Here is a 55,045-nt window from a genome sequence, read left to right on the forward strand (position 1 = left end):
CGGTTCCCCCTCCACTACGAGTGAGATTAGGCAACCGCCGACGGCCGGACATCAGGGACGAACCCTGATTTCTCCCGGACGACCCTGATTTGTCCTGAGGGTCGCCCCGCCGGCCCGTCCGGTCACACCGGCAGCAGGCGGGCGACCAGCCCGCTGAGCTGGCGGGCGTTGCGACACTCGTGCATCTCGACCAGCTCGGCATAGGCGGGGGCGGCGGAGTCGCCAGTGCCCCACTGGGGGAGCGCCTCCGGGTTCAACCAGTAGACGCGGCGGGCCCGTTCGGTGATCTGCCGGACGGCAGCCAGGTTCGGGTCGCTCATGTTCGTACGGGCGTCACCGAGCACGAACACGGTGGTGCGCGGACCGACCGCGTCGGCGTACCGCTCCGCGAACTCGCCCAATGCGACGCCGTAGTCGCTGCTGCCGTGCCAGCCCGTGAGCGCGGCCTCGGCGTGGATGCGGGCGCCGAGGCCCTCGGGATCGGCGGTGCCGGGCACGAGCAGCCCGGTCACCTCGTCGATCCGGTTGACGAAGGCGAACACCCGCACCTTGCTGAACTGGTCGTGCAGCGCCTGCACCAGCAGCATCGTGAAGTCCGAGAACCCGGACACCGAGCCCGACACATCGCACAGCAGCACCAGTTCGGGGCGGACGGGGCGGCGTCGGCGCAGCACGGGCCTCATCGGCACCCCGCCCGTGGACAGCGAGCCGCGCAGCGTCCGCCGCAGATCGATCGTGCCCCGCGCGGCACTGCGGCGACGAGCCGCCAGCCGGGTCGCGAGCTTGCGAGCCAGCGGCTGAACCGCCCTGCGCAGCTCCGCCAGTTGGGCCTTCCCGGCGAACAGGAAGTCGACCCGGTCGGCGGTCGGGGGCACCGCGCGCCGGGCGATCTCGTCCCGGCCTCGCCGCTCGGCGACCCGGCGCCGCGCCTCCACCGCCACCAGTCTCCGAAACTCCTCGATGCGCCGCCGGATCTCGTCCTCCAGCAGCCGGTCGGTGAACCCCGGATTCCCGCCCTGCGCACGGATGCTGTCACGGACACGGGCGAGCAGCGTCTGCGGGCGCAGCCGGTCGAGGGTCTGGTGCGAGGACCAGCCGTCCGACTCCGGCGACGATCCGTATCCGCCGAAGCCGTCGACCGCCTCGACGGCCAACTGGCCCATCACTGCCTGGTCGTCGTCGGCGAGCGCGGCCGCGAGCCGGTCCCGCAGGTCGTCCCGCCCGGCGGGCTCCTGCCCGGGCGCGCCGACGCCGCGCGGGAAGTACAGGTCGAAGACCGGGTCGAACACCGGCCGTTGGCCCGTGCCGTGCAGCAGTGTCGCCGCCAACCCCTCACGCAGCCGCTCCCGGTCCGCCAGCCCCAGGGCCTGCACCGCCAGCGCCGCGTCCACGGTCTCGCCGGTGCCGATCCGGACACCGTGCGCGCGCAGGGCGGCCACCAGCGACGTCAGCCGCTCGGCGACACCGGCGGGCGTGGTCACAGGGCGTCCAGGTCGAGCTTGGCGGCCGCCTTCAGGACGTCGTCCTGGTGCTTGAGGAGGACGCCCAGGGTGTCGCGTACGACGGTCTCGTCGAGTGTGCCGGCGCCCAGTGCGAGCAGGGTGCGCGCCCAGTCGATGGTCTCGGCGACCGACGGCACCTTCCGCAGGTCCATGGCCCGCAGCGCACCCACGACCCGTACGACCGACTCGGCCAGCGCCGCGTCGAGGTCCGGCACCTTCAGCCGTACGATCCGGCGCTCCAACTCCTCGTCCGGGAAGCCGATGTGCAGGAACAGACAGCGGCGGCGCAGTGCCTCGGACAGCTCGCGGCTCGCGTTCGAGGTGAGGACGACGAAGGGGCGGCGCGTCGCCGTGATCGTGCCCAGCTCGGGGACCGTGACCTGGAAGTCGCTGAGCACCTCCAGCAGCAGGCCCTCCACCTCGACGTCCGCCTTGTCGGTCTCGTCGATCAGCAGCACCTTCGGGTCGTCGCCGCGGATCGCCGTCAGCAACGGGCGCGTGAGCAGGAACTCCTCGCTGAAGATGTCCGTGCGCGTCTCGTCCCATGTCTCGTCGCGGCCCGCGCTGATGCGCAGGAGCTGCTTGGCGTGGTTCCACTCGTACAGCGCCCGGGACTCGTCTACCCCCTCATAGCACTGCAGCCGGACCAGCCGCGCCTCCGCGACCTCGGCGACGGCCTTGGCGAGCTCCGTCTTGCCGACACCGGCCGGTCCCTCCACCAGGAGCGGCTTGCCGAGCCGGTCGGCGAGGAAGACGGTCGTGGCGACCGCGGGCGAGGCGAGATAGCCGGTCTCGGCGAGACGGGCGGAGACGTCGTCGACGGATGTGAACAGCAACTGGGCCTCCAGGTCGGCGGCAGTACCGGGGCACTATCTAAGCGCTTGTTCACCACCGCTGTCACCTGATGTCGCCCCCTTGGCCAGCGGCCGCGCACGCGAAAGGGCGGCCACCGAAGCAGCCGCTCCATGCCGCACCGAACCGGTCGCCCTCATGACGCCACGGCCACCGCCCCCACCGCCGGAGTGCGCAGCATCCGCCGCGCCGTCGCCAGGCTCGTGCCCAGCGTCACCGCCGCCGCGACCGCGACCACCGCGGCCCCGCAACGAACATCACGCACAACGGTTACGCACTCGATGAAGGAACTTATGTTCCCTGCCGTACAGGGTCCGGGACCCGCACCACCGCCGGCACGGTCGCCGTGTTGTCGAGGATTGTGCGGTGCGGGAAGAGTCCGACCTGCTGAATGATGTATCCGTCACGGCGGCGCAGCCGCACCGGGTCGACCGTCGCGATGTCCTCGCCGTTTCATCAGGATCCGCCCCGACGTCGGCTCGATGAGCCGGTTCACCATCATCATGGTCGTCGTCTGGCCGCGCCCAGACGGCCCGACCAGCGTGACCAGCTCACTCTCGGACACCTGGAAGGAGGTCGTGCACGGCCGTCGTACGTGAAGCGGACGGCCAAGCCACCCGACCGCTACGAGCTGACGTCCGCACTCTCCTGACCGTCCACCAGCACCACCTCCAGGGTGCGCGGACCGTGTACCCCCTCGACCCGGTCCAGCTCGATGTCGCTGGTGGCCGACGGCCCCGAGATCCAGGTCAACGGGCGGGCCGGGTCGAGGCGTTCGAGGGCCTGCGGGACCGACGACACGACCTGCTCCGGGACCCGTACGACACAGATGTGGTGGTCGGGGACGAGGGTGATGCGGCGGCGGCCCTGGTCGGGGGAGCCGTCCAGGACGATGGTGCCGGTCTCGGCGACGGCCACCGCGCACGCCGTGACCACGCTGTCGACCCGGTCCAGCTCGTCCGGCGTGCTCCCGGCCAGGTCCGGCACCCGCTCGGCCTCCGCCGCCGAGAGCCACTTCGCATCCAGGCCCGGCGGCACGAGCACCGTCTTCGCACCGCGCGCGGCGAGCATCCCGGCGATCGTCACCGACAGATCGCCGGCCGTGCAGCGGTGCACGATCGCCCGGTAGTCCGCCAGGTTCTCCGCCAGCAGATCCACTGTCTCCGCGACACTCCGGTCCCCGTGCACGCGCACATAGTCACGCGGAACCGCCTGCTTGTACGGCGTGTCGTCCTGTCGTTCGGCCGCCGGCACGTCCGCGAGAGCACGCCGCACCCGGCCCAGGATCCGTTCTCTGCTGCTCACTTCGCGCCGCCGTCCTTTCCGCCGTTCGTACGCTGCCACCAGTCCCGAAACGGCTCCGAGGGCACCGCCGGCAGATCCCGGGTCCCGCTCCACGCCTTGCCCGGACCCGGCAGCGACCGCGGGTGGAAGCGGCGGGTGCGCGAGGCCAGCCGCTGGCCGGTGCGCAGGGCGCCCGGGCGGGAGAACGCCCAGCGTGCCGCCCGCATGGCCGCCCGCTCGGCCGCATGGCCCTTCGCGGGCTTGAGCACCACCTTGTTGCCCTCGCGCGTCACCTCACCGCCCTCCACGACCCGTTCCCGCAGATGCACCAGTACCTCGGGGATGTCGATGGCGACCGGGCACACCTCGTAGCAGGCCCCGCACAGCGACGACGCGTACGGCAGCGAGGCGTCGATCTCGCTCTGCGTGCCCCGCAGTTGGGGGCTGAGGATGGCGCCGATCGGGCCCGGGTAGACCGAGCCGTAGGCGTGGCCGCCGGCCCGCTCGTACACCGGGCAGACGTTGAGACACGCCGAGCAGCGGATGCAGCGCAGGGCCTGGCGTCCGACCTCGTCGGCGAGCGTGTCGGTGCGGCCGTTGTCGAGCAGGACGAGATGGAAGTTCTGCGGCCCGTCCTCGTCGGTCGTGCCGGTCCAGGTGGACGTGTACGGGTTCATGCGCTCGGCGGTGGAGGAGCGGGGGAGTGTCTGCAGGAAGACCTCGAGGTCCTGCCAGGTCGGCAGGATCTTCTCGATGCCGACGACCGAGATCAGCGTCTCGGGCAGGGTCAGGCACATCCGTCCGTTGCCCTCGGACTCGACGACCACCAGGGTGCCGGTCTCGGCGATCATGAAGTTGGCGCCGGAGACGCCGACCTTGGCGCGCAGGAACTTCTCGCGGAGGTGGAGGCGCGCTGCCTCGGCGAGTTCGGCGGGTGTATCGGTCAGCCCCTCGGGCGCCGGGCGGCCCCACTCGCTCATCTCCTTGCGGAAGATGTCGCGGATCTCGCCGCGGTTGCGGTGGATGGCGGGGACGAGGATGTGCGAGGGCCGGTCCTTGCCCAACTGCACGATCAGCTCGGCGAGATCGGTCTCGTAGGCGCGGATGCCCTCGGCTTCCAGGGCTTCGTTGAGCCCGATCTCCTGAGTGGCCATGGACTTGACCTTGACGACCTCCGACTCGCCGGTCGCCTTGACCAGGTCGGCGACGATCCGGTTGGCCTCGTCGGCGTCCGCGGCCCAGTGGACGGTGCCGCCCGCGGCCGTCACGGACTCCTCCAACTGCACGAGATACCGGTCGAGATGACGGAGCGTATGGTCCTTGATCTGCTTGCCCGCCTCCCGCAGCTCCGCCCAGTCCGACACCTCCGCGACGGCGTTCGCCCGCTTGGCGCGGATGGTGTGTGTGGCGTGCCGCAGGTTGCCGCGCAGCGTCTGGTCGTGCACGGCCTCGTGCGCGGCCTTGGGAAAGGCCGGCATACCGACAAAGGTTCCGCTCATACCGCCGGCTCCTCCTCCGTGCTCGCCAGGATCTCCGCGATGTGCACCGGCCGCATGCCGGTCCGGAGCCGGGTCATGGTGCCGCCGATGTGCATCAGACAGGAGTTGTCGGCCGCGCACAGCACCTCGGCGCCGGTCGACTCGGCGTTGCGCACCTTGTCCGTGCCCATCGCCGCCGAGACATCGGGGTTCTTCAGCGCGAAGGTGCCGCCGAACCCGCAGCACTCCTCGGCCCCCGGCAGCTCCGCCAGCTCCAGCCCCTTGACGGCCTGGAGCAGTCGCCGCGGCCGGTCGGCGAGCCCCAGTCCGCGCAGGCCGTGACAGGTCGGGTGGTAGGTCACCTTGTGCGGGTAGTACGCCCCGACGTCCGTCACCCCCAGCACGTCCACCAGGAACTCCGTCAGCTCGTACGTCTTCGGCACCACGGGCGCCAGAGTGGCCGCGAGCGTGTCCCCGCGCCCCTCGGCCCGGGCCCGCTCACCCATCCGCGGATACAGCTCCCGCACCATCGCCCCGCACGACCCGGACGGCGTGACGATCGCCTCGTACTCCCCGAAGACATCGGAGAAATGCCGGGCCAGCGGCTCTGCCTCATGGCGGTAGCCGGTGTTGTAGTGCGCCTGCCCGCAGCAGGTCTGGGCCATCGGGAAGTCGACCTCGACGCCCAGCCTGGTCAGCAGTTTCAGTACGGCGCGTCCGGTGTCCGGATAGAGCGTGTCGTTGACACAGGTCAGGAACAGGGCGACACGCATCGCGGCTCCTTGCGATCGATCATCGGATGAGTGATGAGGGCACCACCCACACGCGTTCAGCGTAGTGGGGGAGTAGTCCGGGCATGCGGTCCGGGGGAGTCCCCGCTCACCCTCGGGTGAGCCGGGCCTCCGCGTCGAGCCACCGCGCCGGGTCGCCCTGAGGTTCGTAGCGCGTCAGCGCCTGCGTACGGGTGAGCAGTCGCCGCCCGTCCGCGAGGTCGCCGACGAGACCGTCGGCCCGCGCCTGGACGAGGACGTTCCCGAGGGCGGCCGCCTCGGTCGGGCCGGCCACCACCGGCAGCCCGCAGGCATCGGCGGTCAGCTGGCACAGCAGGGCGTTGCGGGTCCCGCCGCCCACGATGTGAACGACGTCGACCGGATGGCCGGCCAGCCGCTGGGCGTCGGCGACCGCCCGGCGATGGGCGAGGGCCAGCGAGTCGAGGATGCAGCGCGTGATCTCGCCGGGCGACCCGGGCACCGGCTGCCCCGAGGCACGGCACGCCTCGGCGATCCGCTCCGGCATCCGCCCCGGCGCGAGGAACGCCGCGTCCCCCGCGTCCACGACCGACCGCAGCGCCGGCACCTTGGCGGCCTCCAGCAGCAGCCCGCCCAGCTCCGGCTCGCCCCAGGCCCGTACGCACTCCTGGAGCAGCCACAGACCCATGATGTTCCGCAGATACCGGACCGTGCCGTCCAGCCCCAGCTCATTGGTGAAGTTGGCGGCCCGGCTCTCCTCGCTCAGCACGGGAGCGCCCAGCTCCAGCCCCACCAGCGACCAGGTCCCGGTGCAGATGTACGCGAACCGTTCACCCGCGGCGGGTACGGCGGCCACGGCGGAGGCGGTGTCGTGCGACCCGACCGTCGTCACCGGTACGGGCCCGGCCAGCCCGGTCGCCTCCAGCACCTCGGCCCGCAGCACCCCCGCCGGATCGCCGGGCTGCCGCAGCGGCGCGAACAGATCCAGGTCGATGCCCAGCCGCGCGGCGATGTCGTACGACCAGTCGCGTGTCCGGGGATCGATCAGCTGGGTGGTGGAGGCGTTGGTGAGCTCGGTGCCCTGCTCGCCGGTCAGCCAGTACGCCAGCAGATCGGGGATGAGCAACAGCCGCCGGGCGTGCGCCAGCTGGGCCGAAGCCCGGGCCGCGGTCAGCTGGTACAGCGTGTTGAAGGGGGCGTACTGCAGCCCGGTGGCCGCGTACAGCTCCTCGGCCGGGACGGTCGCCCAGACCTTCTCCGCGACGCCCTCGGTCCGGGCGTCCCGGTAGTGCACGGGGTTGCCGAGCAGCGCCCCGTCGGCGTCCAGCAGCCCGTAGTCGACGGCCCAGCTGTCGATGCCGACGGAGGCGACCTGCCCGGTGGCCTTGAGCCCGTCCAGGACACCCGCGTACAGCCCGAGGACGTCCCAGCGCAGCCCCTCGGGCACCCGGACGGGCCGATTGGGGAATCGGTGCGCCTCGGTCAGCTCCAGGCTGTCGGGGCCGACGCGGCCGACCATGACGCGCCCGCTGGACGCGCCGAGGTCGACCGCGGCGTACGACTTCACGGCCGTCACCGGAGGAAGGCGGCCGCGACGCCGGCGTCGACCGGGATGTGCAGCCCGGTGGTGTGCGTCAGGTCCCCGCCGGTGAGCGCGAAGACGGCGCCTGCGACATGGTCCGGGAGCACCTCGCGCTTGAGGATGGTCCGCTGGGCGTAGAACTCGCCGAGCTTCTCCTCCTCCACGCCGTACACGGCGGCACGCTTGGCGCCCCAGCCGCCCGCGAAGATCCCGGACCCACGCACCACACCGTCCGGGTTGACGCCGTTGACGCGGATGCCGTGCTCGCCCAGCTCGGCGGCGAGCAGCCGCACCTGGTGGGCCTGGTCGGCCTTGGTGGCGGAGTAGGCGATGTTGTTGGGCCCGGCGAAGACGGCGTTCTTGGAGGCGATGTAGACGATGTCGCCGCCCAGCTTCTGCGCGATCATCACCCGGGCCGCCTCACGCGACACGAGGAAGGAACCGCGCGCCATGATGTCGTGCTGGAGGTCCCAGTCCTTGGCCGAGGTCTGCAGCAGCGGCTTGGAGATGGAGATACCGGCGTTGTTGACCACCAGGTCGACGCCACCGAAGGCGAGCGCGGCGGTCTTGAACGCCTCGGCGATCTGCTCCTCGGAGGTGACGTCGACGGTCACGGCGACGGCCTTGTCGGGACCGCCGAGCTCCTCGGCGACGGCCTGCGCGTTGTCACCGTTGAGGTCGGCGATCACGACACACGCGCCTTCGGTGACGAGCCGATGCGCGATGGCCTTCCCGATCCCGCTGCCCGCACCCGTCACCAGAGCGACACGTGTCGCCAGCGGCTTGGGCTTCGGCATCCGCTGCAGCTTGGCCTCTTCGAGCGCCCAGTACTCGATACGGAACTTCTCGGACTCCTCGATGGGCGCGTACGTCGAGACGGCCTCGGCCCCGCGCATCACATTGATGGCGTTGACATAGAACTCACCGGCGACCCGGGCGGTCTGCTTGTCCTTGCCGAAGGAGAACATGCCGACCCCGGGGACCAGCACGATCGCAGGGTCGGCACCGCGCATGGCGGGGGAGTCGGGCAGGGCGTGCCGTTCGTAGTAGGCGGCGTACTCCTCGCGGTACTCGGCGTGCAGCTCGTCGAGCCGCGCGATCGCCTCGTCCAGCGGGGCGGTCGGCGGCAGGTCGAGGACGAGCGGCCGCACCTTGGTCCGCAGGAAGTGATCGGGGCAGGAGGTCCCGAGCGCGGCGAGCCGCGGGTGCTCGGCAGCGGCGAGGAAGTCGAGGACGACGTCCGCGTCGGTGAAGTGCCCGACCTGCGGCTTGTCCTGGGAGGCGACGGCCCGGACGTACGGCGCGAGAGCCGCGGCCCGCTCCCGGCGCTCGGCCTCGGGCAGCGCACCGTAGCCCTCGATGACGGGACCGAAGGGCTCCGTCTTGCCACGTTCGGCGAGGAACGCCTCGGCGGTCCGGATGATGTGCAGCGAGTTCCGCTCGCACTCCTCGGAGGTGTCACCCCAGGCGGTGATCCCGTGCCCGCCGAGCACGCACCCGATGGCCTGCGGGTTGGCCTCCTTGACCGCGGCGATGTCCAGCCCCAGCTGGAACCCGGGCCGCCGCCACGGCACCCACACCACGGTGTCGCCGAAACACTCGGCGGTCAGCTTCTCCCCGTCGGCGGCACAGGCCAGCGCGATACCGGAGTCCGGGTGGAGGTGATCGACGTGCGCGGCCTCGACCAGCCCGTGCATGGCGGTGTCGATGGAGGGCGCGGCACCCCCCTTGCCGTGCAGGCAGTAGTCGAAGGCGGCGACCATCTCGTCCTCACGCTCGACGCCCGGATACACGTCGACGAGCGCCCGCATCCGGTCCAGCCGCAACACGGCCAGCCCGCCCTCGGTGAGCGTCCCGAGATCACCCCCGGACCCCTTGACCCACATCAGCTCGACATCACCGCCGGTGACGGGATCGGTGTCGGTGCCCTTGGCCGAGGCATTGCCGCCGGCGTAGTTGGTGTTCCGAGGATCGGCGCCAAGCCGATGCGACCGCTCGAGAAGGTGGGCGGCTTCGGGATGGGTTGCCATGAGATTCAGTCCTTGTCCGAAAGAGGGTGGGGATACGTCTTCAGGGGCGCGGGGCTGTGTTGATGTGCGGCTCCGCCGCGTGGGCGCGACCAGCCACACACGGCCCGCAGCCTGCAACAGTGATCATCAGGCAGACGCGATGCAGCGCCTACGCCCCCCACCCCGCCTGCTGCCCGCCAACCCGCTCCTCAGCGATCTTCGCGGCCCACCCGGACCGCCGGTACGCCCCCATCGGATCGGGGGCAAGCCCCATCTCCTCCCGCACCTCACGCAGCAACGGCCGCACATCGGTGTTGTACGCGTCCATCAGCACGGCGTTCGCCTCGAGCACATCCCCGGCCCGCTGGGCCTCGCCCAGCGCCGCCCGGTCGACCAGCAGCGCCTTCGCCGTGGCCTCCTGCACATTCATCACCGACCGGATGATCGCCGGAATCTTCGCCTCGATGTTGTGACACTGGTCGAGCATGAACGCGACCTCGGGCGAGAACCCGCCCCCACGCACGACCTCGTACATGATCCGGAACAGCTGGAACGGATCAGCGGCGCCCACCATCAGGTCGTCGTCCGCATAGAACCGCGAGTTGAAGTCGAACCCTCCGAGCTTCCCCTCCCGCAGCAGCGTGGCGACGATGAACTCGATGTTGGTGCCGGGCGCGTGGTGCCCGGTGTCGACGACGACCTGAGCCTTCTCGCCGAGCTTCAGACAGTGGGCGTAGGCGGTCCCCCAGTCCGGCACGTCGGTCGAGTAGAAGGCCGGCTCGAAGAACTTGTACTCCAGCAGCATCCGCTGCCCGTCCCCCAGCCGCTCGTACACCTCGGCGAGGCCCTCGGCCAGTCGGTCCTGCCGTGCGCGGAGGTCGTCCTGCCCGGGATAGTTCGTCCCGTCGGCGAACCACAGCTTCAGGTCCGTCGACCCGGTCGCGTCCATGATGTCGACGCACTCCAGCAGGTGATCGAGCGCCTTGCGCCGCACCACCGCGTCCGGATGGCAGATGCTGCCCAGCTTGTAGTCGTCGTCCTGGAAGGTGTTGGAGTTGATCGCCCCCAGCTTCACGCCACGGTCCTCGGCGTGCTTGGCCAGCGCGGCGTAGTCCTCGACCTTGTCCCAGGGGATGTGCAGGGCGACGGTCGGGGCCACGCCGGTGAACGCGTGCACCTGAGCAGCGTCGTCCAGCTTCTCCTGCGGTGTGCGGGGAACGCCCGGCTGGGCGAACACCTTGAACCGCGTCCCAGAGTTCCCGTACGCCCACGACGGCGTCTCGACGGCCTGGGTCTTGAGCGCGGCCTTCACCGCTGCGAGCTCGGTCACTTGAGGGCTCCTGTGACGTCGGGTCGGAAGGTCTTCTGAAAGGCTTCGCTGTGAAACGATTCAAGAGGGGAAGCTATGAGTCCCCCGGAGGGGTGTCAAGCCCTGTGGCCAAGGCTGTTGCCCGTGACTCGGCCGTTACCTTCGTTCATCGAAACTTTTTCGACCCGTACCCATTGACGTGACATGCGCTGCATGCCTAACGTCCCGGCAACCAAGTTGAAACCTTTCACGACGCCGAGAGGGCCGTCCCGCCGGCGTCGTCGAGGAGCCCCCATGACCCACCCGTCCACCACGGGTCCGGCCCCGGTTCTTGCGCTCAAGGACATCTCGAAGTCCTTCGGCGCTGTCCGCGCCCTGCGGGACGTCTCCCTGGAGCTGTTTCCCGGGGAGGTGCACGCCCTCGCCGGAGAGAACGGCGCGGGCAAGTCGACCCTCATCAAGACACTCGCCGGAGTGCACCGGCCGGACGCCGGCCAGGTGCTGCTCGACGGTGCGCCCGTCGTCTTCCACGGCCCAGGCGACGCCCGAGACGCCGGCATCGCCGTGATCTACCAGGAGCCGACCCTCTTCCCGGATCTGTCGATCACCGAGAACATCTTCATGGGCCGCCAGCCCCGGCGCGCCCTCGGCCGTATCGACCACAAGGCCACCCACCAGGCGACCCTGGCCCTGATGCAGCGTCTCGGCGTCGAACTCGACCCCGACCGCCCCGCCCGCGGCCTGTCCATCGCCGACCAGCAGATCGTCGAGATCGCCAAGGCGCTCTCCTTCGACGCCCGCGTCCTGATCATGGACGAGCCGACCGCCGCCCTCACCGGCAGCGAGGTCGCCCGTCTCTTCGGCGTCGTCCGCACCCTGCGCGAACAGGGCGCCGCCGTCCTGTTCATCTCGCACCGGCTGGAGGAGATCTTCCAGATCTGCCAGCGGGTGACCACCCTGCGCGACGGCGCCTGGATCGCCAGCGAACCGCTCGACGGCATGACCGAGGACGACCTGGTCCGCCGCATGGTCGGCCGCGACCTCGAAGAGCTGTACCCCAAGCAGGACGTGACGCCGGGCGAGGTCGCCCTGAGCGTGCGCCGGCTGACCCGCGAGGGCGTCTTCACCGACGTCTCCTTCGACGTGCGGCGCGGCGAGATCGTCGGTCTCGCCGGCCTCGTCGGCGCGGGCCGTACGGAGGTCGCGCGGGCCGTGTTCGGCATCGACCGCTGGGACGCAGGCGAGGTCTCCGTCGACGGCAAGGCCCTGATCAACGGCGCCCCGTCCACCGCCATGGCCTCCGGGCTCGCCCTCGTCCCCGAGGACCGGCGCGCCCAGGGCCTGGTGATGGACATGTCCATCGAGCGCAACATCGGCCTCACCGGACTTCGTACGACTGTGAAGGCCGGCCTCATGGACCGCGGCGCCGAACGCAGCCGCTCCCTCGACTGGGCCGTCAGGCTCCAGGTCAAGTACGCCCGCATCGCCGACACCGTCAACACCCTGTCCGGCGGCAACCAGCAGAAGGTCGTCCTCGCCAAGTGGCTCGCCACCGGCCCCAAGGTGCTGATCGTCGACGAGCCCACCCGAGGCATCGACGTCGGCACCAAGGCCGAGGTGCACCGGCTGCTCAGCGAGCTGGCCGCCGACGGGGTGGCCGTCCTGATGATCTCCTCCGACCTGCCCGAGATCCTCGGCATGGCCGACCGCGTGCTGGTGATGCACGAGGGCCGCCTGACCGCCGAGATCCAGCGCTCCGACGCCACCGAGGAAACCGTGATGGCCGCAGCCACCGGGAGGGCCGCGTGAGCGACGCACGCGTGGCCGCCGGGCCGCAGATGAACACGATGCCCGCACCTCTGCGCCGCGTGGGCGGAGAAGCGAACAAGAGGAGGGCGGCATGACGGTGCTCACCCCGAACGAAGCCCCCGTGGCGGAGGTGCCCAAGTCCAGCGGCACCCGCCTGGCCGACCGCGTCTTCAAGATGCGGGAGCTGGCCATCCTGCTCGTCTTCCTGGTGATGATCGGCGTCACCCAGGCGGGCAACAGCGAGTTCCTGACCGAGCAGGGCATCAAGGACCTGCTGCTCAACGCGACCATCCTGGTGCTGGTCGCCACCGGTCAGTCGCTGGTGGTCATCACCCGCAACGTCGACCTGTCAGTCGGCTCGACGCTCGGCATCAGCGCCTTCGCGGCCGGTACGTTCCTCCAGGGCGGCGGCAACCCCGTCGTGGCCGTGCTGCTGGCGGTCCTGATGGGTATCGCCTTCGGTCTGCTGAACGGCCTGCTCGTCAGCCTCGGCCAGGTGCCCGCGCTCGTGGTCACCCTCGGCACGCTCTACATCATCCGCGGCATCGACTCCATCTGGGTCGGCTCCCGCCAGATCACCGCGGCCGACCTCTCCGACGGCTTCGTGGACTTCGGCTCCGGCGGTATCTCCGCGGTGCCGTGGCTGGCGATGATCGCCCTCGCGGTACTGGTGGCGACGGCGTACTACCTCAAGCACTTCGGCAGCGGGCGCGAGTTGTACGCGCTCGGCTCCAACCCCGAGGCCGCCCGCCTCGCCGGCATCCCGGTCCGCAAGCGGATCCTGGCCGCGTACACCTTCTGCGGCGCCCTCGCGGGTCTCGCCGGCGCCCTGTACCTGGCCCGGTTCGGCAACGTCGACTCCGGCACCGGCAACGGCTACGAACTCACCGTCGTCAGCGCGGTCGTGGTCGGCGGCGTCGTCTTCACCGGCGGCTCCGGCAGCGTCTACGGCGCAGCCCTCGGCGCGCTGCTGCTGACCTCCATCAACAGCGTGCTGCCCGCCCTCGGCGTCAGCTCGGTCTGGGTGCTCGCCATCAACGGCATCCTGCTCATCCTCGCCATCGCGGTCGACCGGATCGTCGCGCTGCGCGTGGCCACCGCCCTGAAGAAGAGGAACGCCCGCCATGGCTGACTTCTCGCTTAGCCGAGCCATCCGCTGGTCCGCCTTGAAAAGGTGGGATGCAGTCGTCGGCGCCCTCCTCATCGTCGTCCTGCTGCTGTCCTTCGGCACCGTCGACGGCTTCGGCAACGCCCTCAACCTGTCGTTCCTGATCGGCAACACCCTGCCGATCGCGCTGATCGCCCTGCCCATGACGCTGCTCGTGGTCTCCGGCGAGATCGACCTCTCGGTCGCCTCCACCGCCGGTCTGTCGGGTGCCGTGATGGGCGCCCTGTGGAACCAGGGCATGACGATCGAGACGATCATCCCGATCTGCCTGCTGCTCGGTGTGGTCTGCGGCCTGATCAACGGTCTGCTGGTGACCCGGCTCGGACTGCCGTCCCTCGCCGTCACCATCGGCACCCTCGCCGCCTACCGGGGCATCGCGCAGATCGTGCTCGGCTCCGACGCGGTGACCGACTTCCCCACGCAGTACCTGGACTTCGCGGCCGGACGCATCGGCGACACCTTCATCCCGTACGCCCTGCTGCCCTTCCTGGCGCTGCTCGCGATCGCCGTGGTCGCCCTGCACGCCACCCCGTTCGGCCGGTCGCTGTTCGCGACCGGCGCCAGCGAGGAGGCCGCGCGCTTCGCCGGCATCCGGGTCAAGCGGCAGAAGCTGATCCTGTTCACGGTGACCGGCCTGATGGCCTCCCTCACCGGCATCTTCTGGGCCCTGCACTACGCCAGCGCCCGCTTCGACAACGCCACCGGCCTCGAACTCTCCGTCGTCGCCGCGGTACTGCTCGGCGGAATCGACTTCGACGGCGGCAAGGGCACGCTCGGCGGTGCGATCGCGGGAGTCTTCCTGCTCGGTGCGCTGCAGAACGTGATGAGCCTCCAGGACGTCTCCGCCCAGTCGCAGATCGTCGTCACCGGCGTCCTGCTCGTCCTCTCCGTGCTCGGCCCCCGGGTCGCACGCCAGATCTCCGTCGCGAGGGCCGGGCGCAGAGCCGCCTCAGCGCCGGTGTCCAAGGCGCCCAGTCCGACCCCCTAGGTCAACTGACGCCACGGACGACCTCGTAAGTCACACCCCGCTCACCCTCGTAAGGAAACCAGTCATGCGCAAGTCATCCATCCGCCGTACCTGCGCGGCCCTCGCCGCCGTCACCTCGCTCGCCCTGGCCGCCACCGCCTGCGGCGGCACCACCAAGGAGGACGTCAGCGACGACAGCGCCTCCGCCGCCACCGCCGGCAAGGCCGACCCGAACGCCGAACTGAAGAAGGGCCTGACCGTCGGCTTCCTGCCCAAGCAGGTCAACAACCCCTACTTCACCTCCGCCGACAAGGGCGGCGAGGCGGCCCTGAAGGAGCTGGGCTCCAGCTACAAGGAGGTCGGCCCGTCCAGCGCCACCGACACCTCCGGACAGGTCTCCTACGTCAACACGCTCACCCAGCAGCAGGTCGACGCGATGGCCGTGTCCGCGCAGGACCCGGGCGCCCTGTGCACCGCGCTCAAGCAGGCCATGAAGAACGACATCAAGGTCGTCACCTACGACTCGGACACCAAGGCCGACTGCCGCAACGCCTTCGTCTCGCAGGCCAGCGCCGAGGACCTCGGCCGCACCGAGGTGCAGCTGCTCGCCGAGCAGATCGGCTACAAGGGCGAGATCGCGATCCTGTCCGCCGCGCAGACGGCGACGAACCAGAACATCTGGATCGACTTCATGAAGGAGGAGCTCAAGGACCCGAAGTACAAGGACATGAAGCTCGTCAAGGTCGCGTACGGCAACGACGACGCCCAGCAGTCCTTCCAGCAGACCCAGGGCCTGCTCCAGGAGTACCCGAACCTGAAGGGGATCATCTCCCCGACCACCGTCGGCATCAAGGCCGCCGCCCAGTACCTGTCCGGCTCCAAGTACAAGGGCAAGGTCAAGCTGACCGGCCTCGGCACCCCGAACGACATGCGCAAGTACGTCAAGAACGGCACCGTCGAGGGCTTCGAGCTGTGGGACCCGTCGAAGCTCGGCGAGCTCGCCGCCCGCACCGCCGTCGCCCTGGTCTCCGGCCAGATCACCGGCAAGGAGGGCGAGACCTTCACGGCCGGCGACATGGGTGAGTTCACCATCGGCAAGGACGGCGTGATCAGCCTCGGCAAGCCGACCGTGTTCGACGCCAAGAACATCGACCAGTTCAACTTCTGATATCCGGAGGGTTGTTGATGCAGCGCGTGTGCTTCCTGCTCAAGGTCAGGGCGGACCGCCTCGACGAGTACCGCGAGCGGCATGCCGCCGTGTGGCCCGAGATGCTCGAGGCGCTCTCGGCCACCGGCTGGCACAACTACTCGCTCTTCCTGCGCGAGGACGGCCTGCTCGTCGGCTACTTGGAGACCGAGGACTTCGAGGCCGCCCAGGCCGGCATGGAAGCCACCGATGTCAACGCCCGCTGGCAGGCGGAGATGGCGCCGTTCTTCGAGTCGCTGGACGGCGCCCGGCCCGACGAGGCCATGAAACCGCTCACTGAGGTGTTCCACCTGGCCTGACCCCCCGCTCGACCCCTGCTCTTCCCGCTCCCCGCACCTCGCCGACAATGGAGTCCCCCGAGATGAAGAGACGTACGCTGCTGGCCGCCGCCGCACTGGGCGCCGTAGCCACCCCCGCCCTCGGCGCCGGAACCGCACGGGCCGCCGACCCCGGCCCCTCGGTCACCCTGACCGGCAGCACCACGCTGGACACCCAGGCCCTTTTCTTCGTGTCGTACAACGGCCTGGTCAACAACAACTCGTTCCAGAAGAACGCGATGCTGACCTACAAGGGTTACCAGTACGCCGTCTGGTACACCGCCGACCGCAACGCCGTCGTCGGCCGCCGCAAGTTCCCGTCGACCACGTGGTCCACCGTCAAGGTCGGTCACACCCTCCGGTACAACGACTCCCACAATGTCATCTCCATGGGCATCTCCAAGGTCGACGGCCGGCTGCACCTCAACATGGACTCCCACAGCGACGGCTTCACCTACGTCAAGTCGGTGGCGGGACTCATGGACAACCCGGCCGGGATGAGCTGGACCACCAGCCGGTTCGGCGCCCCCCAGTCCACCCTCGACGGCCTCGCCCTCACCTCGCAGTTCACCTACCCGCAGTTCATCTCGACACCCGAGGGCAAGCTCCAGCTGAGCTATCGCGTAGCCATCTCCGGCAATGGCCGCAACGCCCTCGCCGAGTACGACGGCACGTCCTGGACCAACCTCGGCGAGTGGACCAGCTCCACCGGGACGTACACCAGCGAGCACGGCTCCTCGACGGCCCGCAACATGTACCTGCACGGCATCGACTACGACAAGAACGGCCGGCTGCACTCCTTCTTCACCTGGCGAGAGCAGAACAACGCCGTGATGTGCAACAGCGGCGGCATCACCAACCACGACACCGGCTACGTCTACTCCGACGACCGCGGCCGCACCTGGCGCAACAACGCGGGCACCGTCGTCGGCACCACCGGCGGCTCCGACAAGGTCGCGGTCACGGACAGCGGTCTGGTGATCGACTCGCTGAACCCGGACCACTCCCTGATGAACCAGGAGAGCCAGTGGACCGACTCGGCGGGACGCCCCCACGCGATCATCAGCTACGTCCCCGGCCGTTTTGGGCAGTGCACGACGAACTACGTCACTGACCGCACCAACAACGGCCGTGCCTTCCACGTCCGCAAGAACGCCTCCGGCACCTGGCAGAAGACCGAGATACCGGTGCCGCTGAACTCCAGCCAGCGCACCAAGCTGTTCCTCGACAAGTACGACAACGCCTACGCGATCTTCCCGTTCTGCCGGATCGCCGGCGCTTCCGCGGCCTCCGGGTACACCGACTGGACGACGCTGTACGACGGCGTCACCGCCGGGCTGAACGCCTTCGGTGAGGTCGTGTTCGACGAGACGCGGATCGGTCAGGATCATTTCCTGTCGGTCATGTACCAGGAGAAGTCCAGCGGTACGACGCCGTCGGCGCTCCGCAGCCTCAACTTCAGCCTGCCCGCCTGACCGAAGGCGCACGGGCGGCGTGAGGGTAATGTGAAGCCGCCTTCCCGCCGCCCCTCGTTCCCCCTGGAGGTCCCTGCCCCATGGCCCAGTCGGTGGGTATCAAGGACGTCGCACGCGCCGCCGGAGTCTCCGTCGGCACGGTCTCGAACGTCATCAACCGTCCGGACTCGGTCGCGACCGAGACCCGGGCGCGGGTGCAGTCCGCGATAGACCGGCTGGGCTACGTCCGCAGCGAGTCCGCGCGTCAGCTGCGCGCGGGCCGCAGCCGGATCATGGGACTGCTCGTCCTCGACATGGGCAACCCGTTCTTCGTCGACGTGGCGCGCGGCGCCGAGCGCGCCGCGCGCGAGGCCGGCCTCGGCGTGATGGTCTGCAACAGCGCGCAGAACGCGGGCGAGGAGGCCGACTACCTGTCGCTCTTCGCCGAGCAGCGGGTCCGCGGCGTCCTGCTGACGCCGGCCGACGCGAGCGGCCGCAACATCGAGGCGTTCCGGCGCCACAACATCCCCTTCGTCCTCGTCGACCGGGTCGCCGAGGGCACCACCGAGTGCTCGGTCTCCGTCGACGACGTCGCGGGCGGCGCCCTGGCCGTACGCCACCTCGTGGACGCCGGGCACCGCTCCATCGCCTACGTCAGCGGTCCGCCCGGCCTCAACCAGGTCCGCGACCGCCGCACCGGCGCCCTGAACGCGCTCGCCGAGGCCGGCCTCGGCCCCGACGTCCTGCGCGAACTGCCCACCGAACGGCTCGACGTCGCCGCCGGCCGGGACGCCGGCGCACGCCTGCTCGGCCTCGCCGACCGGCCGACCGCCGTCTTCTGCGCCAACGACCTGCTCGCCCTCGGCGTGCTGCAGGCCATGTACGCGGCCGGCATAAAGGTCCCGGACGACCTCGCGATCGTCGGCTACGACGACATCGAGTTCGCGGCCGCCGCAGCCGTACCCCTCACCTCGGTACGGCAGCCCGCCGTCACCATGGGCGCCCTGGCCGCCGAACTCCTGCTGGAGGAGACGGAGACGGAGACCGGCCCTCGCGCGCACGAGCACCGGCGGGTCGTCCTCCAGCCCGAGCTGGTGGTACGGCGGTCCAGCCTCTCCGCCCGCTGACCGGCAGGTCAGTAAGATTTCATGATCCCGGGGGTGTTCGCCGGACGGACATGTGCTGAACTGGGTCGCGGCCCGCACACCCTCCGCCCCTGGAGCACCGTTGACCGTCAGCTACCGCCAACCCGGCCTCGTCCTCACCGACCGCCACTTCACCGTGCCCCTCGACCACGACGACCCGGCGGGGGAGAGCATCGAGCTCTACGCCCGTGAGGTCGTCGCGAGCGAGCGGGCGGGACAGAACCTGCCGTGGCTGGTCTACCTCCAGGGCGGCCCCGGCTTCGGAGCGCAGCGTTTCGTCGGCAAGCAGGCCTGGCTCGGCCGCGCCCTGAAGGAGTACCGCGTCCTCCTCCTCGACCAGCGCGGCACCGGCCACTCCGCCCCCGCCAACCGCCAGACGCTCCCGCTGCGCGGCGGCCCCGCCGAACAGGCCGACTACCTCACCCACTTCCGCGCCGACTCGATCGTCCGCGACTGCGAGACGATCCGCACGGAGATCACCGGCGGCACCCCCTGGACCGTCCTCGGGCAGAGCTTCGGCGGCTTCTGCACGGTGAACTACCTGTCCACCGCCCCTGAGGGCCTGAGCACCGCGCTCATCACCGGCGGCCTGCCCTCGCTCGACGCCCACGCCGACGACGTCTACCGCGCCGCCTACCCGCGCGTCGAACGCAAGGTCGCCGCGCACTACGCCCGCTACCCGCAGGACGTCGAACGCGCCCGGCAGATCGCCGACCACCTCCTCACCCACGAGGTCGTGCTGCCGAACGGCTACCGGCTGACCGCCGAGGCCTTCCAGTCCCTCGGCATCCTCCTCGGCGGCACCGACGGCAGCCACCGCCTGCACTACCTCCTGGAACACGCCTTCGTCCGCACCCCGCTGGGCACGACCCTGTCCGACGCGTTCCAGGAGGCGCTCCAGGGCCACCTGTCGTACGCCGGCCACCCGCTGTACGCCCTCGTCCACGAGGCGATCTACGGCCAGGACGCGCGCCCCACCGGCTGGTCCGCCGAGCGGGTCCGCGCCGAGTTCCCGCAGTTCGACGCGGCCAAGGCGCTCGCGGGCGACGGACCGCTGCTGTTCACCGGCGAGACGATCCACCCCTGGATGTTCGACTGCGACCCGGCGCTGCGCCCGCTGCGCGAGACGGCCGAACTCCTCGCCGCCCGCACCGACTGGCAGCCCCTCTACGACCCCGCCCGCCTCGCCGCCAACGAGGTGCCGGTCGCCGCGGCCGTCTACCACGACGACATGTACGTCGACACGGCCCACGCCCTGCGAACCGCCCGCACGATCCGCGGCCTGCGCACCTGGGTCACCGACGAGTTCGAGCACGACGGCGTACGGGCGAGCGGCGACCGGGTCCTGGACCGGCTGCTGGCGCTCACCCGCGACGAGGTGTGACCGGTGCCGACGATGATCGAAAACCCGTCCGGTGCGTCGGGCCTCCGCCCGTAGGCTGGCCCCATGACCGAGCCGAAGACCACTGACCTCCGGCCCATGCCCGAGGACTGGCAGCGCTGCCTCGCGGTCGTGGCACACCCCGACGACCTCGAGTACGGCTGCTCGGCGGCGATCGCCGCCTGGACCGACGCCGGCCGTGAGGTCGCCTACCTCCTGGCGACCCGCGGCGAGGCCGGCATCGACACGCTGCCGCCCGCCGAGTGCGGCCCGCTGCGGGAGCGGGAGCAACGGGCGAGCGCGGCGGTGGTCGGCGTGACTGCGGTGGAGTTCCTCGACCACCAGGACGGCGTGATCGAGTACGGCACCGCCCTGCGCCGCGACATCGCCGCCGCCATCCGCCGGCACCGGCCCGAGCTGGTGATCACCCTCAACCACCGGGACACCTGGGGCGGCGTCGCCTGGAACACCCCGGACCACGTGGCGGTCGGCCGCGCCACCCTGGACGCGGCGGGCGACGCCGGCAACCGCTGGATCTTCCCGGAGCTCACCGAACAGGGTCTTGAGCCCTGGAACGGCGTCCGCTGGGTCGCCGTCGCCGGGTCCAGCACGCCCACCCATGCCGTGGACGCGACGCCGGGACTGGAGCGGGCGGTGCGCTCACTGCTCGAACACCGCACCTACATCGAGGTGTTGACGGACGAGGACCCGGAGACGTACGTACGCGAGTTCCTGACCGGGTACGCGGAGACGACGGGGGAGCGGTTCGGCGGGACGCCGGCCGTGGCCTTCGAACTGTTCAGCAGATGACGATGACGACGGCGGGGGAGCCGACGATGGACGAACGAGAGCTGCTCGCGGACCGCTTCGAGGAGCACCGCGGGCATCTGAAGGCCGTGGCCTACCGCATGCTCGGCTCACTGGCCGAGGCGGAGGACGCCGTCCAGGAGGCCTGGCTGAAGCTCGGCCGGAGCGACGCGGGCGCCATCGGCAACCTCGGCGGCTGGCTGACCACCGTGGTCGGCCGGGTCTGCCTCGACATGCTGCGCTCGCGCACCCGCCGCCACGAGCAGCCGCTGGACGACACGTTCGTCCCGGACCCGGTGATCCGGCCCCTGTCGGAGATCGACCCGGAACAGGAGGTGCTCCAGGCCGACTCGGTGGGACTCGCCCTCCTGGTGGTCCTGGAGACGCTGGAGCCCGCCGAGCGACTGGCGTTCGTGCTGCACGACATGTTCGCCGTGCCCTTCGACGACATCGCGCCGATCGTGGAGCGCAGCCCGGCCGCCACCCGCCAACTGGCCAGTCGGGCCCGGCGCCGGGTCCGCGGTGCCACGCCGTCCGCCGAGCCCGACCTCGCCAGGCAGCGGCAGGTCCTGGACGCCTTCATGGCCGCCGCCCGCGCCGGGGACTTCGAGGCGCTGCTCGCGGTCCTCGACCCCGATGTCGTCCTGCGGGCCGACGCCGGGGCGCTGGTCGGCGGAGCGGCCGCGTCCAAGCTGGTACGCGGTGCCAAACCGGTCGCCGAACAGGCCCTCATGTTCGCCCAGTTCGCGCACCACGCCCAGCTCGTGCTGGTCAACGGCACGGTCGGCGTCATCAACGCCCCCGACGGACAGGCCCTTTCGGTCATGGGCGTCACCATCGCCGACGGCAGGATCACCGAGATGCACATCCTGGCCGACCCCGAGCGGCTCGCCCGGCTCGACCTGCCGGACGGCCTCGCGGGGTAGTCAGACGGCCACGGCCAGCGTGCCGAGCGTACGGTGCGGGTCCACGACCCGCCCGTCCGGCAGGAGTTCACCGGTGTCGTCGAAGACGATGGTGCCGTTGCACAGCAGGCTCCAGCCCTGTTCGGGGTGGGCCGAGACGATCACGGCGGTGTGGTGGTCGGGGCTGTCGGCGCTGGGGCACGCCGGTCGGTGGCTGCACATGACGTCTCTCCTCGATGCGTTGGTGCTCCTGCTTCCGTCGGCTCGCATCTCAGTGGTAGCCGAGCTTGTTTTCCGTTGGATGAGGAGACCCCCACAGCACCGGAAACTCATCGGTGAGATCAGGCGGTCCGCAGGTCGTAGGGTTGTCGTCATGCAAGAACACACGATCGACCTGGTCGACCTGGTCGACCTGCGCGGCGACTGCGCGCGGTGCTTCGGGCTGTGCTGTGTCGCCCTGCCCTTCACCGCCTCCGCCGACTTCGCGGTCGACAAGGCGGCCGGGCAGCCCTGCCGGAACCTCCAGGACGACCACCGGTGCGGCATCCACGCCCGGCTGCGGCAGACGGGGTTCACCGGCTGCACCGTCTACGACTGCTTCGGCGCCGGCCAGAAGGTCTCGCAGGTCACCTTCGGCGGAGCGGACTGGCGTGCCGGCGCGCGCGAGGACGCCCGGCGCATGTTCGACGTGTTCCCGGTCGTCCGGCAGCTGCACGAGCTGCTCTGGTACCTCACCGAGGCCCTCACCCTGCCCGCCGCCCGCCCGATCCGCACCGAGCTGCGCCGGGCCCTGGAGAAGACCGAAGAGCTGACCCGCCAGACCCCGGAGGAACTCGGCGCGCTGGACGTCGCCGCGCACCGCCAGGACGTCAACGTGCTCCTGCTGAGGACCAGCGAACTGGCGCGGGCCGGCATCCGCGGCCGCAAGAAGGAGCGCCGGGGCGCGGACCTGATGGGCGCCCGCCTCAAGGGCGCCGACCTGCGCGGCGCGAACCTCCGCGGCGCCTACCTCATCGCCGCCGACCTGACCGGCGCGGACCTGCGGGGCGCGGACCTCATCGGCGCCGACCTACGAGACACCGACCTCACGGACGCCGACCTGACCGGCGCCTTCTTCCTCACCCAGCCACAGCTCAACGCGGCCCGGGGCAGCGCGGGCACGCGGTTGCCGGGGGCAGTCGCCCGTCCCGGGCACTGGGCCGCGCACGCCTGAGGGCGACTCGGCAGGGGAGTCCGCCGCCGTTCCAGGTGCGGCCGCGGCCTTTTGGGCAGTGCCGTCAGCTGTTCCGCGCCGATCTGACGGGCGCCTTCTTCGTCACCCAGCCGCGGCTCAACGCGGCCGGGGCGGCGCGGGCACCCGCAGCGCGCCTCTGAGGAGACCTCGGCGTGGGAGGTCGGCCGCCGCCCAAGGTGCAGCCGCGGCGCTTCCGGCGGCACCGTCAGCGGCTGCGCGCCGATCTGACCGGGGCCCTCTTCCACGGCGCGGGCACCGGCCGCCCCAGTCAGTCGCCCGCCCCGTGCGCTGGACAGCGCGCCTCCGAGGGCACCTCGGTGTGGGAGGTCGGCCGCCGCCCAAGGTGCAGCCGCGGCGCTTCCGGCGGCACCGTCAGCGGCTGCGCGCCGATCTGACCGGGGCCCTCTTCCACGGCGCGGGCACCGGCCGCCCCAGTCAGTCGCCCGCCCCGTGCGCTGGACAGCGCGCCTCCGAGGGCACCTCGGCGTGGGAGGTGCGCCGCCGTTCCAGGTGTAGTCGCAGCCCCTCCGGCAGCACCGTCAGCCGCTCCGTCACCCGTAGGCGGTAGGCGGGGTCGGCGTGCAGCTCGTAGCGGCGCAGCAGCAGGCCCAGTACCAGCGTGGCCTCGTGCAGGGCGAACTGGCGGCCGATGCACGCCCGCGCGCCCGTACCGAACGGCTTGAAGGTGTGTGCGGGACGGGTGCGTACGGCGCCCGGCTCGAAGCGGTCCGGGTCGAAGCGCTCGGCGTCCGTACCCCACGCCTCGGGGTCGCGGTGCAGCATCGGCGTGAGGACCAGCGCCCACGCACCGCGCCGCATCGGGTGGACGCCGCCCAGCACCGTGTCCTCACGGGCCTCCCGGGCGAAGGCCGGTGCCGTCGGCCACAGCCGCAGTGACTCGTCCAGCACTCGGCGGACGTACCGCAGCCTGGCCACCTGGTCGTAGCCGGGCACCGCAGCGTCGCCCCACACCCGGTCCACCTCGGCGCGGGCGCGGGCCGCGGCCTCCGGGTGCCGGGAGAGGTAGTGCAGGGCGAAGGAGAGCGCGCCCGAGGTCGTCTCGTGCCCGGCGACCAGGAAGGTGATCACCTGTCGGCGGACGTTCTCCGCCGACAGCCGCTCCCCGGTCTCCGGATGGGCCGTCTCCAGCATCCGGTCCAGCAGGTCCCCAGCCCGGTCCCCGCTCGCCGTACGCCGGGCCCGGACCAGGTCGTCCACCGTGCGGTTGAGGTACGCGATGTCGGCGTCGTTGCGGTGCGCGGCCCGCCGGAGCAGGAACGGCGACGGCACGGTGTTCAGCCGCTGCGCGTACGTCAGCGTGCCCACCATCGCCGTCACGAAGGGATGCGGCCGGCCCCGCTCGAAGGAGCCGAAGTCGTGCCCGAAGCCGGTGCGCGCGATCGTCTCCAGCGTCAGCCTCGTCATGTCGCCCGGCACGTCCACCGCCCGGCCCGCCGCCAGTTCCCGGTCCCAGCGGTCCATCAGCCGGTCCGCCACCGCCAGCATCATCGGGTGGTAGCCCGCCATGGCCTCCCGGCTGAACCCCGGCGCCAGAACGTCGTGCGCCAGCTGCCAGTTGGGCTCGTGGTTGTACGCCGTGAACAGACCGTCCCCGACGACCGGCCGCAGATTGGCGATGCCGAGCCCCACATGCTTGGCGAACCGCGACTCGTCCGCCAGGTCGGCCGTGAGCCCGGCGCCCCACACGAACACGAACTCCCTGCCGAAGGCCTTGCGCCGGAAGATCGGCCCCAGCCGGCGGGCGTGCCGCAGGGAGTCCTGGAGCGGCCTGGTCCGGCTCGCGCCGAGCACGTCGCCGAGCAGAGGGAGCCGGTACGGGGGATGCGGGATGCGGTGCAGCTCCGGCCAGCCCTGCTCGGCGCTGCGGAATCCCTTCGGCAACGCGGCCGCCCCGGTCGTCGTCTCCGCCATGACGCGATCTCCCTTGCTCCATCGGCAGGTTGAGCGTGTTGTAAGTGGGTTCAATAACGCGTTTCAGTCTGATCCCGTTGCTGAACCGACGTCAAGTAAAGTGCGGGCATGGCTGCCGACCAGGGTGCGCGCGTGCGCCGCCGGCTCAGTACCGGGGAGCGCCGGGAACAGCTTCTCGCCGTCGGGGCGCGGCTGTTCTCGGAGAGCCCGTACGACGAGGTGTGGATCGAGCAGGTCGCCGAGATCGCCGGTGTCTCGCGCGGCCTGCTCTATCACTACTTCCCGACCAAGCGGGACTTCTTCGCGGCCGTCGTCGAGCGCGAGAGCGGCCGGATGCTGCGGATGACGGGGGCCGTGCCCGGAGTCCCGGTGCGCGAACAGCTCACCGCCGGCCTCGACACCTACCTGGAGTACGTCCGGAACCATGCCCACGGCTACCGCGCCTTCCATCGCGCGGACGCGGCGGGGGACCAGGCCGTGCGCAAGGTCTACCAGCGGGCCCTGGCCGCACAGGAGCGGCAGATCCTGGCGGCGCTGGCGGCGGACCCCGAGTTCGGGGCGGTCCTTGACGCGCACCCAGATGTGCGCCTCGCGGTGCGGGGGTGGCTGGCCTTCACCGCCGCCGTCTGTCTGGAGTGGCTGCGGGGCTCGGAGTTGTCCCGGGAGCAGGTGCGCGACCTGTGCGCGCGGGCCCTGTTGGGCGTCCTCGTGCCCTGAGCGCCCCTGAGTGTTCCGACAGCCGGCTGACAGGTTCGGCGGACGTGGTTGGCATAGACCCCGATCTTCGATAGGTTAGGCAAGGCTTACCTAAGGAGGTATGGGATGGGTGACAGCCAGACCTGGACGGCCGCGCCTTCCGCGGCGGAGCGGGCACGTTCGGTGCTCGCCGCCGCGTGGTCCTGTTCGGTGACCGCGGAGGGTGGGCGGGAGGAGTTCGTCGGCGCGCACACGGTGGCCGAGGACGGCCAGGTGCTCCTGGACGTGCCCGAGGACAGCGCCCTGGTCACGGCGGCGATCTGCGCACCCCGCGGAGAGCCGTCCGCCGTCCTGGAGTTCGCGGACGTCGCACCCGTCCCCGTCCGCAAGCGGATCCGCGCCCGGCTCTGGATGGCCGGCTGGTTCACCCGCGAGGAGGAGCGGCTCGCCTTCCGGGCCACCCGCGTGGTGCTGCGGCAGCCGTCCGGTGCCGTGGTCGTCGGCCTCGACGAGTTCGCCGCCGCGGTCCCCGACCCGCTGGCCCTGGCCGAGGCCCAGCTGCTGACCCATCTCGCCGACTGCCATGCCGACGCGGTCGAGCGGCTCACCCGGCTCGTCGAGCCCGACAGCCTGCACGGCGCCGTCCGCGTCCAGCCGCTCGCCGTCGACCGGCACGGACTGACGCTGCGCATCGAGCGGGCCCGCGCCCACGGCGACGTACGGCTGGCGTTCCACCGGCCCGCCGACGACGTCGCGCAGCTCACCGAGCGCATGCACGTCCTGCTCACGCAGGCGAGCGCGGCCTCCTGCCCCCGGTCCCTACTGCGGCAGCGCACAGACGGCGACGGGTGACGTGAACGGCTGGCCCGCGAGCCGCAGTTCACCGCTCGCGCGGTCGACGTGGAAGACGGTGACCGAGCTGGAGCGCTGGTTCGACACGAACAGCAGCTTCCCGTCCGGCGAGAACGCGGTGTGCCGTGGCCAGTCGCCGTGTACCGGCACCGTGTCGAGGAGCCGGAGCCGGGCACCGTCCGCCTCGACGGCGTACCGCGTCAGACTGTTGTGTCCCCGGTTGGCGAAGTAGGCGTACGAGCCGTCCGCGGTCACCAGGATCTGTGACGGATAGCTGGTGCCCTCGCCGGTGCCGGTCGACTGCGGGTCGCCGATGGTGACCCGGCCGGTGGCCGGATCGTAGGCGCACACCGTCACGGTGTTGTCGAGTTCGTTGGCCAGGTAGGCGTACCGCCCGCCCGGGTGGAAGGTGAGGTGTCGTGGTCCGGCGCCCGGGCGGGACCGCGCCCGGGACACCTCGGTGAGCGTGCCCTTGGTCTGGTCGAGGCGGTAGGTGTGGACGGTGTCCGTGCCCAGGTCCACGGCGAGCACGTGGCCACCGTCGGGGGTCGTGACGATCTGGTGGGCGTGCGGACCGTCCTGGCGCTCGGCGTCGGGGCCGGGCGGCGGGCTGGAGTGCGTGATCACGTCGGTGTGCTCGCCGAGCGCGCCCGAGGCCGCGATGGGGTGCACGGTCACGCTGCCGGAGCTGTAGTTGGCGCTCAGCAGCCAGCGCCCGCTCGGATGCACGGAGAGGTGGCACGGACCCGCGCCGCCCGAACTCCGGGTGCCCAGAACCTTCCGGTCGGCGAGCCGCACGGCGGTCACGCCGCCGTCCTCCCGCTCGTTGACGGCGTACAGCGTCCTGCCGTTCGGGTGCGGGGCGAGAAACGAGGGGTCGCCGGTCTTCGCCAGGATTCCGCGGTCGGTGATACGGCCCGTGGTGGCGTCGTACGTGGCGAGGGCGATGCCCTTGCCGCCGCCCTCGGCGGAGGTGTAGGTCCCGAGGTAGAGGGGGCGCGGGCCGGCGGGCGTGCGGGCCTCGCGCGAGGTGTTCGTACTGGCCCTGGAAGGCGTCGTGTCCGCGGGGGCGGGCGCGTCGCCGCACGACGTCGCCGCCGGGAGCGTCGCCACGGCGGCCGTTCCCGCCAGACCCCCTACGAACCGGCGCCTGCTCAAGCCTCCACTGCCCATGTCCACACCTCAGGTCGTCGGTGGTCCCCGTCGCGACGACCACCTTGGCGTGGATCACCCGCCGCACGCAAGAACGACAACGCCCATTGCACATGGCGCAACACGTCGGCTACCAGTCGCCGTCCTCGACCGGCTCGCCCGGCGCGTCCTTCAGCGGCATGATCTGCACCGGCGTGGGCTCCTGCCAGGGCTCGTGGTCGTCGCCCAGCCAGTCGCCGACGGGTTTCACCGCCTCGAGCCGGTCCGTGGGGGCGAGATCCTCGGCGTCCTGGTCGTAGTAGTCGAACCAGGGCAGCCCCGCGCGCGTGTACGCCGCCCGGTCCACCGGGGACGGCGGGGGAGCCTCGCCGGTGATGCGGCGCCACTCCGGCGGCGTCACCAGGTGGACGAAGACGCGGCCCGCGGCCCGGTCGGCCCAGTCGGTGAGCGGGCGGTCGTCCCGGTAGACCTCCTGGCGCATCGAACCGCCGACGCCCAGACCCATGGCGGCGCGCGCCGGGACCGCGGCCGGGGCGGCCGGCGCCGGCATGGGCAGGGCGGCGCCGTAACCCCCGGTCGGCGTGAACGCCCGGGCCCGCTCCGTCCGGTGCCGCGCCTCCTGCTCCCGCCACTTCGCCAGCTCCCCGTCGGTCAACGGGAACGACTGCAGCTGTACGCCGCCCCAGACCTCCTCGCCCGTGACCTGGCCCTCGACGGTCGCCCCCATCCCGAGCGGCACCGCCACGAACTGGCGGACCGTGCCCTTCCCGGAGTTGATGCCGTCCAGCCAGGGCTGGCGGGGCAGCACCACGTAGTTCTGCGGGTTCCGGGACAGCCGGCCGCTCCACGGCTTCCCCGACACCGCGCACACCTTGCCCACCCCGACCTGGAGAGCGGCCGGTTCGGTCGTGCCGCCGAAGCTCAGCCACATCGCCTCGCGCAGATACACCGGCAGCATCACACCCCCGCGCGCCCGCCATGCCCCCGGAACCGTGTCCGGGTAGTCCGCCACCCGCCGGACCGGGAACTCGCCGAGCCCCGGCGGCAGCGGATGTGTGCCCTTCTCGGGCAGCCGCAGCGTGCGGATGAACCGCACCGCCACACCGCCCGGCAGCCGCAGTGTGTTCCCGTCGATCCGCACGCCCATCCGAACCGTCCCCTCAGCGTTCAGCCTTCCGGTGACTCCGTCACCTAGAACGACGGGCGGTGGCGGCGCGGTTCCGCCGCAGCCGCTTCGGCAGGCGCACCCGGTCCTGCAGCCGGGTCAGCCGCGGCATCCGTTCGCGCTGCTCTCGGGAGACCCGGTCCAGCTCCTCCAGCAGCCGGCGCGAGCGGTGCTCGGTGTCCAGCTCGTCGAGGATGCGGTTGACCTCGGTCAGCATGGCGCCGTGCAGCTGCCACTGGCGGGCGTCGCGCTGGACCTCCTCCAGCAGCAGCTGGGCCAGCTTGTCGCGGGTGACCGCGGCCTGGCGCAGTTCGGCGGTGAGCCGGGCCTCCGCCGACTCGGCGCTCAGACTGACGGGTGTCGTGACGAGGACCGCGAAGCTGACCACGGCGTCGCCGATCTCGCACAGCAGCCGCTCCACCGCGGCACCCGTCTCCGGCGCGAACAGAGGGTCGGGATCGCGGTCCTTGGCGAGATCGGTGAAGGTGCGGGCGAGGACGCGCAGGACGACCGTGCAGATCTCCAGCGTGTCCAGTCCCGTGCGCAGCACCACCCGGTGCAGCAGGCCCTCACGCACCCGCGGATTGAGCCGCAGGCTGTCCTCGGCCTGCCGCAGGGCCGCCTCCACCTCGACGATGTCGTGGTCCAGGGCACGCGCCTCGTACAGCCGCTCGGTCGCATGCTCGACGGGCGTGCGGCCCGTGGCCTCCTCGCCCATGCGCAGCATCAACTGCCGTACCCGGCGCGCCAGACCCTCCAGCGACTCGCCCGCCTCGCCCACCCACACCGGCGGCGCCAGCAGCAGATTGCAGCCGAGCCCGACCACCGCGCCGATCATCGTCTCCAGCACCCGCGCCCACGCCGTGTCCCCCACGGTCGTGACCCCGAGCACCAGCATCGCGCTGATCGCCACCTCGGGCACGTACTCGTCGACCCGCACCAGGTGCCCGACCGCCAGCGAGGCCACGATCAGCAGCGCGAGGCTCCACCAGGTCAGGCCGACCAACTGACTGAAGGCGACGGCGAGCAGCACACCGGCCACCACCGAGTTCACCCGGCGGACGCCGTTGGTGAGCGTCGCGTACAGGGTCACCTGGACGACCAGCAGAGCGGTCAGCGGCGCGGTCAGCGGCGCCGCCTCGGGACTCACCCGCAGCGCGATGACATAGGCGAGCGTCGCCGCGACCGCCGACCGCGTTGTCTGTACGACCACAGGATCCCGGCGCCGCTTCTCGAACCACTCGAGGGGCACCGGCCACTCACGTACATCTCGCATCCTTGGGCTGTTCCCCTTCCACAGATGCATCCAACGCGCTGCATGCGGAACGGAGCGGTCCGCCAGGAAGCCCCAGATTGATCGCACCGGCCGGGCGACGGCAAGAGGCCGGCGTGGTGATCGTGAACACCTGAGGTGACCGGCGGCCCGGCCTGCGGAAAACCCCCGCCGTCACCCCGGGGTTCTCCGCACCCGAGGACGGCGGAGAGCCGGATGGCCCCGGCCCCCTCCACGGCGCAAGCCTGGGATCATGAAACGGCATCGAACCGGATCAGTTCTGGCCCTGCTCATCGCCCTCGGCACCCTGACGGCCACCGTCCCGGCCGCCGCGTCGGGCTCCACCACGGTCGTCGAGGCCCTCGACCGCGCAGCCCACCAGGTGCGGACCGTCGAACCCGGCGGCGGCACCGGCGATCTGCGCCCCCTCGACCGGATGATCGGCGACGCCCGGGTCGTCGGACTCGGCGAGGCCACCCACAGCTCCCACGATTTCTTCGCCCTCAAGGACCGCGTCTTCCGCCACCTGGTCGAGGAGAAGGGCTTCCGCACCTTCGCCCTGGAGGCCCCCCTGGAGCACCGGTCTCCGCCTCAACGACTACGTCCGGTACGGCAAGGGCGACCCGCGGCGCATCATGGGCGCGGAGTTCCAGCGCGACTACCGGTGGTGGAACAACACCGACTACCTGCGGCTCGTCGAGTGGATGCGGGCCTACAACCAACGGCACCCCGACGACCCCGTCCAGTTCATGGGCGACGACATCGCCTGGACCGGACCCGAGCTGTACGACGCCGTCGAGGACTACGTGGCGGGCGCGCATCCAGGGCTGAGCGCCCGCCTCGCCGAGCTGTACCGCGGGCTGCGGCCCATTGCGGCGACCGGGACGTACATCGAGGAGTACCTGAACAAGCCGTACGCCGAACGCAAGGAGAAGGCCGCGCGCACGGGCGAGGCACTGGAGCTGCTGCGCAGCCAGGGCGCGGGCGCCGACCGGGAGGCGTACGACCGGGCCGTCCAGCACGCGACGGTGATCGACCAGACGGCCCGGCAGTACGCCTTCGACATCGAGGACCCCGCACAGATCGCGGAGGCCATGCGCTACCGCGACGGGGCGATGGCCGCCAACGTCGACTGGTGGCAGCGGCACACCGGCACGAAGACGCTGCTGTCGGCGCACAACAACCACGTCGGCTACGTCCCGGACGATCCCGTCCACCACCCGAAGGTGCAGGGCGCCTTCCTGCGCGACCGCCTGGGCGCGGGCTATGTGAGCGCGGGCCTGACGTTCCACCAGGGTTCGTTCAACGCCACAGGAGAGGACGACGACGTCATCCGTCGCTGGACACTGGGACCGCTCGGCGCCGGCAGCAACGAGCGGACCCTCGACCGGGTCCACCACCGCGACTACGTCCTCGACCTGGGCTCCGCCGGATCACCGGCCCGCGGGTGGCTGCGCGCGGCCCGGCCCATGCGCAGCATCGGAACCGCCTATCCGGACGGCCCGCACGACATCGCGCTCGCGCACAGCTACGACATCCTGGTCCACCTGCACGAGGTGACGGCGGCGCGGCTGCGCGACCGCCGCTAGTACAGCTTGTCGAGGAACGCGTGCAGATTGCCCGTCGTGCGGGCGATCTGTTCCTCCACGGTGAGGCTCTCCTCGAAGCGGGTGCCGGTCTCCAGGGGCTTCTTGCCCCGGACGTAGAGGGAACAGGCGAGGTCGGTGCACATGTACAGGCCGACCGAGTTGCCCTCGCGGCCGGCCGGCCCCGCCTTTCTGGCCGTCATCAGGGAGACACCGCCGCCCGGATGGGTCGTCAGGCAGACAGAACACATGCTGCGGTGCAGGAAGCCGCGTTTCGAGGACGGGAAGCGCAGGGTGACGCCCGTCGGGCGGCCGTCCCGTTCGGTGACCAGATAGCTGCGGTCCGGTGCTCCCGGATCCCGCCAGCCGAGGAAGTCGAGGTCGTCCCAAGGGCGTTCACCGAGATCGCGGGGCAGGGACAGGCGCTTGGCCTCGCCCTTCGAGCAGTTGACAAATGAGTTGCGGATGTCCTGCTCGGTGAGTGATCTCATGGGAGGCCTCCTGGGAAAATCCTAGGGATATTAGGTTCAGGCCTACAATAGAAGCCTCGGTAAGGGGGAGCCAGTGGATTTCAACGGCGTCGGATCACCCAGGGCGCGGGCGGCGCTGCGCCATGTCGCGACCGCCTCCGCGGGACCGGCCCTCGACCCCGGCCTGCGCATCACGCTGAACTTCCACCCGGACCGGCTGACGCGCGGGTTGTCGATCCTCCGGGCGCTGGCCGAGGACGGCATCTACCACTCGCAGTTCGTCACCGGCACCAGCAACGGCGGCCTCACCGCCCACCCCGGCGGTGACCGCTGGCGCTGGGAGAGCCGGATCTTCGGCGGCGCGTACGACGACGCCGCAGTGCACGACCGGCCGGTGTACGGGGCGCTGAACTTCCGGCACCAAGTGGTCGGCGCCGCCCCGCGGTTCGGCTCCTCGCACCTCCGGCTGACCGGCGCCGCGCTCGCCCGCGCCACCTTCTGCTACCCCGACAGCGCCGCCGAGCCGACCGACTTCGGCGTCGCCGCCGGCACGCACCTCGTCGCGCTCGCCGAGGCCGACGAGCAGGACGCCCTCAACGACTACATCGAGGCCCAGGTGCACGGCGGCGTCGACCTCACCCGCGACGTGGAGGCGATCGTCCTGGACGCGAGCTACCGCGGCACACCCGTCGAGACCGCGGCCCGCCTGCTGCCCTTCCCGGTCGAGTGGCACCCCGGCTACCGGCTCACCGTGCCGGAGCTGCACCGCCACGCGGACTACCGAGGCCAGGAGTACGCCGACCTGGGCGCCCGCATCGCCGAGGACGGCCGCCTCGACCCGCGGATCATCGGCGACGCCGCCCGCACGGGCGGACATGAACTCCAGGACCTGAAGATGGTGTGGCACGCCCTCGCCCGCTTCGGCGCACCCGAGGGCGCAGGCACCGCCTGCTCCGATTCTTCCGGGGCCGCACAGCCGGGGTGCGGGACACGTTCCGTACGCTGTACCGGGAGCACAACGGACTGATCGTGGACGGCTGTTACGCCGAGGACGTGTGCGTGGCCGGCCGGCCGAAGGGGAGGGGTGGGCGCACGGTGGTGGACTCCTGGGAGCGGGCCCGGCACGTCCTGGAGGCGGCGGGTCTGCCGCCCGGCGACCTCGCCGGCGTCCGCCCGCTGACGGGCGGCACCTACAACACCGTGGAGGAACTCGTCCTCATCGCCGGGACTCGCTATGTGCTGAAGGTGCCGCCCGCGCCGACCGTCCCGGGCCTGCGTCATGAGAGACAACTCCTCGTCTCCGAGGCGGAGTTCTACCGAGGCGCCGCCAAGGCGGACGTACCGGCACCCCGGGTCGTGGCCCTCGCGGACCACCTGTTGATGACGGCCTGCCCGGGCGCCCCCTGGGACGGCACGCTCACAGACGACGAAAAGACCGTCCTGCGCACGGAGTTGGGCCGTCAGGTGGCCCGCCTGCACCAGGTGACCGGGCCCGCGTTCGGCTATCCGTCCGGCGCCCTCGGCCCCTTGGCCCCCGACTGGCGGACCGCCTTCACCGCGATGCTCGACGCCGTCCTCGACGACGCCCGCCGCTACCGGGCCCGGCTGCCCCGCCCCGCTGACGAAGTGGCGCGCACACTCCGGGCCGCCTACGCCGCACTCGACGAGGTCACCGTCCCGCGCCTCGTCCACTTCGACCTGTGGCCGGGAAACATCCTCGTGGACCGGGTGGCGGGAGAGCCCCGGATCGGCGGCCTCATCGACGGCGAGCGCATGTTCTGGGGCGACCCGCTGGCCGACTTCGTCTCCCTGGCGCTGCTGGGGGACATCGAGAAGGACGAGGCGTTCCTGACGGGGTATCAAGAGGCGGGCGGCAGCGCCGAGTTCGATGCGTCGGCCCGGCTTCGTCTCGCCCTCTACTGCGCCTACCTCTACCTGATCATGCTCACGGAGACTGTGCCACGGGCGGTGACCGACGGGCAGAACCGGTGGGTCCAGGAGGCGGTGGCACCCGAACTCGTCGCCGCCCTGGACCGGATCGAAGAGCTGACGACCGCCTCGTAGGGGCCGTGTCGCCCGGGGATTGGGGGAGTCCTTGTGGGAGCGCTCCCGGCTGTGCAGGATGCTGCGATGACTTCGCATCCCGTCGTGCGCCCGTACCGCCCCGAGGACCGAGAAGCCGTCGACGACATCTGCGTCCGCACCGCGCACAACGGCGGTGACAGCAGACCCGTCTACGCGGACCCCGCGATCTTCCCGACGATCTTCGCCGCCCCGTACGTCCACCTGGAGCCGGAACTGGCCTTCGTGCTGGACGACGGGCGGGGCCAGGCGGTCGGCTATGTCCTCGGCACCGCCGACACGCCCCGCTTCGTGGCGGACTTCCGCCTGAAGTGGCTGCCCCTGGTCGCGGACCGCCACCCCCTGCCCGACGGTCCGCCGAGGACCCCGGACGAGGAGATGGCCGGGCTCCTGCACGATCCCGAGCGGATGATCGTCCCGGCGGTCGCCGCCTATCCCGCACATCTACACATCGACCTGCTTCCCGAGTGGCAGGGGCGCGGTCATGGGCGCGCGCTGATGCGGACGTTCCTGGCCGCCCTGCGGGACGGGGGAGTGCCTGCCGTCCACCTGGCCATGGTGACCGCCAACACCCCGGCCAGGGCCTTCTACGACCGCCTGGGCTTCCACGAGATCGACGTGCCGGATCCCGGACCGATCACGTATCTGGGGCGGGCGACGACGGATCTCGACCGCCGGTGAGCGAGGGGCTCCGGAGGGGCGGGGCCGCGCTGACGTTTCGCCGGTCACGGGGGCGGTACTCGGCCATGTCGCTCGGACGACGCGAAGGGAGCGCACCATGGCCGACGACCGTCGCGAAGGACCGGGCCAGGACACCGAGTCCGTACCCCGGGACCTGCCGGACCAGCAGGCCGACGAAGGACAGGACGACCCCTGGGAGGTGCCCGTCGAGGAGGCGGCGGACGCCACCGACGAGCGGGACGACGTCCCCGACACCGACGAGGCGGGCACGGGCCGGCAGGGCGCGCCGCACTCGGCCGGAGTCCACCCCGAGCAGCCGGTGCCGGACGAACCCGCCGACTGAGACGGCGCCGTCACCGTGCCGTTTTACAGGCCGTCTTGACAGGAATAGCGTGGAAGTACGGATGACGCTCACCGCCGCAACCTTTCGAGGAGCGGAGGCGCCGTGTCATGGGCGATCTCCGGCAATTACGTCGCCGGATGTTCCTGCGCGGTGCTGTGCAGCTGCGCGTTCGGCGGACAGCCCAGAGATACCGACGGCAAGGTCGGCTGCCTGGGATCGGCGGCAGTGCCGCAGGCAGACGTTCTTGAGCGGGCCGAGCGGGTACAGCCCGGCGAGCAGGAACGCGCCGGCCCCGATCCAGCGGCCGGTGTCCGGACGGTCCTCCACCAGGGCTCCGGTGAAGGTCAGAGCGCCGTACGCGAGCAGTCCGAACGCCGTCCACACCAGCAGATAGCCGCCCACGAACTCGGCGGTCCGGGCCGCCCGGGTCCAGCCGGAGGAGCGGCGGCCGATCGAACGCGCCCAGGTGACCGCCACCGGCGCCATCGACGGCAGCATCATCGCGGCCATCATCGTGACCCACAGCGGCAGGAACACCGGCACCGCGAGGCCCATCGTGCCGGGCTCCACGCCCATGTCCCGGGCCTGCCCGACGGTGAGCACCCAGGCGGGCACCGCGATCAGCACGACCAGGGACCAGGCGAGGACGAGATCCCGCCTCGGCAACAGACCCCCGGCCGGCCGCACCGGCGCCGGGTGTGCGAGGGAGGGAAGCCGGAGATGCTGCATGCGTACTCCTGGGGGACCCTTCCGGTCCTGAGGGACCCTTCCAGGACACCACGCCCCCGGAACCGGCGCCACCGCCCGCCGACCTGACTGTCGTTGACGCCGACGGCCGGGAACCCGACGTGCGGGCATGAGGAAGGGAGCGGCCCGGGAACACTGTCCCATCCGCACCCACGGCTGGTTCAACGGGAAACTACCGGTGGGTGTTCCTGCGTTCGCCGCGATGGGCGGCGATGTGTGTCACCCACCACGGGTCCAGGCGAGCAAATCTTCCACCGGCCAGGTGTTGACCACTCGTTCGGCCGGGACCCCGCACTCCTCGGCGCGCTCGCAGCCGTAGACCTGCCAGTCCAGTTGGCCGGGCGCGTGGGCGTCGGTGTCGATCGAGAACAGGACGCCCGCCTCGACCGCCCGGCGCAGCAGCCGCCGTGGCGGGTCGAGGCGTTCGGGCCGGCTGTTGATCTCCACGGCCGTACCGGACTCGGCGCAGGCGGCGAACACCTTGTCCGCGTCGAACTCCGACTCGGGCCGCCCCCGCCCGGTCACCACTCGTCCGGTGCAGTGCCCGAGGATGTCGGCGTGCGGATCGCGTACGGCGGCGACCATGCGGCGGGTCATCGAGCGGGCGTCCATCCGCAGCTTGGAGTGCACGGACACGACGACCACGTCCAGTCGTGCCAGCAGTGCCGGCTCCTGGTCGAGCGAGCCGTCGTCGAGGATGTCGCACTCGATGCCGGTGAGCAGCCGGAACGGCGCCCAGGTCGCGTTCAGCGCGGCCACCACGTCCAGTTGCTCGCGCAGCCGCCCGGCCGACAGCCCGCGCGCCACGGTGAGCCGCGGCGAGTGGTCGGTGAGCGCCGCCCACTCGTGCCCGAGGCGGGCCGCGGCGCGGCCCATCTCCTCGATCGGGCTGCCGCCGTCCGACCAGTCGGAGTGCAGATGGCAGTCCCCGCGCAGCAGCGCCCGCAGCCACCCGCCGCCCAGGTGCGACGCGGCCGCCGGCCTGGCCTCCAGATCGGTCAGATAGGCGGGCACCTGCCCGGCCAGCGCCTCGCGCACCACCTGGGCCGTCTTCGGGCCGACGCCCTTGAGCGCCTCCAGTGTCCCGGCCCGCGCACGCTCGCGCACCTCCTCCTCGGGCAGCGCCGCCAGCACCCGGGCGGCGGTGCGGAAGGCGCGGACGCGGTACGTCGGGGCCAGGGACCGCTCCAGCAGGAAGGCGATCCGTTCCAGTGCCTGGACGGGATCTCTGGGATCCATGGCGCCTCCTCCTGAAACGGGACGACTCGGACGACTCACGATGGCCGGATGCGCTCTACGCTCTATTGCATGACCGAAATCGCGAGCCCGCGCATCTCACGACCGCGGATCATGGTGCTCGGGGTTCAACCAAGCACACCTCCGTTCCGCATTGTGGAAATCGACGGTTTTGTCGTCGGTGAGGCCCAGACCCTCATCGACGTACTGGAGATCGCCTCCGCCTACGGCATCAAGGTCCACGACCTGGACGATCCGGACGTGGTCCGCTGGGTGGGCGGCGACAAGTTCACCTGGACAACGCACCGCTAGGACACTTCGGCTGGGACACTTCGGCCACGGGCGAAGCATTCGCTTCCTACGCTCTACGCCATGAACGCCGCACATCTCGGGGAGTCGCTGGGCGTCCTCGCGGCGGGCGTGGGCGCCGGTGCCGTCAACGCCGCCGTCGGGTCCGGGACGCTGATCACCTTTCCCGTGCTGCTCGCCACGGGCCTGCCGCCCGTCACCGCCACCGTCTCCAACACCCTCGGCCTGATCCCCGGCTCGGTCAGCGCAGCCATCGGCTACCGCAGGGAACTGCGGGGGCAGCGCCGACGCCTCCTGAAATGGAGCGCCGGCGCCCTGCTCGGCGGTCTCACCGGCGCCGTCCTGCTGCTGGCCCTGCCCGCGTCGGCGTTCGAGCGGATCGTGCCGGTCCTGGTGGGCCTCGCCGTCGTGCTGGTCGTCCTCCAGCCACTGATCCGGAAGAGGGCCCGGCGGCGCGGCACGTCCTCCCGCCCCCGCCCCGACGGCGGCCCCCTGCTGCCTGTCGGACTGACCCTGGCCAGCGTCTACGGCGGCTACTTCTCCGCCGCCCAGGGGATCATCTACGTGTCCCTGATGGGCCTGCTCCTCGACGACGGCGTGCAGTGCCTCAACGCCGCCAAGAACGTCCTGGTCGCCGTCGTCAACTCCGTCGCCGCGCTGTTCTTCCTGGCCGTCGCCGACTTCGACTGGACGGCCGTCGTCCTCATCGCGGTCGGCTCCGCCGCCGGTGGCCAGTTGGGGGCGAAGGCGGGCCGCCGCCTGCGCCCCGGTGTGCTGCGCGCGCTCATCGTCGTGGTCGGAACCTTCTCCATCGTCCAGTTGCTGCTGCGCTGAACGCCGGCCGGGAACCTAGCCGCGCCGCTCCCGTGCGTGCACCGCACGGCTCAGCCGCCGCCCCAGCAGCAGGTAACCGATCAGCGCCCCGGTCGTGTTGAGGATGACGTCGTCGATGTCGAAGGCGCGCCCGGTGACCAGCGCGCCCTGCGCGAACTCGACGAGCAGCATGACGGTCGCCGTCAGCAGCAGCACCCGCACGATGCCGCGGGCCCGCGGGGCGAGGACCGGGACCAGGATGCCGAACGGGATGCCCAGCAGGACGTTGCCGCCGATCTGCCGGAAGGCGTCGCGCAGTTCGGGCTGGTCCAGATAGGCCCGCAGGGAGCGGCCGGGGTGCAGATTGCTGTGCGTGAGGGCCTCCGAGGCGGGGGAGGGCTGCAGGGTCAGCCGGGCCAGTACGACGGCGAAGGCGACCATGAACGCGAACGCGAACAGCATCGCCAGGAGACGGACCAGGAAGGGCAGGGGACGGCGCTCAGGGCGGGCGGGCCGGGGCCCGCTCCCGGACTTGGCGGTACGCGGGCGTAAAGCGGCACGCACACGCGAGGCTCCACGGGCCATGCGGTCCTCCAGTCTTCAACTTCCTTTTGTCGTAAAGGGATTACCCCCACTGGAGGCGGCGATGCCGCCGCGCGCCCGCCCGCGGTTTTCCCGCGTGCCGGCGGGGCACTCCGGGCGGAGACCCGCGCGCGCCGCCACCCCCGGCGACCGGGGCGGTGTTTGGATGACGCGAAACGGACATGCCTGCGGAGGTGGCGCACGAACCGGGCGTACGACGCTCCTCACCGCCGCCGAGATCCTGGCCTGGTGGGCCGTCCTCGCGGCGCTGTGGCTGGTCCTTGTCAGCACGGCGGACGTCCTGGAGCTCGCCGCCTGCCGGGCGGTGACCGGACGGTGAACGGCTGGATCCTCGCCGCGGCCGTCGCCCTCGGCGCAGGTGTGGGGGCCACCCTGTGGGGCGTCGCCACCGGACCGCTGCGGCGCCCGGTCGTCGCCCAGAACCTGTCCACCGCGTTCGCCTGCCCCCGCCCTGCTGCTCCTCGCCCAGGCCTACGACCGTCCCTCCTACGTCGACCTGGCTCTCGTCCTCGCCCTGCTCGGCCCGGTCGGCACGCTCGTCTCCTCGCCGACGAACTGACCGACGACCCGCCCCGCGCCTGGGGCACGACCTGGGCGGCCGCGGCCTTGGGTGCGGCGGTCGTCCTGACGCTGTGCGTGGCCGGCGGACCCGGCCGGGCGATGGTGAAGCTCCTGGTCACCGGGGCGCTGCTGATCGGTGGCAACGTCGTCGCCGCTCGCGCGCCGGCCGGCGGATTCCGGGGGGTGCGCCGTGGCTGACCTGTGATCGGCGTGCTGACGCCCGAGGCCGACGACGGGGGCGCGCTGTACGTCCTCGGCCACGCCGGCGTGAAGGCCGCGCTGTTCGCCTGCACGGGCATCCTCCTCGACCGCTACGGCAGCGTCGACGAACACGCGCTGCACGGGTGGGCCCGGGAGCTGCGCGAGGTCACCGTGCTGTTCGCCGTGGCCGCGCTCGGGCTCGCCGGGCTGCCGCCCTTCGGTACGGCGCTCGGGAAGGCCGTCACGGAGGAGGCGGTGGGCGGCCCGCTCACCGTTCTGTACGTCGCGGCGACCGCGGTCACGGCCGAGGCGGTGCTCCGGGGCGCCGCACGCGTTTTCCTCGGGCTCGGTCCCCGGCCCGAGGGCGGCACGCGGTACGAGACGACAGGCGCCGACGAGCGGCCCGGGACCCGGCACCGGCTGCGCCGGGTCCCGGACACCATGACGGTGGTCCCCGCCCTGCTGCTCACCGGGGCGCTCGCCGTCGGCGTGGCCCCGGCCTCACCGGGGCGGTGGCGCACGCCGTCAACGAGGCCGGATCGGGCGGGGCACTGACCTCCGTCCACTGGACGCCGCCCGGCGTGCTCCTGGGCCTTGCCTCGACCCTGGCGGCCATCGGCCTCGCGGCCGTCGCCGTCACCCGGCCGAACCTCCTCGCCGCCCCGGACTGGGCCGAGCCGTTGCGGCGTCTGCAGTCCGGGCACGTCGGGGACTACGTGGCCTGGCTGCTGGCCGGCGCCACCCTGCTCGGCGCGCTGGTCCTGCCGGGGATCCCGGCCGCCTGATCAGGCCGCCCCGTACGACACCTCCACCTCCTTGAAGCCGAGCGAGTGGAGCAGGCCCTCGAGCATCTCCGTGGTGTTGGTCTCGGCGCGTTCGGTCAGTTCGCTCTCCTTGGCGGCCTCGCCGATGTGCTTGGAAGCGAGCTTCTGTACGGCCTGCTCGCCGTTCGGGTTGTCCGAGAAGAGGTCGCCGATGCGGTCCAGGAGGCCGCGCTGCTTGGACACGGCGTAGGAGCGGTCGGGGTCGAGTGACGGGGTGCCGAGTGCCGCGTGCGGCAGTTTGAGTGTGGCGGACGTACGGTCGTCGTTGACCGTCACGTCGTTCTCGCCGACCTTCCCGAGGTCGACGTAGGCGTCCACGGTGCCCGCGCCGACATACAGCGTGCGGGTGCCGCGGATCGCGTCGGGCAGGAACTTGGCGTCCTTCTCCAGGTCCACGACGACCTGGAAGTTGCCGGAGGCGGCGTCGTAACGGCTGATGTCCTGAATGGACTCGAGCAGTGCGGGACCCGAGCGGTCGTTCGTCTCCGTGCCGAACAGGTCCTTGAGACCCGGGAGCACACTCAGCCGGATGCCGGCGAAGAACACGATGAGCACCAGAACCACGGCGCTCACCACCTTCGCCCAGCCGGGCATGCGCCCAGGGAGGCGCTTGATGGGAGTCGTCATGTCGACGTTCCTCCTTCCTCCTGACCGGATACCCCCAAATCCCCTGCCCGACCTGTCTGTTGGCCGAATGGTGTCCCTGACGGCGGCAAGGACGGCGCATTGGCGTGGAGAGCTGTCCGTATCGGCGCGTCTGCGGCATGATCCGCCGGACAGGCCCTAGCGCGGCCGGAGTTCCCGGTCCCCCGACGGGCGTGACCACCACACCCCCTCGCCGTGCGTGAGACCCGGGAGCCGCAGTTCGACCTCGCGCACCCGTCGCGCCGGGAGCTCGCCGGTGATCAGCCAGGCCGTTGTGCCGCCCCTCGTGTCCGTGAACTCGGCGCCACAGGAGGCCAGTTGGGCCGTTCACGCGGAGAGCGCGTCGAGCGGGATCTCCGCCTCGAAGGCGTGATACGGCTCGTACAGCCGGGTCCGCGCCCGCTCCAGGGCGCGGCGCAGCACGATCGGGGTGAGTCCGCGGAAGTGGGCGGCGGTGCTGACCGGCGCGGAGTAGCCGGACCGGATCAGGGTGACCCGGTAGTCCGTCACGGGCGCGCCGGACAGCCCAGCAGGACGTGGCGGAACAACGCTCGGCTCCTGAAGCAGCCGGACCTACACCGAGCCGGACGTGGCCTCGGACTGCCCCAGGGCCGCGTCCAGCGTCGGCTGCGGCGGCAGCAGCCGGGCCAGGCCGGTGACCCTCAGGACGCGCAGGGTGAGCGGCTGCGTGCAGACCAGGTGCAGTTGTCCGCCGTGGTCGAGCACCCGGGCGCGGGCGCGGTACAGCAGGCGCAGCCCGGAGCAGTCGAAGAACTCCACCGGCCGCAGGTCGATCACGATCCGGGCGGCGGGACGCGCCGTGACCCGGTCCAGGCAGGGGACGATCTCCAGCGCCGCGGCGATGTCGATCTCGCCGCGGAACTCCAGCACCGTGTGGCCCCGGTCCTGGTGGACGCGCAGATGCCGGGTGAGTGGCGCAGGATCCTGCTGCACGACGACATCGCCTCCAACCTGCTCCATCCGTGGCGGGGTTGCGGATCACCGGGTCCCGAGTGAGCGCAAATCCGTTCCCCGCACTGCAAGTTACCCTCGATGGAGTGAATTTGAGCATGTTCGATTGACATATGTCTGTGAATCGCGGGCAACGTGCCCGGTGAGTCTCAGGACAGGGCGTGCCAGGCCGTCGTGAGTGCCTGCCGGAACTGCTCGGTCTGGTGTGCCGTGAGGTCTCGGACCATCCGCTCCTCCAGCTCGCGGACGGCCCCTTCGTGCCGCCCGAGGAGCTCGCGGCCCTCGTCCGTCAGCAGGATCAGCAGCTCCCGCCGGTTGCGCGGGTTGCGCTCCCGGCGCACCAGCCCGCGGCCCTCCAAGGACCGCACGAGATCGGCGATCGACTGTGCGGTGACGAACGAGTCGCGGGCCAGCTGCGCCGCCGACAGTCCGTCGTGCCGCTCCAGGACGGTGAGCGCGGTGTACTGCAGTGCCGTGATCCCGGACGGTCTGACCAGGTCGTCCAGGTGTGACCGGACAACGAGCTCCACCTGCTTCACCATGTAGAGAAGGGATGGAGGTGCCTTGGTTGCCTGGGCGTCGAGCATGAGTTCAGCGTAGAGCATTGACAGGAAACCTGTCTGTAATGAAACTGCGAACAGACAGGAATCCTGTTGGTTGAAAGCTTAGCGATGAGGCTGAGGAGTGGCGATGACCACCATGGAGATCGAACCCGGTCGGTTGTTCATCAACGGACAGTGGCGCGAGGCCGCCGACGGAGCGCGCACCGAGGTGGTCGACCCGTCCCGGGGCGAGGTCGTCACCACCGTCGCGGAGGCGGGCGCCGCCGACGTGGACGCGGCCGTACGCGCGGCCCGGGCGGCCTTCGACGACGGCGGCTGGTCCGGCCTGAGCGGCCGTGAGCGCGGCCGGGTGCTGCAGCGCGTCGCCGACCTGATCCGGGCGAACGCCGACGAGATCGCCCGGCTGGAGAGCCTGGACGTCGGCAAGCCGATCATGCTGTGCCACGCCGTCGACGTGACGAACGCGGCCAATGACTACGAGCATTTCGCCGCCCTCGCGCACTCCCTGCACGGCGCGAACCGCGACACTCCCATGAACGCCCTGGCCTACACCCGGCGCGAGCCGCTCGGTGTGGTCGCCGCGATCACGCCCTTCAACTTCCCGCTGATCCTGGCCGGTTCGAAGATCGGCCCGGCGCTCGCGGCCGGCAACACGATCGTGCACAAGCCGGCGGACGAGACCCCGCTCAGCGCCCTCTACATGGCCCGCCTCTTCCAGGAGGCCGGCGTCCCGGACGGCGTGGTCAACGTGATCACCGGCGCGGGCCCGGTGGCCGGCGAGGCGCTGCTGCGCCACAACGGCGTCGACAAGATCGCCTTCACCGGCTCCACCGCGGTCGGCCGGCACGCGGCGAGCGTCGCCGGTGAGGCCCTCAAGCCGGTCACGATGGAGCTCGGCGGCAACGCGGCCCACATCGTCTTCGAGGACGCCGACCTGGAGAAGGCGGTCGGCGCGATCATCAAGGGCTTCGTCTTCAACACCGGCCAGTTCTGCATGGGCGGCCCCCGGCTGCTGGTGGCACGCTCCGTCTACAGCACCCTGCTCAACATCCTCGCCGAGGCCGTACCCGGTGTGCCGGTCGGAGACCCGCGGCAGCCGGAGACCGTCGTGGGGCCGATGGCGGGGGAGAAGCACCTCAAGAAGGTCGAGGAGTACATCGACCTGGCCCGCAAGGAGGGCGGCCGCATCGTCTGCGGCGGGGAGCGGCTCGACCTCGACGGCGGCTACTACTACAAGCCCACCGTCGTCGCGGATCTGCCGAACGACTCCCGCGTCGTCCAGGAGGAGATCTTCGGCCCGGTCCTGACCGTCCAGCCCTTCGACTCCGAGGACGAGGCCGTCCAACTCGCCAACTCCACGCCGTACGGCCTGGCTTCGGGCATCCAGACCAGCAACCTCGCCCGCGCCCACCGCGTCGCCGAGCGGCTCCAGGCGGGCATCGTCTGGATCAACGACTGGGCGATGCTCGACCCCGCCGTCCCCTTCGGCGGCGTCAAGGACTCCGGCTTCGGCCGCGAGTACGGCCCCGAGGCGCTCACCGCCTACACCAAGGTCAAGTCCGTCGTCGTCTCGCTCGACTGAGCGCCCCCGCAAAGGAGTTCATGATGTCCATCACCACTCGAGCCGCCGTGGTCGAGTCCGGGGGAGCGCCCTTCACCCTCTCCGAGGTCGTCCTCGACGAGCCCGGGCCCCATGAGGCCGTGGTCCGCATGGTGGCAACCGGCCTGTGCCACACGGACCTCGGCGTGGCGAGCGGCGGACTGCCGTTCCCGCTGCCCGGCGTGCTCGGTCACGAAGGCGCCGGAGTCGTGGAGGCCGTCGGTTCGGCCGTCACCGGTGTCGCGCCCGGCGACCACGTCGTGCTGTCCTTCACGTCCTGCGGCGACTGCCGCAACTGCCGGGGCGGCCACCCCGCGTACTGCGCGACCTGGCTGCCGCTGAACCTCATCGGTGGCCGCCGCGCGGATGGCAGCAGCACGATCAGCCGGGACGGAGAGGCCCTCGGCGGCCACTTCTTCGGCCAGTCGTCCTTCGCCGAGCGGGCGCTGGTGGACGAGCGCAGCCTCGTCAAGGTCGACCCCGATGTGCCGCTGGAGTCGATCGCCCCGCTGGGCTGCGGTGTGCAGACCGGGGTCGGCGCCGTCTGGAACGTACTGAAGCCGGTCACGGGCAGCACGGTCGTCGTCCTCGGCGCCGGAGCCGTCGGCCTGTCCGCGGTCATGGCCGCCGCCCTCACCCCGGCCACCACGATCGTCGCCGTCGACCGCGTCGGCGAACGCCTCTCCCTGGCCAAGGAGTTGGGCGCCACCCACACGATCAACGCGAGCGAGGCCGACCTCGGCGAGGCGCTCGGCGTGATCACCGACGGCCAGGGCGCGGACGGCGTCGTCGAGACCACGGGCAACGTCGGCGTCCTGCGCCAGGGCGTCGACGCGCTCGCCGCCCGCGGCACGCTGGTCGTCGTCGGTGCCCCGCCCTTCGGTACCGAAGTCGCCCTGGACGTCAACGGGCTGCTCGGCGGCAAGCAGGTCGTCGGGCTCACCCTCGGTGACGCCGAGACGCAGAACTTCATCCCCGCCCTGGTCCGCCTGGTGAAGGAAGGGCGGCTCCCGCTGCACCGCCTGATCAGCACCTATCCGTTCGCGGACATCGACCAGGCGGTGCGGGACATGGGCGCGGGCAAGGCGATCAAGCCCGTGCTCACGTTCTGAGTCTCTTCTCGAAGGTCAGTCCATCAGCAGGACCAGCTTCCCCGCGGTCCGGCCGGTGTCGCCCGGCGCATGCGCCTCGGCGGCACCGGCCAAGGGGAAGGTGGCGGCGATCGTGGCGCGCAGCCTCCCCGCCTCCTCCGGCGCCGCGATCGCCTTCGTACCGGTGTGGGAGGCGTCGACGAGCATCCTGACCGCGCGGACACCGAGCCGCTCGGCACATACGCGCCCCGCGCTTGTCCTGCCACGAGGTCAGCGTCACCAGCGGCAGCGCTTCCGCCTGCGTGTGGTCGATCCCGGCCGGCTTGGCCACCAGCGCCTCCCTGCGCCGGTATCTGCACGCCGCGATCGGGGTGTCACCGCAGGCCTACCGGCGGATGTTCCAGGCTGCCGTCCGGTGACCGCGAACGTTTCCGCGCGCCGCCGCGTCGAAGGATCAAGAAGTTCAGGCGGTTGATCTTTTTCGGACGAATCGGGGGCGGGAATGCGCAGAGGGCTCGGGGTGGCGACGGCAGTGGTGGCCATGGCCTCGGTGGGATGCGGCGGCGAGGGGGACGAGGAGGACTGGGCCGGCCTCGTGGCCGGGGGCACGCCCCCGGCCACCCCCTACGACGGGCCGCTGTATGTGCCCGGCGAGGAACCCGAGGTGTACACCCTGGAGGCCGTGCGCACCGCGGCGGGCGCCGCCGGCCGGGCCCTGGAGTGCGACGGGGAGATCTACTCGGGTGGCGGAAGCGGCTCCTGGGGCAAGAGCGACGGCGGCCGGACTCCCGAGGAGGGCCTGCGGGCCTTCTTCGACATGGAACAGGCCGACGACCCCCGCCACGGCTACCGCGTCGAGCGCGAAGAGGCGGACCGCGTCCTGTTCTCCTTCGATGTCGACGGCCGCACCAAGGTCGCCGTCGTCGTCGCCAAGGACCAGAAGGGCCGCCCCGGCTGGGGCCCGGAGTCCAACGCCACCTGCGATCCGGCCGAACTTCCGGCCAGTTTCACCGAGTCCAAGCCGTACGAGATCTGGACGGACCGTAACGGTGACCGCGTACCGCTCGCCGAGGTGTCCAGCCACGCCGGGGACGCGCACTGCGGCTGGGAGACGGCCCGCTTCCTGAGCATGGGCCACTACGAGGACGACAGGACCTACGCCCGTGACCCGGACGGCGTCCTCGGAAGCGACCTGCTCACCGCCCCGTACGACGGCGAGGCCGCGCTGCCCGAGGGGGCCCGCGACACCGGATTCCGCTTCGGAGACCGGCAGTTGTGGCTCACCGACGACCCGTCGAAGGTGTACGTCCGCGCGTCCGGGGGCGTGGAGGCCTGGCCCCTGGTGAAGGACGGCATGGGCTGCAGGTGAGCGGCGCCGACCGGGTCGGTTTCTCTAACTGTGCAGGTGAGTAAAGGTATTTGTCGATTTATGTTCGCTTGGCGCAGAGTGACGGAACCCTCACTTCCGTCCGAGCGCGAGGTTGATCCTTTCGCGCTCAAACCCGATAAGCTCCCGTTCGGCGCTGCGGGTTGACTCGGTCACGAACGGTCATTCGCGGTGCGTACTCATGAGTGCGGTCCCCCTTGCACACCCCCCTGTTCGATCGTGTTGCTTCGAAGGATGCAGATGGAACTCGCCACTCCGCCACCGGCGGCGCGGGCCCCTGTTGCCTGGTACAGCTGGTGGTTGATGCCGCTGGCCTTAGGAGGCGGGACGGTTGCCGCCACGTTCATGAGCTCGGAGCGAATAACCGCCGCCGTCGCCGGTGCCGCGGCGACGGCTGCCGGTTCCGTGTGCGTACGCCTGCTGCTCCGCACCAGAGCGCAGCTCAGCCGCGCCGAGGGCGACTTCCGTACCTCGCAGGCCGAACACTCCCAGCAGTGGCAGCAGCATGTGGCGGGCCTGGAACGGAAGTTCACCGCCGAACGCGCCTCCCTGGAGGCCCAGCTCACCGACCAGTCCGCCCGCTACGAGGCTCAAATGGCCGAGCAGTCCCGGGCCTACGAGGATCGGCTGGCCGAGGACTCCCGGTCCTACGAGCAGCGGATCGCCGACCAGGCCAAGTCCTACGAGGGACAGCTCGCCGACCAGGCCGAGGTCTGGCAGGAGCAGCTGAGCCACCAGCTGTCCGCGGTCACCCGGCTCGCCGACGAGCAGCTGCCCGACGCGATCAGGCAGTTGCGCGAGGGCGACGCCATCGATGACCTGCTGCCCGCCGCGAACCAGTGCGCGAAGGTCAGCGCCGAGCTCCAGGGCGAGCTGCGCAAGGTCCTCAGGACCTCGCTGATCGGCATGGAGGAGGAGTTCAACCGCTCCACCTCCGCCGAGCAGGCCGTGATCAGCATCGGCAACCGCATCCACGTCCTGACCAGCAAGCTCCGTGGCCGCCTGCACGAGATGCAGGGCGAGCACGGCCGGCTGCCGCTCGTCGCCCGGGGCCTGATGGAGCTCGACCAGGCGATCGGCCCCGCCGACTGTCTCGCCGCCAGCATCAGCGTGCTCGGCGGCTCGGACCGGCCGGGCCGGCAGTGGCAGGAGCCGCAGCGGCTGCTCAGCGTGGTCCGCGGCGGCATCGGCCGGATCAAGGACTTCCACCGCGTCGAGGTGCGCCATCTGCCCGAACTCGGCGTCGACGGCGGTCTGGTGGACCACCTGACGCTGGTCTTCGCCCACCTCCTGGACAACGCGGCCCGCTACTCGCCGCCCACCGAGCCGGTGCTCGTCTCCGGCAAGGAGGTGCCGAACGGCGTCGGCATCGAGATCCAGGACTCCGGCAAGGGCCTGAGCGAGGAGAAGAAGCGCGAGGCCGAGCACGCCCTCGCCGGCACCTCGACCGGAGCCGGCCTCGGCGGCATCTCGGAGGACGCCAACATCGGCCTCCGGGTCGTCGGCATCCTCGCCCGCCGCTACGGCATCCGCGTCACCTTCGCGGACTCGCCGTGGCTCGGTACGTCGGTGGTGGTCGTGGTCCCGCACAAGTACTTCAGCCCGCTGCCCGCCACCGCCCCTGTCGCCGCCCCGGCTCCCCAGGCCACCGAGGACGTTCCGGCCGCCCCGGCCCCGGAAGAGGCCGTGACCGAGACCCCGGCCGAGACCACCACCGACGAGGGGGTGGACACCACGCCCGGCGGCCTGCCCCGGCGCCGCAGCAAGCGGACCGAGGCCGCCCTGCACGAGCCGGCCGAACGCGCCGAGCGGACCGGCGTCTCCGCGATCCCGCCGGACGCGTCCTTCGCCGGTCTGGCCGCCTTCGCCACCGCGGGCCGCGAGCCCGGCGAGGAAGGCGGAGGGGCCGACGGCCGCGAGTCCACCGAGCAGCACCGCACCGAAGAGAGCGACTAGTCCATGACGCAACTGGGAACCGACGTGAGCTGGGCGCTCCGCGATCTGGTGGAGTCCATCCCGGAGATCCGCTTCGCCCTCGTGGCCTCCAGCGACGGCAAGGCCATCACCTCCTACGGCGCCGAAGACCCCGACGACGTGGACCGCTTCGCCGCCGTGGTGGCCGGACTGCAGGCGCTGGCCCAGCCGGTCGCCGAACAGTTCCCCAAATACGCGGGGCAGCTGCGGCTGGCGATGATCGAGGTCGACGGCGGCCACCTCTTCGTCGTACGCGCGGGGGTGGAGACGTATCTCGGCGTGCTCGCCCGGGAAGGCCTCGACCAGGGGCTGCTCGGCCATCAGATGAGGGATCTGGCGCGCAGGATGGGCGAGCTGCTCGGCACCACTCCGCGCCTGGAGGAGCACTCTGGATGAGTGCTCCCCGCCGGCCCGCGGACCCGTCCGGTCTCGAGCGCTACTACGTCCTCACCGGAGGACGCAGCAGACCGGGCGGTTCGGCGTCGAGCCTCGACGTGGCGACCCTCATCGTCACCCGCACCGCCCCCGTACCGGGCATGCAGCACGAGCACGAGGAGATCCTCCGGCGCTGCCGTGATCCGCTGTCGGTGGCCGAACTCGGCGCCCACCTCGGACTGCCCTTCAACATTCTCGCGGTGCTGCTGACGGATCTGCTGGACGCAGGCCGTGTCGACGCCCGTGACCCCATCCCGGCGCACGACGCCGGCCGCGGGCCCGACCTCGCGCTCCTTGAGGAGGTACTCAGTGGACTTCAAAGGCTTTGACCACCCCGGTGGGCCGGACGCCGGGGGCACCCGCTCGGTGAAGGTGATGATCGCCGGCGGGTTCGGCACCGGGAAGACCACCATGGTCCGCTCGGTCAGCGACATCAAGCCGCTCACCACCGAGGAGACCCTCACCCAGGCGAGCGCCGACGTCGACCGTCTCATCGGCGTCGCCGACAAGACGGAGACCACCGTCAGCCTGGACTTCGGCAAGATCAGCCTCAACGACAGCCTGATGCTGTACCTGTTCGGCACCCCAGGACAGGAACGTTTCTGGTTCCTGTGGAACGGCCTGTTCAAGGGCGCCCTCGGCGCGATCGTCCTGGTGGACACGCGGCGCCTCGCCTCCAGCTTCCGGGCGATCGAGGAGATGGAGCGGCAGGACGTCCCGTTCGTCATCGCGCTGAACGTCTTCCCCGACTCCAAGGACCATCCGATCGAGGAGATCCGGGACGCCCTGGACATCTCCCCGCACACCCCGGTCGTGGTCTGCGACGCCCGCGACCGGGCCTCCAGCCGTGACGTGCTCGTCACCCTGATACGCCACCTGAAGGAACGCTCCGCCGTCGCACTGGAGTCCCGATGAACGCCCAGCCCTTAAACGACGATCCCGGCGCCCCGCGCGGCTGCCCCGTGGCCCACGGCGAGGGACTGACCCGGCTGTACGGGCCGGAGGCGGCGAGCGACCCGTTCGGCATCTACGAGCGGCTGCGCAAGGAGTACGGCACGGTCGCCCCGGTCCTGCTGGAGGGTGACGTCCCGGCCTGGCTGGTCCTCGGCTACCGCGACAACCGGCGGGTGCTGGACAACCCGCTGCAGTTCAGCCGGGACGCCCGGATCTGGCGGGACTGGCGGGACGGCCGCGTCGAGGAGACCTCGCCGCTGATCCCGATGGTCGGCTGGCGGCCCGACTGCGTGTCCCAGGACGGCGAGCCGCACCGCCGGCTGCGCGGTGCGGTCACCGACGGGCTGCAGGCCGCGGCCGGCCGCGGTATCCGGCGTCATGTCACGCACTTCGCGAACAAGCAGATCGACGCGTTCGCGGACGTCGGCCGGGCCGACCTGGTGACGGACTACGCCGAGTACCTGCCGATGCTCGTCCTCACCCGGATGTTCGGGCTGCCCGCGGCTGAGGGGCGCCAGCTGGTGGAGTCCAGCGCCCAGGTCCTCAAGGGCGGCGAGGAAGCCCTCGCGCACAACGAGCGCATCATCCAGATCCTCGCCGAACTCGCCGAACGCAAGCGGGCGGAACCCGGCCCCGACTTCACCACCGCCCTGCTCCAGCACCACGCCGACCTCGACGAGGACGAGATCGTCAGCCATCTGCGGCTGGTGCTGATCGCCGCGCACACCACGACCAGCAACCTGCTGGCCCGGGTGCTGCAGCTGGTCCTCACCGACACCTCCCGGCTGTCCGGACTGGTCAGCGGGCAGCTGAACATCTCCGCGGTGGTCGAGGAGGTCATGTGGGACACCCCGCCGCTGGCCGTGCTGCCGGGCCGGTTCGCCGCCGCCGACCTGGAGCTCGGCGGCCAGCCCATCCAGGAGGGCGACCTGATCGTCCTCGGCCTCACCGCGGGCAACGTCGACCCCGAGGTGCGGCCGGACGCCACGGTCTCCATGCAGGGCAACCAGGCGCATCTGGCGTTCAGTTCGGGCCCGCACGAGTGCCCGGGACAGAACATCGGGCAGTCCATCATCGAGATCGCCGTGGACGTCCTGCTGCACCGGCTGCCGGGTCTGCGGCTGGCCGTACCGCCGGGGGAGCTCACCTCGACCGCATCCACCTGGGAGTCCCGGCTGGACAGCCTGCCGGTCGAGTTCGCCGTGTAGCACGGTGGCCCCGGCCGGGGGAGAACCGGCCGGGGCCACACCGTCACGTCACACCGCGAGCAGGTCGTCCACCGATCCCCGCCCGGACAGCTCGGCCGATGCCACGATCCCGTCCTTGTCGGCGGCGTACCGGCCGGAGACCAGCGCCCACTCGTAGTTGCCGTTGATCCAGTGCTGGACGGCCTCCACACCCATCCGGACGCGTTCCCGTTCCCCGGTGTCGAGACCGAGCTCGTCGCACATCGCCGGGATCCGCGCCTCCAGCTCCAGGTACTCGTCGAGGCACGAGACGGTCATGCGGTACGCCTCGTCGGCCGCCTCCTGCCACGAGCAGCCCCGCTCCCGGTGCAGCACGGCGATCAGGTTGTGGCCGTCGCCCCGGCGCTTCTCGCGCTCGAAGGAGTGGATGTCGTTCATGAACCCGATGGTGTCCGCGGCCAGATCGCGCATCCGCTCCATCACCGGATGCCCCATCACCTGCGCCGGCACCTCGAAGCCGCGGCTGCGCTCACCCGCGTCGATGCTGTGGTGGATCCCGACCGTACGGCGCCGGAACAGGGCGTACTCGTCGAGCCCGAGCGTGCCCTCCAGACCCCGGGCCGCCAGGTCGACCTCCTCGCAGTGCGCGACCAGGAACCGCCCCCAGGACGCGGCGAACCGTGTCTGCCATGTCAGGGACATGCCATCAGAGAGACGCCCCCAGACCTCGGCCCAGGCCAGCGTGATCGGGCAGGACACCCGAGGCACGGTGCCCGACGGGCGCAGCGGGGTGACGATCAGCTCACGCGCGACCTCGGCTATGCGGTCGGCGCGGTCCGGCTGGTTGGCGTCGAACTGGTCGTCGAAGAGGAAGGCCAGTGAGAACCAGTTCATCAGGACGACCATGTCGTCCGCCGAGGCGTACGGGTAGGTGCGGGCGGCGGCCTGCGGCAGGTCCCACGACGTGTACTCCTCGAACCCGGCCCGGCTGCGGACCAGTCCCATGTCCCAGATCCAGCGCAGATGACGCGCGCGGGCGTACTCCAGATGCCGGCTGACGGGGGTGTCGAAGGGGAGGTCGAACCTGACGTCCTGAGACATGCGCTTCCTTTCGGGATACGGAACGCAGAGTCCCCCCCGGCCCTGCGAACGGACGGCCGGCGCGACCGCCCGCGCACTCCAACTGGCCTTCCCGATACGAAAGTTGAATCGGAAAGCGCTGCGAGGCTGCCCAGAGCCTAGATGATCTACGCCGTGACCAGGCCGTGATCTCCGTTACTGCTCAGGCCTGTTGGGCTGCGTACACTCGCTCGGCACGGCTCGCGGAAATCAGTGCATGGACCGGACATCCGACGGCCAGACTGGGCACGTCCGTGACATTTCCGCCAGGAGGCCGCCCGCCGATGACCACGACACCCGCACGCCCCGCCAAGCAGCGCAAGCAGGACACCCTGCACCGCCTGGAACACGACGTCGACGCCTGGGTGGCCACGGCCGGCAGCGACGGGGGAGCGCCCTGCCTGGTGCCGCTGTCCTTCCGCTGGGACGGCACGGCTTTGCTGATCGCCACCCCGGCCGCGAGCCCCACCGGCCGGAACCTGTCGTCGACCGGCACTGCGCGCCTGGCTGAGCCGTCGGGGCCGGCGCCTGGGAGTGGCCATGCCCGGCCGGTGGTGTCAGGCGGCGGTGTCCGGTGTGGTCAGTGAGGTGAGGGCGGCGTCGAGGCGGCGGGTGGCCTCTTCGGCGACCGGGCGCAGTGCGTCGAGTTCGGTGAGCGCGACCATCGTGTTCGGGTCGAGGGCCTGTACGGCGGTGCGGTCTCCGTCGCGGCGGACGACGACGTTGCAGGGCAGCAGCAGGCCGATGGCGCGGTCGGTCTCCAGGGCGCGGTGGGCGAGAGGCGGGTTGCAGGCGCCGAGGATGACGTAGTCCTCCATGTCGTGGTCGAGCTTGGCCTTGAGCGTGGCGGTGACGTCGATCTCCGTGAGGATGCCGAACCCCTGCTCCGCGAGGGCGTCGCGGGTGCGGGCCACGGCGGTGGCGAAGTCGGCATCGAGGTGGACTGTGCGGTCGTAGCGCATGGCGTGTGCCTTTCTCGTCGGTTCTCCCGACCCTTGAAAATACCCCCCGGGGTACTCATGCTACCGTCGAAGACATACCCCCTGGGGTAATTCTTCACTGGAAGGGAGTACCTCGTGTTCTTCGTCGACACGATCGAGGTGCCGGGCCTCGGCAACCGGAGCTATCTCGCCGGCGGTGAGGAGAGCGCGGTGGCGGTCGATCCGCCGCGCGACGTCGACCGGGTGATCGCGGCGGCAGCCCGGCGCGGGGTGCGGATCTCGCAGGTCGTCGAGACGCACGTCCACAACGACTACGTCACCGGTGGCCTGGAGCTGGCCCGGGTCACGGGCGCCGCCTACCGCGTTCCCGGCGGGGCCCGCGTCTCCTTCGCCCGCGTTCCGGTCCGCGACGGCGACCGCACGGAGATCGACACCGACGCCGGCCTGACCCTGCGCGCGCTGGCCACGCCCGGTCACACCCCGCACCACACCTCCTATGTGCTGGAGGAGAACGGCACGGCGGTCGCGGTGTTCACCGGCGGTTCGCTGCTGATCGGCACCGTCGGCCGCCCGGACCTCGTGGAGCCGCGGCTGACGGAACAGCTCGCCCGCGCACAGCACGCCTCCGCGCACAGGCTGGCCGCCATGCTGCCCGAGGAGACGGCGGTGCTGCCCACGCACGGATTCGGCAGCTTCTGCTCGTCCTCCCAGGCGGAGGGCGATGCCACGACCATCGGCAAGGAGAAGGCGTCCAACGAGGCCCTCACCCGGGACGTGGACACCTTCGTCGCCGACCTGCTGGCCGGCCTGGACGACATCCCCGCCTACTACACGCACATGGGCCCGGCCAATGCCGCCGGCCCCGAGCCCGTCGACCTGACGCCGCCCGCCGTCGCGGACGCCGAGGAGATCGCTGCCCGGCTGGCCGCGGGGGAGTGGGTGGTGGACCTGCGCAACCGCGTCGCGTTCGCCGCCGGGCATGTGTCCGGCTCGTTCAACTTCGAGGCCGAAGGGCAGCTCGCCACCTATCTCGCCTGGCTGATCCCGTGGGGCAAGCCGGTCACACTGCTCGCCGGGTCACCCGAGCAACTCGCAGCCGCCCAGCGCGAGCTGGTCCGCGTGGGCATCGACCGCCCGGCCGCCTCGGCCACCGGCGAACCGTCGGCCTGGATGCGCGAGGGCGAGACCCCGGCCACCTTCCCGCGGGCCACGTTCGCCGACCTCGCGCGCCGGCACCCGGCGGAGGGCGTCGTCGTCCTCGACGTCCGGCGTGGCTCGGAACGGGCGGGCGGGCACATCGAGGGCTCGGTCCACATCCCGGTCCACCTGTTGCCCCGCCGCCTCGGCGAGATCCCCGACGGTGAGGTGTGGGTGCACTGCGCCGGCGGAATGCGCGCCGCCATCGCCGCGTCCCTGCTGGACGCCGCAGGCCGGGACGTCGTCGCCGTCGACGACTCCTTCGACGCGGCCGAGCAGGCGGGACTCACCGTCC

Annotated in this window: 52 protein-coding genes and 9 pseudogenes (1 of these 61 cut by a window edge); 35 read left to right on the forward strand and 26 right to left on the reverse strand. The window is 71.3% G+C overall.

The features are described from left to right. Window positions 1-122: 122 nt before the first annotated feature. From AQJ91_RS25790 to rhaI, 10 genes and pseudogenes are all read right to left on the reverse strand, one after another. Window positions 123-1,481 carry a vWA domain-containing protein gene (locus AQJ91_RS25790; protein ID WP_067026226.1) on the reverse strand — a complete coding sequence of 453 codons (1,359 nt, stop codon included), beginning with the start codon at window positions 1,479-1,481 and terminating at the stop codon, window positions 123-125. After that, window positions 1,478-2,335, reverse strand: coding sequence for an AAA family ATPase (locus tag AQJ91_RS25795; protein WP_067026548.1), 858 nt, complete (start codon window positions 2,333-2,335; stop codon window positions 1,478-1,480). The genes AQJ91_RS25790 and AQJ91_RS25795 overlap by 4 nt, the downstream gene beginning before the upstream one ends. Window positions 2,336-2,490: 155 nt before the next feature. Continuing rightward, window positions 2,491-2,619 (reverse strand): hypothetical protein, encoded by a 129-nt coding sequence (locus AQJ91_RS57425; protein WP_267891233.1) that lies wholly within the window; start codon window positions 2,617-2,619, stop codon window positions 2,491-2,493. 59 nt (window positions 2,620-2,678) lie between these two features. Beyond that, window positions 2,679-2,971 (reverse strand): annotated as a pseudogene (locus tag AQJ91_RS49995) (ATP-binding cassette domain-containing protein); the annotation flags it as partial. 7 nt (window positions 2,972-2,978) lie between these two features. Further along, on the reverse strand, window positions 2,979-3,659 hold the full coding sequence (locus tag AQJ91_RS25800; RefSeq protein ID WP_067026228.1) for a LutC/YkgG family protein: 681 nt from the start codon (window positions 3,657-3,659) through the stop codon (window positions 2,979-2,981). After that, window positions 3,656-5,137 (reverse strand): LutB/LldF family L-lactate oxidation iron-sulfur protein, encoded by a 1,482-nt coding sequence (locus AQJ91_RS25805; protein WP_079085191.1) that lies wholly within the window; start codon window positions 5,135-5,137, stop codon window positions 3,656-3,658. The genes AQJ91_RS25800 and AQJ91_RS25805 overlap by 4 nt, the downstream gene beginning before the upstream one ends. Further along, the gene (locus AQJ91_RS25810) at window positions 5,134-5,889 is read right to left on the reverse strand and encodes a (Fe-S)-binding protein (protein ID WP_067026232.1); all 756 of its coding nucleotides are present in this window, start codon (window positions 5,887-5,889) and stop codon (window positions 5,134-5,136) included. Before AQJ91_RS25810 ends, AQJ91_RS25805 begins: the two co-directional genes overlap by 4 nt. Window positions 5,890-5,995: 106 nt before the next feature. Continuing rightward, window positions 5,996-7,432, reverse strand: coding sequence for a rhamnulokinase (locus tag AQJ91_RS25815; protein ID WP_079085196.1), 1,437 nt, complete (start codon window positions 7,430-7,432; stop codon window positions 5,996-5,998). A gap of 5 nt (window positions 7,433-7,437) precedes the next feature. Continuing rightward, the gene (locus AQJ91_RS25820) at window positions 7,438-9,477 is read right to left on the reverse strand and encodes a bifunctional rhamnulose-1-phosphate aldolase/short-chain dehydrogenase (protein ID WP_067026234.1); all 2,040 of its coding nucleotides are present in this window, start codon (window positions 9,475-9,477) and stop codon (window positions 7,438-7,440) included. Between the two features lie 148 nt (window positions 9,478-9,625). Next, window positions 9,626-10,786, reverse strand: coding sequence for an L-rhamnose isomerase (gene rhaI / locus AQJ91_RS25825; protein WP_067026236.1), 1,161 nt, complete (start codon window positions 10,784-10,786; stop codon window positions 9,626-9,628). Between the two features lie 273 nt (window positions 10,787-11,059). On the opposite strand from rhaI, the gene AQJ91_RS25830 reads away from it, so the two are divergent. The 10 genes from AQJ91_RS25830 to sigJ all read left to right on the forward strand — a co-directional run bounded on the left by AQJ91_RS25830 (window position 11,060) and on the right by sigJ (window position 21,946). After that, on the forward strand, window positions 11,060-12,574 hold the full coding sequence (locus tag AQJ91_RS25830; RefSeq protein ID WP_067026238.1) for a sugar ABC transporter ATP-binding protein: 1,515 nt from the start codon (window positions 11,060-11,062) through the stop codon (window positions 12,572-12,574). Between the two features lie 91 nt (window positions 12,575-12,665). Beyond that, complete coding sequence (locus AQJ91_RS25835) at window positions 12,666-13,706, forward strand: ABC transporter permease (RefSeq protein ID WP_067026240.1); 1,041 nt, start codon at window positions 12,666-12,668, stop codon at window positions 13,704-13,706. Then, window positions 13,699-14,730, forward strand: coding sequence for an ABC transporter permease (locus AQJ91_RS25840; RefSeq protein ID WP_067026242.1), 1,032 nt, complete (start codon window positions 13,699-13,701; stop codon window positions 14,728-14,730). Before AQJ91_RS25835 ends, AQJ91_RS25840 begins: the two co-directional genes overlap by 8 nt. A gap of 64 nt (window positions 14,731-14,794) precedes the next feature. Continuing rightward, window positions 14,795-15,877 carry a rhamnose ABC transporter substrate-binding protein gene (gene rhaS / locus AQJ91_RS25845; RefSeq protein WP_067026245.1) on the forward strand — a complete coding sequence of 361 codons (1,083 nt, stop codon included), beginning with the start codon at window positions 14,795-14,797 and terminating at the stop codon, window positions 15,875-15,877. A 17-nt stretch (window positions 15,878-15,894) separates the two neighbouring features. Further along, window positions 15,895-16,215, forward strand: coding sequence for an L-rhamnose mutarotase (locus AQJ91_RS25850; protein WP_067026247.1), 321 nt, complete (start codon window positions 15,895-15,897; stop codon window positions 16,213-16,215). A gap of 62 nt (window positions 16,216-16,277) precedes the next feature. Beyond that, the gene (locus tag AQJ91_RS25855) at window positions 16,278-17,708 is read left to right on the forward strand and encodes a BNR repeat-containing protein (protein WP_067026250.1); all 1,431 of its coding nucleotides are present in this window, start codon (window positions 16,278-16,280) and stop codon (window positions 17,706-17,708) included. Window positions 17,709-17,788: 80 nt separating this feature from the next. Further along, the gene (locus AQJ91_RS25860) at window positions 17,789-18,814 is read left to right on the forward strand and encodes a LacI family DNA-binding transcriptional regulator (protein WP_067026251.1); all 1,026 of its coding nucleotides are present in this window, start codon (window positions 17,789-17,791) and stop codon (window positions 18,812-18,814) included. Window positions 18,815-18,914: 100 nt separating this feature from the next. Further along, window positions 18,915-20,216, forward strand: coding sequence for an alpha/beta fold hydrolase (locus AQJ91_RS25865; RefSeq protein WP_067026253.1), 1,302 nt, complete (start codon window positions 18,915-18,917; stop codon window positions 20,214-20,216). Window positions 20,217-20,279: 63 nt separating this feature from the next. Further along, on the forward strand, window positions 20,280-21,023 hold the full coding sequence (locus AQJ91_RS25870; RefSeq protein ID WP_067026255.1) for a PIG-L deacetylase family protein: 744 nt from the start codon (window positions 20,280-20,282) through the stop codon (window positions 21,021-21,023). Window positions 21,024-21,049: 26 nt separating this feature from the next. Beyond that, a complete protein-coding gene (gene sigJ / locus AQJ91_RS25875) occupies window positions 21,050-21,946 on the forward strand; it encodes an RNA polymerase sigma factor SigJ (RefSeq protein ID WP_067026551.1) in 897 nt (298 codons plus the stop codon). Here sigJ and AQJ91_RS25880 read toward each other — a convergent pair whose 3' ends face one another. Beyond that, on the reverse strand, window positions 21,947-22,147 hold the full coding sequence (locus tag AQJ91_RS25880) for a DUF5999 family protein (protein WP_067026257.1): 201 nt from the start codon (window positions 22,145-22,147) through the stop codon (window positions 21,947-21,949). A gap of 151 nt (window positions 22,148-22,298) precedes the next feature. Here AQJ91_RS25880 and AQJ91_RS25885 point away from each other — a divergent pair, with 151 nt between their 5' ends. Further along, on the forward strand, window positions 22,299-23,138 hold the full coding sequence (locus AQJ91_RS25885) for a pentapeptide repeat-containing protein (protein WP_067026259.1): 840 nt from the start codon (window positions 22,299-22,301) through the stop codon (window positions 23,136-23,138). 173 nt (window positions 23,139-23,311) lie between these two features. Further along, window positions 23,312-23,554 (forward strand): hypothetical protein, encoded by a 243-nt coding sequence (locus AQJ91_RS53820; RefSeq protein WP_159054668.1) that lies wholly within the window; start codon window positions 23,312-23,314, stop codon window positions 23,552-23,554. A 40-nt stretch (window positions 23,555-23,594) separates the two neighbouring features. On the opposite strand, the gene AQJ91_RS25890 is transcribed toward AQJ91_RS53820, so the two are convergent. Then, window positions 23,595-25,091, reverse strand: coding sequence for a cytochrome P450 (locus AQJ91_RS25890; RefSeq protein WP_067026261.1), 1,497 nt, complete (start codon window positions 25,089-25,091; stop codon window positions 23,595-23,597). A 108-nt stretch (window positions 25,092-25,199) separates the two neighbouring features. Here AQJ91_RS25890 and AQJ91_RS25895 point away from each other — a divergent pair, with 108 nt between their 5' ends. Next, the gene (locus AQJ91_RS25895) at window positions 25,200-25,808 is read left to right on the forward strand and encodes a TetR/AcrR family transcriptional regulator (protein ID WP_067026264.1); all 609 of its coding nucleotides are present in this window, start codon (window positions 25,200-25,202) and stop codon (window positions 25,806-25,808) included. Window positions 25,809-25,913: 105 nt separating this feature from the next. Then, on the forward strand, window positions 25,914-26,639 hold the full coding sequence (locus AQJ91_RS25900; protein ID WP_067026265.1) for a DUF2470 domain-containing protein: 726 nt from the start codon (window positions 25,914-25,916) through the stop codon (window positions 26,637-26,639). On the opposite strand, the gene AQJ91_RS25905 is transcribed toward AQJ91_RS25900, so the two are convergent. The 3 genes from AQJ91_RS25905 to AQJ91_RS25915 all read right to left on the reverse strand — a co-directional run bounded on the left by AQJ91_RS25905 (window position 26,607) and on the right by AQJ91_RS25915 (window position 30,232). After that, window positions 26,607-27,812 carry a lactonase family protein gene (locus AQJ91_RS25905; protein ID WP_107122533.1) on the reverse strand — a complete coding sequence of 402 codons (1,206 nt, stop codon included), beginning with the start codon at window positions 27,810-27,812 and terminating at the stop codon, window positions 26,607-26,609. The genes AQJ91_RS25900 and AQJ91_RS25905 overlap by 33 nt on opposite strands. Window positions 27,813-27,921: 109 nt before the next feature. After that, window positions 27,922-28,938 (reverse strand): hypothetical protein, encoded by a 1,017-nt coding sequence (locus AQJ91_RS25910; protein WP_067026267.1) that lies wholly within the window; start codon window positions 28,936-28,938, stop codon window positions 27,922-27,924. 40 nt (window positions 28,939-28,978) lie between these two features. Beyond that, window positions 28,979-30,232 (reverse strand): aromatic acid exporter family protein, encoded by a 1,254-nt coding sequence (locus AQJ91_RS25915; protein ID WP_067026269.1) that lies wholly within the window; start codon window positions 30,230-30,232, stop codon window positions 28,979-28,981. Between the two features lie 250 nt (window positions 30,233-30,482). Here AQJ91_RS25915 and AQJ91_RS25920 point away from each other — a divergent pair. Next, window positions 30,483-31,818: pseudogene (locus AQJ91_RS25920) on the forward strand (erythromycin esterase family protein). Here the strand turns inward: AQJ91_RS25920 and AQJ91_RS25925 are convergent. Beyond that, window positions 31,815-32,306 (reverse strand): FBP domain-containing protein, encoded by a 492-nt coding sequence (locus AQJ91_RS25925; protein WP_067026271.1) that lies wholly within the window; start codon window positions 32,304-32,306, stop codon window positions 31,815-31,817. The pseudogene AQJ91_RS25920 and the gene AQJ91_RS25925 overlap by 4 nt on opposite strands. Window positions 32,307-32,379: 73 nt before the next feature. On the opposite strand from AQJ91_RS25925, the gene AQJ91_RS25930 reads away from it, so the two are divergent. The 4 genes from AQJ91_RS25930 to AQJ91_RS25945 all read left to right on the forward strand — a co-directional run bounded on the left by AQJ91_RS25930 (window position 32,380) and on the right by AQJ91_RS25945 (window position 35,391). Then, window positions 32,380-33,312 carry a DUF3626 domain-containing protein gene (locus AQJ91_RS25930; protein WP_067026273.1) on the forward strand — a complete coding sequence of 311 codons (933 nt, stop codon included), beginning with the start codon at window positions 32,380-32,382 and terminating at the stop codon, window positions 33,310-33,312. Between the two features lie 68 nt (window positions 33,313-33,380). After that, window positions 33,381-34,349, forward strand: a complete 969-nt coding sequence (locus tag AQJ91_RS25935; protein WP_067026555.1) for a phosphotransferase family protein — start codon at window positions 33,381-33,383, stop codon at window positions 34,347-34,349. 66 nt (window positions 34,350-34,415) lie between these two features. Next, entirely contained in the window at window positions 34,416-35,048 is a 633-nt protein-coding gene (locus AQJ91_RS25940; protein ID WP_067026275.1) for a GNAT family N-acetyltransferase, read from the forward strand. 97 nt (window positions 35,049-35,145) lie between these two features. Continuing rightward, entirely contained in the window at window positions 35,146-35,391 is a 246-nt protein-coding gene (locus AQJ91_RS25945) for a hypothetical protein (protein WP_067026277.1), read from the forward strand. A 186-nt stretch (window positions 35,392-35,577) separates the two neighbouring features. Here the strand turns inward: AQJ91_RS25945 and AQJ91_RS25950 are convergent. Together AQJ91_RS25950 and AQJ91_RS25955 are read right to left on the reverse strand one after the other, a co-directional pair. Continuing rightward, window positions 35,578-36,120 (reverse strand): annotated as a pseudogene (locus AQJ91_RS25950) (copper chaperone); the annotation flags it as partial. Window positions 36,121-36,357: 237 nt separating this feature from the next. Then, on the reverse strand, window positions 36,358-37,377 hold the full coding sequence (locus tag AQJ91_RS25955; RefSeq protein ID WP_067026279.1) for a PHP domain-containing protein: 1,020 nt from the start codon (window positions 37,375-37,377) through the stop codon (window positions 36,358-36,360). 69 nt (window positions 37,378-37,446) lie between these two features. Here AQJ91_RS25955 and AQJ91_RS25960 point away from each other — a divergent pair, with 69 nt between their 5' ends. Both AQJ91_RS25960 and AQJ91_RS25965 read left to right on the forward strand, forming a co-directional pair. Then, window positions 37,447-37,686: a hypothetical protein gene (locus tag AQJ91_RS25960; RefSeq protein WP_067026281.1), complete on the forward strand. Its 240-nt coding sequence runs from the start codon at window positions 37,447-37,449 to the stop codon at window positions 37,684-37,686. A gap of 60 nt (window positions 37,687-37,746) precedes the next feature. Next, window positions 37,747-38,517 carry a sulfite exporter TauE/SafE family protein gene (locus tag AQJ91_RS25965; protein ID WP_067026283.1) on the forward strand — a complete coding sequence of 257 codons (771 nt, stop codon included), beginning with the start codon at window positions 37,747-37,749 and terminating at the stop codon, window positions 38,515-38,517. 15 nt (window positions 38,518-38,532) lie between these two features. Here AQJ91_RS25965 and AQJ91_RS25970 read toward each other — a convergent pair whose 3' ends face one another. After that, on the reverse strand, window positions 38,533-39,081 hold the full coding sequence (locus AQJ91_RS25970; RefSeq protein WP_067026285.1) for a VanZ family protein: 549 nt from the start codon (window positions 39,079-39,081) through the stop codon (window positions 38,533-38,535). A gap of 163 nt (window positions 39,082-39,244) precedes the next feature. On the opposite strand from AQJ91_RS25970, the gene AQJ91_RS54565 reads away from it, so the two are divergent. From AQJ91_RS54565 to AQJ91_RS25980, 3 genes and pseudogenes are all read left to right on the forward strand, one after another. After that, window positions 39,245-39,418 (forward strand): hypothetical protein, encoded by a 174-nt coding sequence (locus tag AQJ91_RS54565; RefSeq protein ID WP_199848026.1) that lies wholly within the window; start codon window positions 39,245-39,247, stop codon window positions 39,416-39,418. Then, a pseudogene (locus AQJ91_RS25975) lies at window positions 39,415-39,858 on the forward strand (monovalent cation/H+ antiporter complex subunit F). The gene AQJ91_RS54565 and the pseudogene AQJ91_RS25975 overlap by 4 nt, the downstream one beginning before the upstream one ends. Before the next feature lie 6 nt (window positions 39,859-39,864). Further along, window positions 39,865-40,646 (forward strand): annotated as a pseudogene (locus AQJ91_RS25980) (proton-conducting transporter transmembrane domain-containing protein); the annotation flags it as partial. On the opposite strand, the gene AQJ91_RS25985 reads toward AQJ91_RS25980, so the two are convergent. From AQJ91_RS25985 to AQJ91_RS26000, 4 genes and pseudogenes are all read right to left on the reverse strand, one after another. After that, window positions 40,647-41,312 carry a DUF4230 domain-containing protein gene (locus tag AQJ91_RS25985; protein ID WP_067026286.1) on the reverse strand — a complete coding sequence of 222 codons (666 nt, stop codon included), beginning with the start codon at window positions 41,310-41,312 and terminating at the stop codon, window positions 40,647-40,649. Window positions 41,313-41,468: 156 nt separating this feature from the next. Continuing rightward, window positions 41,469-41,858 (reverse strand): annotated as a pseudogene (locus AQJ91_RS50000) (GTP-binding protein); the annotation flags it as partial. Window positions 41,859-41,903: 45 nt separating this feature from the next. Continuing rightward, complete coding sequence (locus AQJ91_RS25995; RefSeq protein ID WP_067026290.1) at window positions 41,904-42,311, reverse strand: anti-sigma factor antagonist; 408 nt, start codon at window positions 42,309-42,311, stop codon at window positions 41,904-41,906. A 140-nt stretch (window positions 42,312-42,451) separates the two neighbouring features. Next, window positions 42,452-42,889 (reverse strand): MarR family winged helix-turn-helix transcriptional regulator, encoded by a 438-nt coding sequence (locus tag AQJ91_RS26000; protein ID WP_067026557.1) that lies wholly within the window; start codon window positions 42,887-42,889, stop codon window positions 42,452-42,454. Window positions 42,890-42,992: 103 nt separating this feature from the next. On the opposite strand from AQJ91_RS26000, the gene AQJ91_RS26005 reads away from it, so the two are divergent. Further along, on the forward strand, window positions 42,993-44,447 hold the full coding sequence (locus AQJ91_RS26005; RefSeq protein WP_067026292.1) for an aldehyde dehydrogenase family protein: 1,455 nt from the start codon (window positions 42,993-42,995) through the stop codon (window positions 44,445-44,447). Between the two features lie 23 nt (window positions 44,448-44,470). After that, a complete protein-coding gene (locus AQJ91_RS26010; RefSeq protein ID WP_067026294.1) occupies window positions 44,471-45,577 on the forward strand; it encodes an NAD(P)-dependent alcohol dehydrogenase in 1,107 nt (368 codons plus the stop codon). A gap of 15 nt (window positions 45,578-45,592) precedes the next feature. Here AQJ91_RS26010 and AQJ91_RS50005 read toward each other — a convergent pair. Beyond that, a pseudogene (locus AQJ91_RS50005) lies at window positions 45,593-45,793 on the reverse strand (zinc-binding dehydrogenase); the annotation flags it as partial. An 83-nt stretch (window positions 45,794-45,876) separates the two neighbouring features. Between AQJ91_RS50005 and AQJ91_RS52370 the strand changes: the two are divergent. From AQJ91_RS52370 to AQJ91_RS26040, 7 genes and pseudogenes are all read left to right on the forward strand, one after another. Next, window positions 45,877-45,975 (forward strand): annotated as a pseudogene (locus AQJ91_RS52370) (AraC family transcriptional regulator); the annotation flags it as partial. Between the two features lie 83 nt (window positions 45,976-46,058). Further along, a complete protein-coding gene (locus AQJ91_RS26015) occupies window positions 46,059-46,925 on the forward strand; it encodes a hypothetical protein (protein ID WP_067026296.1) in 867 nt (288 codons plus the stop codon). A 258-nt stretch (window positions 46,926-47,183) separates the two neighbouring features. Continuing rightward, window positions 47,184-48,899 (forward strand): sensor histidine kinase, encoded by a 1,716-nt coding sequence (locus AQJ91_RS26020; RefSeq protein ID WP_067026298.1) that lies wholly within the window; start codon window positions 47,184-47,186, stop codon window positions 48,897-48,899. Window positions 48,900-48,902: 3 nt separating this feature from the next. Further along, window positions 48,903-49,313, forward strand: coding sequence for a roadblock/LC7 domain-containing protein (locus AQJ91_RS26025; RefSeq protein WP_067026300.1), 411 nt, complete (start codon window positions 48,903-48,905; stop codon window positions 49,311-49,313). After that, the gene (locus AQJ91_RS26030; RefSeq protein ID WP_067026302.1) at window positions 49,310-49,681 is read left to right on the forward strand and encodes a DUF742 domain-containing protein; all 372 of its coding nucleotides are present in this window, start codon (window positions 49,310-49,312) and stop codon (window positions 49,679-49,681) included. Before AQJ91_RS26025 ends, AQJ91_RS26030 begins: the two co-directional genes overlap by 4 nt. Beyond that, on the forward strand, window positions 49,662-50,267 hold the full coding sequence (locus AQJ91_RS26035) for a GTP-binding protein (protein WP_067026304.1): 606 nt from the start codon (window positions 49,662-49,664) through the stop codon (window positions 50,265-50,267). Before AQJ91_RS26030 ends, AQJ91_RS26035 begins: the two co-directional genes overlap by 20 nt. Next, window positions 50,264-51,514, forward strand: a complete 1,251-nt coding sequence (locus tag AQJ91_RS26040) for a cytochrome P450 (RefSeq protein ID WP_067026306.1) — start codon at window positions 50,264-50,266, stop codon at window positions 51,512-51,514. The genes AQJ91_RS26035 and AQJ91_RS26040 overlap by 4 nt, the downstream gene beginning before the upstream one ends. A 48-nt stretch (window positions 51,515-51,562) precedes the next feature. Here the strand turns inward: AQJ91_RS26040 and AQJ91_RS26045 are convergent, their stop codons facing one another. Next, entirely contained in the window at window positions 51,563-52,594 is a 1,032-nt protein-coding gene (locus AQJ91_RS26045; RefSeq protein ID WP_067026308.1) for a 7-epi-alpha-eudesmol synthase, read from the reverse strand. Between the two features lie 302 nt (window positions 52,595-52,896). Here AQJ91_RS26045 and AQJ91_RS26050 point away from each other — a divergent pair. Beyond that, window positions 52,897-53,169 (forward strand): annotated as a pseudogene (locus tag AQJ91_RS26050) (pyridoxamine 5'-phosphate oxidase family protein); the annotation flags it as partial. Here the strand turns inward: AQJ91_RS26050 and AQJ91_RS26055 are convergent. After that, window positions 53,170-53,574, reverse strand: a complete 405-nt coding sequence (locus tag AQJ91_RS26055; RefSeq protein WP_067026310.1) for a DUF302 domain-containing protein — start codon at window positions 53,572-53,574, stop codon at window positions 53,170-53,172. 114 nt (window positions 53,575-53,688) lie between these two features. On the opposite strand from AQJ91_RS26055, the gene AQJ91_RS26060 reads away from it, so the two are divergent. Next, window positions 53,689-55,045 carry the 5' portion of an MBL fold metallo-hydrolase gene (locus AQJ91_RS26060; RefSeq protein WP_067026312.1) on the forward strand. It continues 11 nt past the right edge of the window, so 1,357 of the gene's 1,368 nt are visible here — the first part of the coding sequence; it begins with the start codon at window positions 53,689-53,691; its stop codon lies off the right edge, out of view.

Source organism: Streptomyces dysideae (assembly GCF_001514305.1).
GTDB lineage: Bacteria > Actinomycetota > Actinomycetes > Streptomycetales > Streptomycetaceae > Streptomyces > Streptomyces dysideae.

Coding starts and splice junctions, on each gene's coding strand:
- AQJ91_RS25885 (WP_067026259.1), top strand. CDS start 22,299: ATGCAAGAACACACGATCGACCTGGTCGACCTGGTCGACCTGCGCGGC.
- AQJ91_RS25900 (WP_067026265.1), top strand. CDS start 25,914: ATGGGTGACAGCCAGACCTGGACGGCCGCGCCTTCCGCGGCGGAGCGG.
- AQJ91_RS25835 (WP_067026240.1), top strand. CDS start 12,666: ATGACGGTGCTCACCCCGAACGAAGCCCCCGTGGCGGAGGTGCCCAAG.
- AQJ91_RS26055 (WP_067026310.1), bottom strand. CDS start 53,574: ATGCGCTACGACCGCACAGTCCACCTCGATGCCGACTTCGCCACCGCC.
- AQJ91_RS25890 (WP_067026261.1), bottom strand. CDS start 25,091: ATGGCGGAGACGACGACCGGGGCGGCCGCGTTGCCGAAGGGATTCCGC.
- AQJ91_RS25940 (WP_067026275.1), top strand. CDS start 34,416: ATGACTTCGCATCCCGTCGTGCGCCCGTACCGCCCCGAGGACCGAGAA.
- AQJ91_RS26025 (WP_067026300.1), top strand. CDS start 48,903: ATGACGCAACTGGGAACCGACGTGAGCTGGGCGCTCCGCGATCTGGTG.
- sigJ (WP_067026551.1), top strand. CDS start 21,050: ATGGACGAACGAGAGCTGCTCGCGGACCGCTTCGAGGAGCACCGCGGG.
- AQJ91_RS25955 (WP_067026279.1), bottom strand. CDS start 37,377: ATGGATCCCAGAGATCCCGTCCAGGCACTGGAACGGATCGCCTTCCTG.
- AQJ91_RS25895 (WP_067026264.1), top strand. CDS start 25,200: ATGGCTGCCGACCAGGGTGCGCGCGTGCGCCGCCGGCTCAGTACCGGG.
- AQJ91_RS25880 (WP_067026257.1), bottom strand. CDS start 22,147: ATGTGCAGCCACCGACCGGCGTGCCCCAGCGCCGACAGCCCCGACCAC.
- AQJ91_RS25970 (WP_067026285.1), bottom strand. CDS start 39,081: ATGGCCCGTGGAGCCTCGCGTGTGCGTGCCGCTTTACGCCCGCGTACC.
- AQJ91_RS25985 (WP_067026286.1), bottom strand. CDS start 41,312: ATGACGACTCCCATCAAGCGCCTCCCTGGGCGCATGCCCGGCTGGGCG.
- AQJ91_RS25850 (WP_067026247.1), top strand. CDS start 15,895: ATGCAGCGCGTGTGCTTCCTGCTCAAGGTCAGGGCGGACCGCCTCGAC.
- AQJ91_RS25995 (WP_067026290.1), bottom strand. CDS start 42,311: ATGGAGCAGGTTGGAGGCGATGTCGTCGTGCAGCAGGATCCTGCGCCA.
- AQJ91_RS25830 (WP_067026238.1), top strand. CDS start 11,060: ATGACCCACCCGTCCACCACGGGTCCGGCCCCGGTTCTTGCGCTCAAG.
- AQJ91_RS26015 (WP_067026296.1), top strand. CDS start 46,059: ATGCGCAGAGGGCTCGGGGTGGCGACGGCAGTGGTGGCCATGGCCTCG.
- AQJ91_RS26045 (WP_067026308.1), bottom strand. CDS start 52,594: ATGTCTCAGGACGTCAGGTTCGACCTCCCCTTCGACACCCCCGTCAGC.
- AQJ91_RS25960 (WP_067026281.1), top strand. CDS start 37,447: ATGACCGAAATCGCGAGCCCGCGCATCTCACGACCGCGGATCATGGTG.
- AQJ91_RS25910 (WP_067026267.1), bottom strand. CDS start 28,938: ATGGGCGTGCGGATCGACGGGAACACACTGCGGCTGCCGGGCGGTGTG.
- AQJ91_RS25905 (WP_107122533.1), bottom strand. CDS start 27,812: ATGGGCAGTGGAGGCTTGAGCAGGCGCCGGTTCGTAGGGGGTCTGGCG.
- AQJ91_RS25855 (WP_067026250.1), top strand. CDS start 16,278: ATGAAGAGACGTACGCTGCTGGCCGCCGCCGCACTGGGCGCCGTAGCC.
- AQJ91_RS26030 (WP_067026302.1), top strand. CDS start 49,310: ATGAGTGCTCCCCGCCGGCCCGCGGACCCGTCCGGTCTCGAGCGCTAC.
- AQJ91_RS26040 (WP_067026306.1), top strand. CDS start 50,264: ATGAACGCCCAGCCCTTAAACGACGATCCCGGCGCCCCGCGCGGCTGC.
- AQJ91_RS25915 (WP_067026269.1), bottom strand. CDS start 30,232: ATGCGAGATGTACGTGAGTGGCCGGTGCCCCTCGAGTGGTTCGAGAAG.
- AQJ91_RS25870 (WP_067026255.1), top strand. CDS start 20,280: ATGACCGAGCCGAAGACCACTGACCTCCGGCCCATGCCCGAGGACTGG.
- AQJ91_RS26005 (WP_067026292.1), top strand. CDS start 42,993: ATGACCACCATGGAGATCGAACCCGGTCGGTTGTTCATCAACGGACAG.
- AQJ91_RS25840 (WP_067026242.1), top strand. CDS start 13,699: ATGGCTGACTTCTCGCTTAGCCGAGCCATCCGCTGGTCCGCCTTGAAA.
- AQJ91_RS25965 (WP_067026283.1), top strand. CDS start 37,747: ATGAACGCCGCACATCTCGGGGAGTCGCTGGGCGTCCTCGCGGCGGGC.
- AQJ91_RS26020 (WP_067026298.1), top strand. CDS start 47,184: ATGGAACTCGCCACTCCGCCACCGGCGGCGCGGGCCCCTGTTGCCTGG.
- AQJ91_RS26000 (WP_067026557.1), bottom strand. CDS start 42,889: ATGCTCGACGCCCAGGCAACCAAGGCACCTCCATCCCTTCTCTACATG.
- AQJ91_RS25945 (WP_067026277.1), top strand. CDS start 35,146: ATGGCCGACGACCGTCGCGAAGGACCGGGCCAGGACACCGAGTCCGTA.
- AQJ91_RS25820 (WP_067026234.1), bottom strand. CDS start 9,477: ATGGCAACCCATCCCGAAGCCGCCCACCTTCTCGAGCGGTCGCATCGG.
- AQJ91_RS25810 (WP_067026232.1), bottom strand. CDS start 5,889: ATGCGTGTCGCCCTGTTCCTGACCTGTGTCAACGACACGCTCTATCCG.
- AQJ91_RS25805 (WP_079085191.1), bottom strand. CDS start 5,137: ATGAGCGGAACCTTTGTCGGTATGCCGGCCTTTCCCAAGGCCGCGCAC.
- AQJ91_RS54565 (WP_199848026.1), top strand. CDS start 39,245: ATGACGCGAAACGGACATGCCTGCGGAGGTGGCGCACGAACCGGGCGT.
- rhaS (WP_067026245.1), top strand. CDS start 14,795: ATGCGCAAGTCATCCATCCGCCGTACCTGCGCGGCCCTCGCCGCCGTC.
- AQJ91_RS25860 (WP_067026251.1), top strand. CDS start 17,789: ATGGCCCAGTCGGTGGGTATCAAGGACGTCGCACGCGCCGCCGGAGTC.
- AQJ91_RS25925 (WP_067026271.1), bottom strand. CDS start 32,306: ATGAGATCACTCACCGAGCAGGACATCCGCAACTCATTTGTCAACTGC.
- AQJ91_RS26010 (WP_067026294.1), top strand. CDS start 44,471: ATGTCCATCACCACTCGAGCCGCCGTGGTCGAGTCCGGGGGAGCGCCC.